This window comes from Vibrio sp. YT-15, from assembly GCF_033337445.1.
Lineage (GTDB): Bacteria > Pseudomonadota > Gammaproteobacteria > Enterobacterales > Vibrionaceae > Vibrio > Vibrio alginolyticus.
In genome coordinates this window covers 1-57,671 of record NZ_JAWOQR010000018.1, presented here as the reverse complement: position 1 = coordinate 57,671, position 57,671 = coordinate 1, and the positions used below count along the sequence as shown (strand labels likewise).

The 57,671-nt window shown below is 46.2% G+C and carries 50 protein-coding genes and 1 pseudogene (1 of these 51 running past the window's edge); 33 read left to right on the top strand and 18 right to left on the bottom strand.

Annotated features, from left to right (window positions below):
- From secB to R7D93_RS22480, 4 genes are all read left to right on the top strand, one after another.
- Window positions 1-185: the 3' end of a protein-export chaperone SecB gene (gene secB, locus R7D93_RS22495; RefSeq protein ID WP_005386410.1), read on the top strand. 280 nt of this gene lie to the left of the window's left edge; only the last 185 of its 465 coding nucleotides appear in the window; its start codon lies beyond the left edge, outside the window; the stop codon is at window positions 183-185.
- 195 nt (window positions 186-380) lie between these two features.
- Complete coding sequence (gene gpsA / locus R7D93_RS22490; protein WP_005381474.1) at window positions 381-1,418, top strand: NAD(P)H-dependent glycerol-3-phosphate dehydrogenase; 1,038 nt, start codon at window positions 381-383, stop codon at window positions 1,416-1,418.
- A gap of 78 nt (window positions 1,419-1,496) precedes the next feature.
- Window positions 1,497-2,318 (top strand): serine O-acetyltransferase, encoded by an 822-nt coding sequence (gene cysE, locus R7D93_RS22485; RefSeq protein ID WP_005381475.1) that lies wholly within the window; start codon window positions 1,497-1,499, stop codon window positions 2,316-2,318.
- A gap of 27 nt (window positions 2,319-2,345) precedes the next feature.
- Window positions 2,346-3,491 (top strand): murein hydrolase activator EnvC family protein, encoded by a 1,146-nt coding sequence (locus tag R7D93_RS22480; RefSeq protein WP_005381476.1) that lies wholly within the window; start codon window positions 2,346-2,348, stop codon window positions 3,489-3,491.
- 73 nt (window positions 3,492-3,564) lie between these two features.
- Here R7D93_RS22480 and R7D93_RS22475 read toward each other — a convergent pair whose 3' ends face one another.
- The 4 genes from R7D93_RS22475 to epmA form a co-directional block, all read right to left on the bottom strand.
- Window positions 3,565-4,521, bottom strand: a complete 957-nt coding sequence (locus R7D93_RS22475; protein WP_054575298.1) for an acetyltransferase — start codon at window positions 4,519-4,521, stop codon at window positions 3,565-3,567.
- A gap of 144 nt (window positions 4,522-4,665) precedes the next feature.
- Entirely contained in the window at window positions 4,666-5,301 is a 636-nt protein-coding gene (locus R7D93_RS22470) for a TetR/AcrR family transcriptional regulator (protein WP_005386402.1), read from the bottom strand.
- A gap of 21 nt (window positions 5,302-5,322) precedes the next feature.
- On the bottom strand, window positions 5,323-5,697 hold the full coding sequence (locus R7D93_RS22465) for a VanZ family protein (RefSeq protein ID WP_017635567.1): 375 nt from the start codon (window positions 5,695-5,697) through the stop codon (window positions 5,323-5,325).
- Between the two features lie 9 nt (window positions 5,698-5,706).
- Window positions 5,707-6,678, bottom strand: coding sequence for an elongation factor P--(R)-beta-lysine ligase (gene epmA, locus R7D93_RS22460; RefSeq protein WP_225497135.1), 972 nt, complete (start codon window positions 6,676-6,678; stop codon window positions 5,707-5,709).
- Window positions 6,679-7,113: 435 nt separating this feature from the next.
- Here epmA and frdA point away from each other — a divergent pair, with 435 nt between their 5' ends.
- Genes frdA through frdD form a run of 4 tightly spaced genes read left to right on the top strand, consistent with a single transcriptional unit; the run spans window position 7,114 to window position 10,446 of the window.
- On the top strand, window positions 7,114-8,913 hold the full coding sequence (gene frdA / locus R7D93_RS22455; protein ID WP_005381487.1) for a fumarate reductase (quinol) flavoprotein subunit: 1,800 nt from the start codon (window positions 7,114-7,116) through the stop codon (window positions 8,911-8,913).
- The gene (locus tag R7D93_RS22450) at window positions 8,913-9,671 is read left to right on the top strand and encodes a succinate dehydrogenase/fumarate reductase iron-sulfur subunit (protein WP_005381489.1); all 759 of its coding nucleotides are present in this window, start codon (window positions 8,913-8,915) and stop codon (window positions 9,669-9,671) included. The genes frdA and R7D93_RS22450 overlap by 1 nt, the downstream gene beginning before the upstream one ends.
- A gap of 2 nt (window positions 9,672-9,673) precedes the next feature.
- Entirely contained in the window at window positions 9,674-10,057 is a 384-nt protein-coding gene (gene frdC / locus R7D93_RS22445; RefSeq protein WP_005381491.1) for a fumarate reductase subunit FrdC, read from the top strand.
- Between the two features lie 11 nt (window positions 10,058-10,068).
- Window positions 10,069-10,446 (top strand): fumarate reductase subunit FrdD, encoded by a 378-nt coding sequence (gene frdD, locus R7D93_RS22440; protein WP_005381493.1) that lies wholly within the window; start codon window positions 10,069-10,071, stop codon window positions 10,444-10,446.
- Window positions 10,447-10,548: 102 nt separating this feature from the next.
- Here the strand turns inward: frdD and R7D93_RS22435 are convergent, their stop codons facing one another.
- Together R7D93_RS22435 and efp are read right to left on the bottom strand one after the other, a co-directional pair.
- Window positions 10,549-11,952, bottom strand: coding sequence for an SPFH domain-containing protein (locus R7D93_RS22435; RefSeq protein ID WP_005381498.1), 1,404 nt, complete (start codon window positions 11,950-11,952; stop codon window positions 10,549-10,551).
- Window positions 11,953-12,219: 267 nt separating this feature from the next.
- Window positions 12,220-12,786: an elongation factor P gene (efp, locus tag R7D93_RS22430; protein WP_005381500.1), complete on the bottom strand. Its 567-nt coding sequence runs from the start codon at window positions 12,784-12,786 to the stop codon at window positions 12,220-12,222.
- 32 nt (window positions 12,787-12,818) lie between these two features.
- Here efp and epmB point away from each other — a divergent pair, with 32 nt between their 5' ends.
- Together epmB and R7D93_RS22420 are read left to right on the top strand one after the other, a co-directional pair.
- Entirely contained in the window at window positions 12,819-13,841 is a 1,023-nt protein-coding gene (epmB, locus tag R7D93_RS22425) for an EF-P beta-lysylation protein EpmB (RefSeq protein WP_017635566.1), read from the top strand.
- A gap of 95 nt (window positions 13,842-13,936) precedes the next feature.
- Window positions 13,937-14,434 carry an MgtC/SapB family protein gene (locus R7D93_RS22420; RefSeq protein ID WP_005381504.1) on the top strand — a complete coding sequence of 166 codons (498 nt, stop codon included), beginning with the start codon at window positions 13,937-13,939 and terminating at the stop codon, window positions 14,432-14,434.
- 100 nt (window positions 14,435-14,534) lie between these two features.
- On the opposite strand, the gene R7D93_RS22415 is transcribed toward R7D93_RS22420, so the two are convergent.
- The 3 genes from R7D93_RS22415 to R7D93_RS22405 form a co-directional block, all read right to left on the bottom strand.
- Entirely contained in the window at window positions 14,535-15,098 is a 564-nt protein-coding gene (locus tag R7D93_RS22415) for a VC2662 family protein (RefSeq protein WP_005381507.1), read from the bottom strand.
- A gap of 313 nt (window positions 15,099-15,411) precedes the next feature.
- Window positions 15,412-17,058 (bottom strand): chaperonin GroEL, encoded by a 1,647-nt coding sequence (gene groL / locus R7D93_RS22410; RefSeq protein ID WP_005381509.1) that lies wholly within the window; start codon window positions 17,056-17,058, stop codon window positions 15,412-15,414.
- A gap of 77 nt (window positions 17,059-17,135) precedes the next feature.
- Window positions 17,136-17,426 carry a co-chaperone GroES gene (locus R7D93_RS22405; protein ID WP_005381516.1) on the bottom strand — a complete coding sequence of 97 codons (291 nt, stop codon included), beginning with the start codon at window positions 17,424-17,426 and terminating at the stop codon, window positions 17,136-17,138.
- A gap of 240 nt (window positions 17,427-17,666) precedes the next feature.
- On the opposite strand from R7D93_RS22405, the gene R7D93_RS22400 reads away from it, so the two are divergent.
- Window positions 17,667-19,049: an MATE family efflux transporter gene (locus R7D93_RS22400; RefSeq protein ID WP_033907284.1), complete on the top strand. Its 1,383-nt coding sequence runs from the start codon at window positions 17,667-17,669 to the stop codon at window positions 19,047-19,049.
- A gap of 90 nt (window positions 19,050-19,139) precedes the next feature.
- Here the strand turns inward: R7D93_RS22400 and pfkA are convergent, their stop codons facing one another.
- The 3 genes from pfkA to R7D93_RS22385 form a co-directional block, all read right to left on the bottom strand.
- Entirely contained in the window at window positions 19,140-20,102 is a 963-nt protein-coding gene (gene pfkA / locus R7D93_RS22395; RefSeq protein WP_005381521.1) for a 6-phosphofructokinase, read from the bottom strand.
- 283 nt (window positions 20,103-20,385) lie between these two features.
- Window positions 20,386-21,294, bottom strand: a complete 909-nt coding sequence (gene fieF, locus R7D93_RS22390; protein ID WP_213868925.1) for a CDF family cation-efflux transporter FieF — start codon at window positions 21,292-21,294, stop codon at window positions 20,386-20,388.
- A 111-nt stretch (window positions 21,295-21,405) separates the two neighbouring features.
- Window positions 21,406-21,918, bottom strand: coding sequence for a CpxP family protein (locus tag R7D93_RS22385; protein ID WP_130545483.1), 513 nt, complete (start codon window positions 21,916-21,918; stop codon window positions 21,406-21,408).
- Window positions 21,919-22,108: 190 nt separating this feature from the next.
- Between R7D93_RS22385 and R7D93_RS22380 the strand changes: the two genes are divergently transcribed.
- The 4 genes from R7D93_RS22380 to trmL all read left to right on the top strand — a co-directional run bounded on the left by R7D93_RS22380 (window position 22,109) and on the right by trmL (window position 25,591).
- Entirely contained in the window at window positions 22,109-22,798 is a 690-nt protein-coding gene (locus R7D93_RS22380; protein WP_005382384.1) for a response regulator, read from the top strand.
- Window positions 22,798-24,192, top strand: coding sequence for an envelope stress sensor histidine kinase CpxA (gene cpxA / locus R7D93_RS22375; protein WP_170894109.1), 1,395 nt, complete (start codon window positions 22,798-22,800; stop codon window positions 24,190-24,192). The genes R7D93_RS22380 and cpxA overlap by 1 nt, the downstream gene beginning before the upstream one ends.
- A gap of 174 nt (window positions 24,193-24,366) precedes the next feature.
- Entirely contained in the window at window positions 24,367-24,975 is a 609-nt protein-coding gene (locus R7D93_RS22370) for a superoxide dismutase (RefSeq protein WP_005382382.1), read from the top strand.
- A 136-nt stretch (window positions 24,976-25,111) separates the two neighbouring features.
- Window positions 25,112-25,591 (top strand): tRNA (uridine(34)/cytosine(34)/5-carboxymethylaminomethyluridine(34)-2'-O)-methyltransferase TrmL, encoded by a 480-nt coding sequence (gene trmL / locus R7D93_RS22365; protein ID WP_025768811.1) that lies wholly within the window; start codon window positions 25,112-25,114, stop codon window positions 25,589-25,591.
- Between the two features lie 70 nt (window positions 25,592-25,661).
- Here trmL and R7D93_RS22360 read toward each other — a convergent pair whose 3' ends face one another.
- Window positions 25,662-26,180 (bottom strand): FxsA family protein, encoded by a 519-nt coding sequence (locus tag R7D93_RS22360; protein WP_033907286.1) that lies wholly within the window; start codon window positions 26,178-26,180, stop codon window positions 25,662-25,664.
- A 431-nt stretch (window positions 26,181-26,611) separates the two neighbouring features.
- Between R7D93_RS22360 and aspA the strand changes: the two genes are divergently transcribed.
- From aspA to R7D93_RS22340, 4 genes are all read left to right on the top strand, one after another.
- Window positions 26,612-28,063: an aspartate ammonia-lyase gene (gene aspA, locus R7D93_RS22355; protein WP_005382379.1), complete on the top strand. Its 1,452-nt coding sequence runs from the start codon at window positions 26,612-26,614 to the stop codon at window positions 28,061-28,063.
- 176 nt (window positions 28,064-28,239) lie between these two features.
- Window positions 28,240-29,547 (top strand): anaerobic C4-dicarboxylate transporter, encoded by a 1,308-nt coding sequence (locus tag R7D93_RS22350; protein WP_005382378.1) that lies wholly within the window; start codon window positions 28,240-28,242, stop codon window positions 29,545-29,547.
- A gap of 161 nt (window positions 29,548-29,708) precedes the next feature.
- Complete coding sequence (locus R7D93_RS22345) at window positions 29,709-31,541, top strand: protein-disulfide reductase DsbD (RefSeq protein ID WP_205461570.1); 1,833 nt, start codon at window positions 29,709-29,711, stop codon at window positions 31,539-31,541.
- Window positions 31,542-31,735: 194 nt separating this feature from the next.
- On the top strand, window positions 31,736-32,365 hold the full coding sequence (locus tag R7D93_RS22340; RefSeq protein WP_005382375.1) for a response regulator: 630 nt from the start codon (window positions 31,736-31,738) through the stop codon (window positions 32,363-32,365).
- On the opposite strand, the gene R7D93_RS22335 is transcribed toward R7D93_RS22340, so the two are convergent.
- Window positions 32,362-34,113 carry a potassium/proton antiporter gene (locus R7D93_RS22335; protein WP_138940504.1) on the bottom strand — a complete coding sequence of 584 codons (1,752 nt, stop codon included), beginning with the start codon at window positions 34,111-34,113 and terminating at the stop codon, window positions 32,362-32,364. The two genes, R7D93_RS22340 and R7D93_RS22335, sit on opposite strands and share 4 nt — an antisense overlap.
- 520 nt (window positions 34,114-34,633) lie before the next feature.
- On the opposite strand from R7D93_RS22335, the gene R7D93_RS22330 reads away from it, so the two are divergent.
- The 5 genes from R7D93_RS22330 (at window position 34,634) to R7D93_RS22310 (ending at window position 39,208) form a co-directional block, all read left to right on the top strand.
- Window positions 34,634-34,897: a DUF4212 domain-containing protein gene (locus tag R7D93_RS22330; protein ID WP_005382373.1), complete on the top strand. Its 264-nt coding sequence runs from the start codon at window positions 34,634-34,636 to the stop codon at window positions 34,895-34,897.
- Window positions 34,898-34,909: 12 nt separating this feature from the next.
- Window positions 34,910-36,637: a sodium:solute symporter family protein gene (locus tag R7D93_RS22325; RefSeq protein WP_005382372.1), complete on the top strand. Its 1,728-nt coding sequence runs from the start codon at window positions 34,910-34,912 to the stop codon at window positions 36,635-36,637.
- Window positions 36,638-36,745: 108 nt separating this feature from the next.
- Window positions 36,746-37,228, top strand: a complete 483-nt coding sequence (locus R7D93_RS22320) for a hypothetical protein (protein WP_005382371.1) — start codon at window positions 36,746-36,748, stop codon at window positions 37,226-37,228.
- Between the two features lie 199 nt (window positions 37,229-37,427).
- Window positions 37,428-37,805: a hypothetical protein gene (locus R7D93_RS22315; RefSeq protein ID WP_005382370.1), complete on the top strand. Its 378-nt coding sequence runs from the start codon at window positions 37,428-37,430 to the stop codon at window positions 37,803-37,805.
- A gap of 17 nt (window positions 37,806-37,822) precedes the next feature.
- Window positions 37,823-39,208: a class II fumarate hydratase gene (locus R7D93_RS22310; protein WP_017635560.1), complete on the top strand. Its 1,386-nt coding sequence runs from the start codon at window positions 37,823-37,825 to the stop codon at window positions 39,206-39,208.
- Window positions 39,209-39,299: 91 nt separating this feature from the next.
- Here R7D93_RS22310 and R7D93_RS22305 read toward each other — a convergent pair whose 3' ends face one another.
- Window positions 39,300-42,731: a PAS-domain containing protein gene (locus R7D93_RS22305; RefSeq protein WP_213868898.1), complete on the bottom strand. Its 3,432-nt coding sequence runs from the start codon at window positions 42,729-42,731 to the stop codon at window positions 39,300-39,302.
- A gap of 135 nt (window positions 42,732-42,866) precedes the next feature.
- Window positions 42,867-44,054: a 3-phenylpropionate MFS transporter gene (locus tag R7D93_RS22300; protein ID WP_005382367.1), complete on the bottom strand. Its 1,188-nt coding sequence runs from the start codon at window positions 44,052-44,054 to the stop codon at window positions 42,867-42,869.
- 233 nt (window positions 44,055-44,287) lie between these two features.
- Between R7D93_RS22300 and R7D93_RS22295 the strand changes: the two genes are divergently transcribed.
- The 9 genes from R7D93_RS22295 to fis all read left to right on the top strand — a co-directional run bounded on the left by R7D93_RS22295 (window position 44,288) and on the right by fis (window position 54,097).
- Window positions 44,288-46,114 (top strand): DUF294 nucleotidyltransferase-like domain-containing protein, encoded by a 1,827-nt coding sequence (locus tag R7D93_RS22295; protein ID WP_225497142.1) that lies wholly within the window; start codon window positions 44,288-44,290, stop codon window positions 46,112-46,114.
- 33 nt (window positions 46,115-46,147) lie between these two features.
- Window positions 46,148-46,777 (top strand): 3'-5' exonuclease, encoded by a 630-nt coding sequence (locus R7D93_RS22290; RefSeq protein WP_005382363.1) that lies wholly within the window; start codon window positions 46,148-46,150, stop codon window positions 46,775-46,777.
- 237 nt (window positions 46,778-47,014) lie between these two features.
- A complete protein-coding gene (acs, locus tag R7D93_RS22285; RefSeq protein WP_086047083.1) occupies window positions 47,015-48,967 on the top strand; it encodes an acetate--CoA ligase in 1,953 nt (650 codons plus the stop codon).
- A 303-nt stretch (window positions 48,968-49,270) separates the two neighbouring features.
- A complete protein-coding gene (gene aroQ, locus R7D93_RS22280) occupies window positions 49,271-49,720 on the top strand; it encodes a type II 3-dehydroquinate dehydratase (protein WP_005382360.1) in 450 nt (149 codons plus the stop codon).
- Between the two features lie 61 nt (window positions 49,721-49,781).
- Window positions 49,782-50,258 (top strand): acetyl-CoA carboxylase biotin carboxyl carrier protein, encoded by a 477-nt coding sequence (gene accB, locus R7D93_RS22275; RefSeq protein ID WP_225497144.1) that lies wholly within the window; start codon window positions 49,782-49,784, stop codon window positions 50,256-50,258.
- A gap of 14 nt (window positions 50,259-50,272) precedes the next feature.
- The gene (accC, locus tag R7D93_RS22270) at window positions 50,273-51,616 is read left to right on the top strand and encodes an acetyl-CoA carboxylase biotin carboxylase subunit (protein WP_005382509.1); all 1,344 of its coding nucleotides are present in this window, start codon (window positions 50,273-50,275) and stop codon (window positions 51,614-51,616) included.
- Window positions 51,617-51,781: 165 nt separating this feature from the next.
- Entirely contained in the window at window positions 51,782-52,669 is an 888-nt protein-coding gene (gene prmA, locus R7D93_RS22265; RefSeq protein ID WP_136977005.1) for a 50S ribosomal protein L11 methyltransferase, read from the top strand.
- Window positions 52,670-52,808: 139 nt separating this feature from the next.
- Window positions 52,809-53,777 (top strand): tRNA dihydrouridine synthase DusB, encoded by a 969-nt coding sequence (dusB, locus tag R7D93_RS22260; RefSeq protein ID WP_005382505.1) that lies wholly within the window; start codon window positions 52,809-52,811, stop codon window positions 53,775-53,777.
- A 23-nt stretch (window positions 53,778-53,800) separates the two neighbouring features.
- Window positions 53,801-54,097, top strand: a complete 297-nt coding sequence (gene fis / locus R7D93_RS22255) for a DNA-binding transcriptional regulator Fis (RefSeq protein WP_000462885.1) — start codon at window positions 53,801-53,803, stop codon at window positions 54,095-54,097.
- Between the two features lie 74 nt (window positions 54,098-54,171).
- On the opposite strand, the gene R7D93_RS22250 is transcribed toward fis, so the two are convergent.
- Both R7D93_RS22250 and R7D93_RS22245 read right to left on the bottom strand, forming a co-directional pair.
- Window positions 54,172-55,329, bottom strand: a complete 1,158-nt coding sequence (locus tag R7D93_RS22250; protein ID WP_225497146.1) for an MFS transporter — start codon at window positions 55,327-55,329, stop codon at window positions 54,172-54,174.
- Window positions 55,326-56,896 (bottom strand): annotated as a pseudogene (locus R7D93_RS22245) (ABC-F family ATP-binding cassette domain-containing protein). Before R7D93_RS22245 ends, R7D93_RS22250 begins: the two are co-directional and overlap by 4 nt.
- Window positions 56,897-57,671 lie beyond the last annotated feature (775 nt).

The window sequence follows — 57,671 nt, the reverse complement described above, 5'->3', positions numbered from 1 at the left end:
GTCAACTTGCACATTGCCTAGGCGCATTCTGCCCGAACATCCTATTCCCATACGCTCGTGAAACTATCTCAAGCCTAGTCGTTAAAGGTACGTTCCCTCAACTGAACCTAGCGCCAGTAAACTTTGACGCGCTATTCATGAACTACCTACAACAGCAAGCTCAACAAGGCGAAGCTGAAGCGTAATTCACGTTTTATAAGTGACGAATAGCCACAGTGCTGACGTCACCGACTCAAATAAAATGCACAGAGCGTCTACCATTCGATGCAATGTGCATTTTTTATTTCTGACAAAAGTTCCTAGTTCCTAATCGCCAGAAGGCGTAAAATTTGACGATTAGGAACTAGATTCTACTAGTAGCAAGACAATTAGGCGGTAGCATGACACAAGCAAATACAAACAATGCTTACGGTAAAGACATCGCAATGACTGTGATTGGCGCAGGCTCATACGGCACCTCTTTGGCAATCTCACTCGCTCGTAACGGCGCGAACGTTGTCCTTTGGGGACACGAGCCAGAGCACATGGCTCGCCTAGAAGCAGACCGAGCTAACCATGCCTTCTTACCAGGTGTTGATTTCCCTGAAAGCTTGATCATTGAATCGGATTTAGAAAAAGCCGTTCAAGCAAGCCGAGATTTGTTGGTTGTGGTTCCAAGCCATGTCTTTGGCATCGTGCTAAACAGCTGTAAACCATTCTTGCGCGAAGACTCTCGCATCTGTTGGGCAACCAAAGGGCTTGAACCTGAAACGGGGCGCCTACTGAAAGACGTTGCTTATGACATTATCGGTGAAAACTACTCACTAGCAGTATTGTCTGGCCCAACGTTTGCGAAAGAGCTCGCAATGGGTATGCCGACTGCAATTTCAGTTGCGTCTCCAGATTCTGAATTTGTTGCGGATCTACAAGAAAAAATCCACTGTAGCAAAACCTTCCGCGTATATGCCAATAGTGACTTTATTGGTATGCAATTGGGTGGCGCTGTGAAAAACGTTATTGCGATTGGTGCGGGTATGTCTGATGGTATCGGTTTTGGCGCCAATGCCCGTACTGCATTAATTACTCGAGGCTTGGCTGAAATGAGTCGCCTTGGTGCTGCGCTGGGTGCACAGCCAGAAACCTTTATGGGCATGGCGGGTTTAGGCGATCTTGTCCTGACATGTACCGATAACCAATCACGTAACCGACGCTTTGGCTTGGCATTAGGCCAAGGTAAAGACGTTGATACGGCTCAAGAAGAAATTGGTCAAGTGGTTGAAGGTTACCGCAATACAAAAGAAGTATGGCTACTTTCTCAACGTATGGGTGTTGAGATGCCGATAGTTGATCAAATTTATCAAGTATTGTATCAAGGAAAAGATGCGCGCTTAGCAGCGCAAGATTTACTTGCTCGTGACAAAAAAGCCGAAGGAAAGTAGCAATCTACCGCCCTTTGCAGCTCATCTGAGAAAAATTGAAGTTGTCGGGTCACGGAAGAACCACTCTGGATATTGAGAATGAAACACTGCGAAAAACAAAAAGTCTGGAACAAAATTGTCTCAGAAGCCCGTGAAATGTCAGAACAAGAGCCTATGCTGGCAAGCTTCTATCATGCCACCATTATCAAGCATGAAAGTTTGTGTGCCGCTCTGAGTTATATTCTGGCTAACAAATTGAACACCGCTTCCATGCCAGCGATGGCTGTGCGTGAAGTGGTTGAAGAAGCCTTTGCGGCTGATCCAACCATCACTGACGGTGCGGCTTGTGATATTTGTGCCACGGTCAATCGCGACCCTGCTGTTTCAATGTACTCAATGCCATTGCTGTACCTAAAAGGCTATCACGCACTGCAAGGCTACCGAGTAGCAAACTGGCTGTGGAAGCAAGGTCGTCACGCTCTTGCGACTTACCTACAAAATCAGATTTCGGTAGCATGTCAGGTCGATATCCACCCTGCAGCGCGCATTGGTAGTGGCATCATGCTCGACCATGCAACAGGCATCGTGATTGGTGAAACTGCCGTGGTCGAAAACGACGTGTCTATACTGCAAGATGTCACCCTTGGTGGTACTGGTAAAGAATGCGGTGATCGTCACCCGAAAATTCGTGAGGGTGTGATGATCGGAGCTGGTGCAAAGATTCTTGGCAATATCGAAGTCGGTGAAGGCGCGAAAATCGGATCTTGCTCTGTGGTATTGCAAGCCGTGCCTCCTCACACAACGGTGGCTGGCGTGCCTGCAAAAATCGTCGGACGTCCAAAAACGGACAAACCCTCTCTCGATATGGATCAAGGCTTTAACGGCAAGTCGCAAAGCTTTATCCATGGAGATGGTATTTAATCGTCAACAAACCTTTTTGACAACAACGTGGTAGGTAACTCTCAAGTGCGAAAACAAAATCACCCTGTTCTACGCTCGGCTATTTTATTAACTTGTGCTTTATCTGCCACTTATCCCATTACCTCCTCTGCTGTGAGTCAGCAAGAGCTCAAAGGCGTATCCAGTGAGATAAGCCGTCAGCGCAAATCGCTCTCTTCCCAAGAAAAGCAGCTCAATGAGTTACAGAAATCACTAAAAGATCAAGAGCTTGGTATTTCTAAGCTTGAGCGTGAAATACGACAAACCAAGTCTAACCTCGCACAAGCAGACAAAAACATAGAAAACCTGGAAGAGAAAATTGCCTTGCAAGAAGCACAGCGTCAAGAGCAAGAAGAAGAACTCAAACAGCTGCTGCAAACGTATTACGTAACCGAGCGAGCGAAGGCCAATGGTCACTTGTTAAATCAAGGTGTGGAAGAAGACCGCATGAGCCAATACTTCCAGCATTTAGCTAAAGCACGTGCTGAAGTGATTGATGCGATCACCAAAATAACCCAAGAATTAGCGCACAACAAAAACCAGCTCGAGCTAGAAAAAGAGCAAATCGAGACTCTGCTCAAGCAGCAATCCGAAAAACGTACAGCGCTAGCGAGTACACAATCCAAGCGTAAGCAAACCCTGAATAAAATTCAGAGCAGTATCAAGAATGACAAACGCTACTTAGCAGAGCTGCAACGCAACGAAACCCGTTTAAAAGCAGAGATCGCCAAAGCAGCGAAGCGTAATGCGGTGCCAATGGACGGACTCGGCAAACAGCGCGGTAAGTTGCCTTGGCCACTAAAAGGCAGTGTGTTACACAACTTTGGTACGCGACAAACCGGGCAGGTAAACTGGAAGGGCATGGTGCTGTCTGCCAACTATGGTCAACAAGTGAAAGCCGTTTATCCTGGTACTGTCGTATTTGCGGAGTATCTGCGCGGATACGGTTTAGTGGTACTGCTCGACCACGGCAAAGGTGACATGACCCTCTATGGTTACAACCAAGCCTTAACTAAAAAAGAAGGCGACCGAGTCACCGCCGGCGAAGTGATTGCTCTCGCGGGTGATACGGGCGGTCAAGACAGGCCATCGCTGTACTTCGAAATTCGTCGTAATAGTGAAGCGCAGAATCCGAAATCTTGGTTAAAGCGCTAATTATCTGACTTATTGACTTGTCATAAAAAAGGAGCCACTCGGCTCCTTTTTTGTATTCATATTTTGGAAAATACTATGCGTAGTAGGTTTCTACCGCATCAATAAAAGCATTCACATCATCTTTGCTTAACGCGTTGATTCCTGCCGCCGCCTCTCGCCCCCCACCTGTCGGGAACTGACCACACACGGCCACGGCACCTTGTTTATTGTTTAACGGGGCACGGAGTGAAACCGTATAAGTCCCATCTGCATTTTCAGTAAGTACCGCATGCGCAGAGTCAGGGTTTTGGTTTGCCAGCCAGTTGCCATAAACACCACTGATTCGGCGTGATGCCGCCGTGTTTGGTAACTCAAACAACTTCAGCTTACCGCTCTCATGCATGGCAGGCACTGCGAGAGCCGCCTCCATGTCTTGTTGGTAAGCCGATTGCAATTGGTAGTATGGCGAGGCCGTATCTTCAATAGCTTCAAATGGTGACGTGTACTTCAGCAAAGCTCGGTACAGCTCTGCAGGATGAAAGTGTAAATCTTCAACTTTCGAGCCGTAGCCGTTGTAGTTAATTAAAGTACCCAGCTCTTTTAGCTGCTCTTTCTGTTGCTGCGACAAGCCCGCGTTATTCGCTAACTCATCGGCTTTAGCAATCATGTTATCGCCATAAGCCGCCGTAATCGCCCAGTCATGAAAACGTCCATCGAGCAACTTATCGACAATCAACGCCGTGCACATGTTGGCATCGAGATCGATGTGCGCATCCAAATTACCATGCTGAGGAATGTCGCCCGCTTTGTGATGATCGGCGTAAAAGACGTGCGCGCCTTGAGCCAAAGCTTGCTCTAGACCTGCCATGTTCTTTTCCATCGAAATGTCTAACACAGTCAGCTCATCACCCGCTTGCACGTCTACTTTTTCCACCAGCTTGATGTCGCGCTTTACACCGGTTATTAACTGGGCATCGACAGGATCAGCCAAACGTAATTGTAGAAGAGCAATGATGCCATCAGCATCACCATTAAAAATGTCGTAATTCATGGGGCGATAGTTCCTTTATCGAGAATCTTATCCCTGCAAGGGTTTTTAGCGTATGGGACTATTGTGCGTGGCATATTTGACAAGTCAACTCGAGCCACGACTCGAAAATGAGAGTGACTCTCGAAATATTAAGCAGCTTGACGTTTAACTGTGTAGATTGCTAACCGCATCTTCTAATAACAGTAGCTGCTCTAAGCCCTGCTCAGTTGCTAATGGCTTAACGACATTAAGCATCTGCAACATCCCTTGCTTCACCATTTGCTCAGTAATGTTGGTTTTTGAAGCCATCGCAGATTGATACGCCAACCAACTACACGCAATCAAGTGCAATGTACATACCAGTGACTTCAACTGTAGTTGATCGACATTCAACAGCTTCATCGTTACGAACTCTTGCATAATAGCAATGAGATTCGCTTGCAGCTTCTCTTGCACATCGATGTACTGCTCGTGTAGCTGTTCATCTCGTGACAAGATTTCTGGTAGGTTTGCGTAGAAAAAGCGGTATTTCCACATCAAGGTAAAAATAGAGTCTAGGTAGCTCTTCAGCATAGTCAGGCTCTCTTGCGAACCTTGAATAGGGGTAAATCTTTCTAAAAGTTCTGCTGAATAAAGCGCAAAGATCTCACGAACGATTTCTTGCTTATTGCGGAAGTGGTAATACAGATTACCAGGGCTAATTTCGATGTGATCGGCAATGTGATTGGTGGTGATGTTGCGCTCACCATGTTGGTTGAACAACTCCAGTGCCGCGTAGACGATTTTGTCGCGCGTTTTCATTGTTATCGTGTTCCCTCTTCATTAACGAATCGAGTATAGCGACTTCACCAACCTAGGTCGATAGAGGCTCCAAATACGGTAACATAACAGACCAGTTAAGATGCCAGTTGAGTTGGCGACAAGGTCTAACCAAGAAGTTTGTCGCCCTACATACCCTTGCAACCACTCAATAACGGCGCTGAATAGCAAAATACTAATCGCCACCGCCCAACGTTGACGCCAACGCCACACACAAAAACAACCTAAAAACGCAAAGCCGCTATACGCCATAGCGTGCTGCATTTTGTCGAGATACGCGATATTGCCCCAGTCTTGCAGTTCACCTGAACTCAGAGATAAAAAAGCGATCAATATGGCGTAGCTAAAGATGACGAAACGTGCAGCCGTCAGGTTCATTGGACGTCCTTATGCAATTGGAAATGGAAAGGCCGTCACTTGATCAATGTGGTCACAGCCTAGCGCCAGCATGATCAAACGATCGATACCCAACGCGACCCCTGCACAATCTGGCAACCCTGCTTCCAGTGCAGAGATCAGATGATAATCGATCGGCTGTGGTTTTAAACCCATTTCGATACGCTTTGCGTTATCTTGTTCAAAGCGCGCTAATTGCTCTTTCGGGTTATCCAGTTCATGAAATCCGTTCGCCAGCTCTATCCCCTTAAAGTACACTTCAAAACGATCCGCGACGCGATGATCTTGAGGATTGATTTTCGCAAGCGCCGCCTGTGATGCAGGGAAGTCGTACACAAAAGCCGGCACGTCCTGACCAATTTTGTTTTCTACTCCCACGCTAAATAGTAGTTGCAGCAGCGTATCGCGCTCTTCTTCTGGCTCAGCAATGTCACTCAAACCCAGCTTGCTTGCCGCCGCTTTCAGCTCAGTCATCGAGCCTTCCAGTGGACACACACCCAACACATCAATGAAGGCTTGCTGATACGTCATGCGCTGCGCTGCGCCACACTTCAATACCAGCTGCAACAGGTCATCCATTTCATCTATCAATTTATGATGGTCAAAGCCAACGCGATACCACTCCAACATCGTGAATTCAGGGTTGTGGTAGCGACCATTCTCTTCATTACGAAATGCTTTGTTGATTTGATAAATACAACCGCTACCCGCAGCCAAAAGGCGCTTCATATGGAATTCTGGGCTGGTCATAAAAAACAGCTTACTGCCATCGGCATAGCCTGGGCCAACAAACTCGGTTTGGAAAGTATGCAAATGGATGTCAGTCACGGTTGCGTGACTCATGGCTGGCGTATCGACTTCCATCACCTGTCGGTCAGCGAAGAATTGTCGAATCGACGCGACTAACGTCGCACGTTGACGAAGTTGGTCAATGGAAGCAGTAGGTTGCCAGTTGGTTTGCATAACAAATCTCTCAAACTTTAATTCAGCGAGGAAAGTCTCATTCTACATGCTTTTTACTCTTCAAGAAGAGAGGAATATCCCTTCTTCTTTTTACTAATGAGCTCGCCAATTTGAGGCAAGCATTACTCGTGCCGCAGAACAAAAAACACTCAGTTAAAATCCTATTATCCATGCGGTTAATGTCACGCAACACAGGCTTAACATCCCTAATGTTAATGCTTGAGGGCCAAAACCTCGATGCCGTGATAGCAGTCACATAACCTATAAATTCTATGCCCTTAAGTGCATTACCGAAGCAAAAACCCAATTACATCAATTTTTCTGCCATGTGGCTCATCTACACTAACCCTACTACTTTTGGGGAGTTCTTTTTAAAGAGCGCCTCGTAATGACAATAACAAGCGGATTTCCGCAATCACACACTGGAGGATAACTGTGCAAATTATCACCACAGATATCGCAGTCATCGGCGCAGGCGGCGCTGGTCTTCGTACTGCTATTGCAGCGGCTGAAGCAAACCCAGACTTAGAAGTCGCTCTGATTTCTAAAGTTTATCCAATGCGCTCCCACACGGTCGCTGCAGAGGGTGGCTCAGCAGCAGTTATCAAGGATGAAGATAGCTTAGACAACCACTTCAACGACACTGTTGGCGGTGGTGACTGGCTATGTGAACAGGATGTTGTTGAATACTTTGTAGAGAACGCGACTCGCGAAATGATCCAAATGGAGCAATGGGGTTGCCCATGGAGTCGTAAAGAGAACGGTGAAGTCAACGTACGCCGCTTTGGTGGTATGAAGGTTGAACGTACTTGGTTCGCTGCAGACAAAACTGGCTTCCACATGCTTCATACGCTATTCCAGACATCAATGAAGTACAGCAACATCAAACGTTTTGATGAGTACTTTGTGGTGGATCTGCTTGTTGATGAAGGCGAAGTTCAAGGTCTGATTGCTATTCACATGTCTGAAGGCGAGCTTGTTACTATCAAAGCAAAATCGGTTGTTCTAGCAACAGGTGGCGCGGGCCGTGTTTACCACTGTAACACCAACGGCGGTATCGTAACGGGCGATGGTATGGCAATGGCTTACCGTCACGGCGTTCCTCTACGTGATATGGAATTCGTTCAATACCACCCAACCGGTCTTCCTGGTACAGGTATCCTGATGACGGAAGGTTGTCGTGGTGAAGGCGGTATCATCGTTAACAAGAATGGCTACCGTTACCTACAAGATTACGGCATGGGTCCTGAAACTCCAGTTGGCCAACCGAAGAACAAATACATGGAACTGGGTCCTCGTGACAAAGTTTCTCAAGCTTTCTGGCACGAACAACAGAAAGGCAACACCATCAAACACCCACTGGGTGACGTGGTGCACCTAGACCTTCGCCATCTTGGTGAAGAGTACCTACAAGAGCGTCTACCGTTCATCTGTGAGCTAGCAAAAGCTTACGTAAACGTGGACCCTGCAAAAGAGCCAATTCCAATTCGTCCAACCGTTCACTACACCATGGGTGGTATTGAAACGGACGGCGGATGTGAAACTCGCATTAAAGGCCTATTCGCGGTGGGTGAATGTGCGTCTGTTGGTCTTCACGGTGCAAACCGTTTAGGGTCTAACTCACTGGCTGAGTTCGTGGTATTTGGCCGCGTAGCGGGTGAAAACGCAGTGAAACGCGCAGCAGAATTCAAAGGTTGGAACGACGCGGCAATTGACGCGCAAGTCAAAGCCGTAGAAGAGCGCATCGCGAAACTGATGAACCAAGAAGGCGACGAAAACTGGGCAGAAATACGCACAGAAATGGGCCACACCATGGAAGCGGGCTGTGGTATATACCGCCAAGAAGATTTGATGCAAGCGACTATCGACAAAATCACTGAGTTGAAAGAACGCTACAAACGCATCAGCATCAAAGACAAAGGTAAAGTGTTCAACACAGACCTTCTATACGCAATCGAAGTGGGTTACGGCCTAGAAGTCGCAGAAGCGATGGTTCACTCTGCGATTCTACGTAAAGAGTCGCGCGGCGCGCACCAACGTCTAGACGACGGTTGTACAGAACGTGATGACGTGAATTTCCTAAAACACTCACTTGCTTTCTACAAGCCAGAGTCAGCACCAAGTATCGATTACAGCAATGTGACCATCACTAAGTCACAGCCAAAAGCTCGTCTATACGGTGAAGCAGCAGAAAAAGCAGCGGCTGAAGAGAAGAACGCAGAGGAGCAAGCATAATGTCAGCAAATCGCATTCAAAAAGTAGACATCCTGCGTTACGACCCAGAGAAAGATGCAGAACCATACAAGCAAACATTCGAAGTCCCATTCGATGAAACCATGTCTGTACTTGACGCACTTGGTTACATCAAAGACCACCTAGACAAAGATCTGTCTTACCGTTGGTCTTGCCGTATGGCGATCTGTGGTTCTTGCGGCATCATGGTGAACAACGTACCGAAACTTGCTTGTAAGAGCTTCCTACGTGACTACCCAGACGGTGTGACTATCGAGCCTCTAGCGAACTTCCCAATCGAGAAAGACTTGATTGTTGATATGACGCCATTCATCGAGCGCCTAGAAGCAATCAAACCATACATCATTGGTAACGATCGTAAACCAGAAGACGGTACGAACTTGCAAACGCCAGAACAGATGGCGAAATACAAGCAATTCGCTGGCTGTATCAACTGTGGTCTGTGCTATGCAGCATGTCCTCAGTTTGGTCTTAACCCAGAGTTCATCGGTCCTGCTGCACTAACGCTAGCCCACCGCTACAACCTAGACAGCCGTGACAACGGTAAAGATGAGCGCATGAAGCTTATCAACGGTGAAAACGGTGCTTGGGGTTGTACGTTTGTTGGTTACTGTTCTGAAGTTTGTCCGAAGAACGTTGACCCAGCAGCGGCAGTAAACCAAGGCAAAGTGGAGTCTTCTATGGACTTCGTGATTGCTATGTTGAAACCTGATGGTTCACCAAAGAAAGTGGAGGCATAAGGATGAGCAATCGTAAACCTTACGTTCGTGAAGTAAAACGCACTTGGTGGAAGAACCATCCTTTCTACCGCTTCTACATGCTACGCGAAGCTACGGTGCTTCCGTTAATCCTATTCACTCTGTTCCTAACTTTCGGTTTAGGTTGCTTGGTGAAAGGTCCTGAAGCATGGCAAGGTTGGTTAGCATTCATGGCGAACCCAATCGTAGTCGCAATCAACATCGTTGCACTACTCGGTAGCCTATTCCACGCTCAAACTTTCTTCAGCATGATGCCACAAGTAATGCCAATTCGTTTGAAAGGCAAACCAGTGGACAAGAAGATCATCGTATTGACTCAGTGGGCCGCTGTTGCGTTTATCTCACTGATCGTTCTCATCGTGGTGTAAGGAGCTGAGCAATGAAACCGAATTATAGTGTAAACACATCACCAAAACGTTCTGATGAGCCAATCTGGTGGGGTCTGTTTGGCGCAGGTGGTACTTGGTTCGCGATGATCACGCCAATCACGGTATTGGTGCTGGGCATCTTGGTCCCACTAGGCGTGATTGATGCAGAAGCGATGAGCTACGAGCGTGTCTCCGCATTCGCAACCAGCATCATCGGTGCGCTATTCATCATTGGCACGCTAGCATTGCCAATGTGGCATGCAATGCACCGTGTACACCACGGCATGCACGACCTTAAGTTCCACACTGGTGTGATTGGTAAAATTGCATGCTATGCATTTGCAGGCCTCATCACTGCACTAGCAGTTATCTTTATCTTCATGATTTAAGAGACTGACCAAAAAAGAAAAAGCTGGCTAAATGCCAGCTTTTTTATTGCTTTGGGTTACCTATGATCTTTTTGCTTTTTAAGCTTTTGACCACCCATGATCTTATTGCTGTGTGACCTTCTTTGTCTGGTCCATAAGACCCAGAGCACCAAAGCCAGTAATCACATCTAGGTTTGTTTTCAAGCCCGTTTCGTCACTTCCACCAATGTAATTTTGTGGCATCTGAACTTGGAAGTTTTGCAAATTGTTGTACAGCGAGTTCGCTACGTCTCGATTCAATTCTGCCAAGTAAACTTCACGGTTTGCTCCTAACGCCGCATACTTACCTTTAAGGACTTCAGATTCTGCGCGACCTTTCGCTAATATCGCTTTCGCTTCAAACTCAGCAGAAAGTGCGTTCGCTTTTTGAATCGCTAAGTTAGCCTCTGCGATAGCTAGCTCTTTCTCCTTCTCGACTTCAGCAAGTCGTTTGGTTTTTTCCACTTCAACGATTTCACGCTCTGCAATCTGACGTGCAACTTCCACTTCTTTTTGCTGAGCAATAATTGCGAGTTCTTTACCACGCTGAGCGTCTTGCACCTCACGTGTTCGTTGAATCTCTTTGCGTAACTGCTCGGTCTCTGCCTGTGCTTTCGACGTTTCTTGTTCCTGAATCGCGCGAATACGATCCGCCACTAAACGCTTTTTATCTGCCAATAGCTGATCTAATTGCTTTTCTGGCTGCGGGTCACCAATGGTCACCTGCGTCACTTGAATACCGTATTGTTGTAACGGATTGTCTTGACGAATCGGTTGCCCGGTTTTGTCTACGACAGGTACGGTTTTCCAAACCAGTTGATTGGTGCGCTGTAATTGGTTCGGATTAGCTTGATTCGCCCCAACAGGCGCAAGATCCAACTCTTCCACTTCAACCTGACGTCGCTCTGTTAGATAAATCCCCTCTCGTAACTGATCGCCAAGTTTCGATTTGAACTGGTTCAAACCACCTTGGAAAAACTCTTCACCCGTGTATTGGGTTGCGGTAATCACCGTTACGTTACGTGCGTTCTTTACAAGCAGCGCATCGATCAAGTTACTGTTGTTGCGGAACTCTTTATGCATCTTCTTCACCGCTTCAGGGTCATTACTGAGCTTAAAGCGGAATGTTACGGGGATCTGACCAATATAGGTGTCGGCAAATCGAACCTGAATCGCATCAAGACGTTGATAAAAATCTTCGCCCTTGCTGTTACCGAATGACACGGTGATCACTTGGTCATACTTGGTGATTTTGGACAGAAATGGCATACGAAAATGAATGCCAGGTTCAGTAAACACATCCAACTCACCAGTAATATTATTCTGATGCACGTAGCTGTAACCCGCATCGGTCATCAGCACCGAGCTATTAATCGTTAAGCCTATTGCCAACAGCGGTACGCCAAATACGGCTGCTTTTAATCCTTTATGTAGTAACTGACGTCTCTCTTCCACCTTTAAACCCCTTCCTAAACCTCTGCTTTCCATTTTGTTCTCCTTTTTTGGATTGTTACTGAGTTAAATCGATAAAAATCAGATTGCTATGCAACTCAGCAACAAGTACTAATGTATCAAAATGTTACATTAAGGAATAATCGACAGATTCATGGAATAAATAAGATTTTTACGAATAATACAAAATCATCAAAAATTTGCGGAGGATATCGATGTTTTACGCAGAGGGATTAAAAGAGAAGAATCACAGGCAATAAAAAAGGCCGCCGAAGCGACCTTTCTAACAATCATATAAAGTGCTTACTTCACACGACCTACGTATTCAGCAGTACGAGTATCTACGCGAATCACTTCACCAATTGAGATGAACAGAGGAACACGAACAACAGCGCCAGTTGATAGCGTCGCTGGTTTACCGCCAGTACCTTGAGTATCACCTTTCAGGCCTGGATCTGTGTCTACAACTTCTAGCTCAACGAAGTTTGGTGGAGTAACAGTAATTGGGTTACCGTTCCAAAGAGTGATCATACAAGTGTTGTTTTCTACCAACCACTTAGCGTTTTCACCTACCGCTTTTGCATCCGCTGCGATCTGTTCAAACGTTTCACTGTTCATAAAGTGGTAGAATTCGCCGTCTGAATATAGATAATCTAGGTCGATATCCATTACGTCTGCCACTTCACAAGTGTCACCAGACTTGAATGTTTTCTCTAGCACTTTACCAGAAAGAAGTTTACGAATTTTAACACGGTTGAACGCTTGGCCTTTACCTGGTTTAACGTATTCGTTTTCCAGAATTACACAAGGCTCGTTATCAAGCATTAACTTAAGACCGCCTTTAAATTCATTGGTGCTAACTGTAGCCATTTTTTCCTCTTACATTCTTAGAGCTAAATTCAATGCCGCACATAATAACCCGAAAAGTCGAATCTGTTGAGCAAAACTGGCTCAAACAGTTGGCGAATGGGATCTCTGATCCTGCAAAATTGCTCGAAATACTGGAAATTGATCCTTCACCGTGGCAAGACGGGTTTGCCGCGCGCAAGCTGTTTGCACAGCGTGTACCGCAAAGTTTTGTCGATAGGATGGAGAAAGGCAACCCTAAAGACCCTCTTCTACGTCAGGTTTTACCACTGAGCGACGAATTTGAGGTGCATCCGGGTTACTCCAGTGATCCATTGGAAGAGCAGGACAATGAAGTCCCTGGCCTGCTACACAAGTATCGCAACCGCGCCCTGATGATTGTCAAAGGTGGCTGCGCGGTAAATTGCCGTTACTGCTTTCGTCGTCACTTCCCTTATCAAGAGAACAAAAGCGGGAAACAAGCCTGGACCAAGTGCTTAGAGTACATGGCACAACAACCAGAGTTGAACGAAGTCATCTTCTCAGGTGGTGATCCATTAATGGCAAAAGACGATGAGATTCATTGGCTTTTAGAGCACATTGCTCATATTCCTCACATCAAACGTCTGCGTATTCATAGCCGTTTACCTGTGGTGATTCCTGCTCGAGTCACTGATGAACTATGCCAACTTCTGCAAGCATCAAGGTTACAAATCATCCTCGTCACTCACATCAACCATGCCAACGAAATCAATAACGAATTTGCTGAACAGATGTTCAAGCTCAAAAGAGCGGGCGTTACGCTTCTAAACCAAGGCGTTCTGCTGAAAGGCGTGAATGATTCGGTAGAAGCTCAAGTGACGTTAAGTGAGGCCTTATTTGACGCGGGTATCTTGCCTTATTACCTCCACGTTCTTGATAAGGTGCAAGGCGCAGCGCACTATTTTATTTCGGACGAAGAAGCGAAAGCTATTATGCGCGGACTCATCACGCGTGTATCGGGTTATCTGGTACCAAAACTCACACGAGAAATTGGTGGCAGGCCAAGTAAAACGCCGTTGGATTTGCATTTAGAGTAAGCTCTGACGCTCAATTAAATTTGTCGTCTAGATTGATTATTTTTGTTCGCTTTGCACGGTAAGTCTATGCATACTCCGCACTTTTGGAGGTCAAGATGCATACAGCATTCGAACAAATTTTCGATCTTGGCCCATTCAGTTGGCCTGCCCTACTATGCTGCGCCATTAATGGGCTCATGATCGGTATAGAGCGCCAAACTCGTGGTAAACCGGTTGGCATTCGCACAGCAATATTAATTATTTCAGGCACCTACCTGTTTATGTCGATGGCAGTATCGTTATCGCCAAATACACTTGATCAAGCACGAGTGCTTGGTCAGATCATTACTGGCGTCGGCTTCTTAGGCGCTGGCGTTATGATGACACTTGATGGAAAAATCCATGGCGTAACATCCGCGGCTGTAATATGGGTACTAGCAGGTTTAGGTTTGATGATAGGTTTGGGTTATTTAACGCAGTCGGTGGTTATTACTCTCCTGACATTAACCGTGTTGTTAGGTGTGGATAAAGCAGAAAACCACATCAAAGCATTACGCCGCGGTGTTCATCAAAGAATTCAACAACGCAAAACTTCATCACGATTAATTAAATAGTTAACGCTCCGAGAAACTCACTTCATCTCATCAGTAATTAAAGAGCCCTCGACGAACATCGAGGGCTTTCTGTATATAAAGATTCTGACTTTCTCAGGGATTACTTAGCAAAGTTGATGAGTGGGAAACACTTGAAGAAACCGTTATCCGCACAGTTCAAAAGACCAATTTGCACGCCATCGATTTGATCGGTCATGTTGAAGAAACCAAACTGGAAATTAGACTTCTTAGAGATACTCGCTAAGCCCACATCCGCCATGGTGTAGCCTTCAGAATAGTTCACCGCGCTCCAGTTCAAGCCTTTTACGTTGTTCGTAATGTTAACAGCACCCAAGTTAACACCCGTCGTCTGACCTTGGTTCCAGTTAACTAAGCCTAAAGACGCGCCTTTCATTTCTTGATTTACTTTTGCTGCGCCAAAAAACAGACCGAAGTTCACACCTGTCGTACGATCCGTTTCTGACATACCAAGCAGTGAAAAGTCGACACCTTTAACCTCATTTACCTGCCCATGCAGCACAGCTAAACGAACGCCACCAACTGAAGAATTAGAAGGTGCGTTTGTGTTATCGATAGTAGAGAACATCACAGGTGTACTGTCGGCAAAAGCAACAGGTGATGCGATAGCGGCTGCAACCGCCAATGACGTCATAAGCTTTTTCATTTTCATCTCCATGATGGGAAGCAACAATTTACAACATAGTGTAATGTTCAGATTTTGCTCTGTCCCCGTTCAAAAAGTGTTAGCAATAGGTCAGATTTAACCATCTGACTCAAAAGAAAAAATATTCCTCTTCGATTTTTTGCTTCTGAAATGGCGCTTTTTACGCTCAAAAATTTCATGATAAGCCACACCAGAACGTCATGTTTCTCAGGTGATACGCATAAAAAAGTCGAGGCATCTGCCTCGACTTTTAAAGGTTTGGTCGGTTATCTTTCCGCTATAAGGTTTCCCTAGAGCGATGAGATAAGCTGGCTTACATCATGCCGCCCATACCGCCCATGCCACCCATGCCGCCCATGTCAGGCATCGCTGGCGCGTCTTTTTGCGGTAGGTCAGTAACCATCGCTTCAGTAGTGATCATCAGACCTGCAACCGATGCTGCGAATTGTAGTGCAGAACGAGTAACTTTAGTTGGGTCCAGGATACCCATTTCTAGCATGTCGCCGTATTCGCCTGTTGCCGCGTTGTAGCCGTAGCTACCTTCACCCGCTTTCACGTTGTTCGCAACCACTGAGTCTTCCTCACCTGCGTTCTTCGTGATTTGACGGATTGGCGCTTCCATTGCACGTAGTGCAACGCGGATACCAACGTTTTGTTCTTCGTTGTCACCCGTTAGGTGAGCAATCTTAGATGCCGCGCGGATAAGTGCAACACCACCACCAGCAACAACACCTTCTTCAACCGCTGCGCGAGTTGCGGCTAGCGCATCTTCTACACGGTCTTTCTTCTCTTTCATTTCAACTTCAGTCGCTGCACCGACTTTGATTACTGCAACACCGCCAGCCAGTTTAGCTACGCGCTCTTGTAGTTTCTCTTTGTCGTAGTCTGAAGTTGCGTCTTCGATTTGTTGACGAATCTGAGCAACACGGCCAGAGATCATCTCTTCTTCACCGATACCATCGATGATAGTCGTGTTTTCTTTCGTGATAGAAACACGCTTCGCTTGACCTAGATCTTCTAGTGCAACTTTTTCTAGCTCTAGACCGATTTCTTCAGAAATCACAGTACCGCCAGTTAGGATAGCGATGTCTTGTAGCATTGCTTTACGACGGTCACCGAAGCCAGGTGCTTTCACAGCTGCAACTTTTACGATGCCACGCATGTTGTTCACAACCAATGTTGCTAGCGCTTCGCCTTCTACATCTTCTGCAATGATAAGCAGTGGACGAGATGCTTTCGCGACAGCTTCTAGCGTTGGAAGAAGCTCACGAATGTTTGAGATCTTCTTGTCTACTAGAAGAATGAATGGGTTTTCTAGATCAACACTGCCTGATTCTTGGTTGTTGATGAAGTAAGGAGACAGGTAACCGCGGTCGAACTGCATACCTTCTACTACGTCTAACTCGTCTTGTAGCGCCTGACCTTCTTCAACCGTGATAACGCCATCACGACCCACACGCTCCATTGCTTCTGCAATGATATTACCTACGCTTGCGTCTGAGTTTGCAGAGATAGTACCAACCTGCGCGATCGCTTTTGTGTCGTTACATTCAACAGAAAGCTCTTTTAGTTGCTCAACTGCCGCGGCAACAGCTTTGTCGATACCACGCTTAAGATCCATTGGGTTCATGCCCGCTGCGACTGCTTTTAGACCTTCGTTAACGATAGATTGTGCTAGTACCGTTGCTGTTGTTGTACCGTCACCCGCTGCGTCGTTTGCTTTAGACGCAACTTCTTTAACCATTTGTGCGCCCATGTTCTGGAATTTATCTTCCAGCTCGATTTCACGCGCTACTGATACACCATCTTTAGTGATAGTCGGTGCACCAAAAGATTTGTCTAGAACGACATTACGTCCTTTAGGACCCAGTGTTACTTTTACTGCGTCAGCCAGAACGTTTACACCTTCCAGCATTTTAACTCGTGCGTCATTACCAAATTTAACGTCTTTAGCAGCCATCTTTGATTTCCTTTCTAAAATTCTTTGTGTGTAATTTCGTAATTGAATCTGAGCAAAAAATTACTCAATGATTGCTATTATTCAACGATCGCCATGATGTCGTTTTCAGACATGACAAGCACTTCTTTACCGTCGATTTTTTCAGTTTTTGTACCGTAACCTTCAGCGAAGATAACGGTATCACCGACTTTAACGTCTAGTGGCAGTACGGTGCCGTTTTCTAGGATGCGGCCTTTACCCACAGCTAGAACAACACCGCGAGTCGATTTTTCTGCAGCAGAACCAGTCAGAACGATGCCACCAGCAGACTTAGATTCAACTTCTTTACGTTCAACGATAACTCGGTCATGTAATGGACGAATGTTCATCGGTCGTCTCTCCTGAAAATTTCCATGTTTATTTGATAATTGTCCTTAGGGACTGTAGCCCCAGACACGTGATCCCTATATAAGGGGTCGAAGCAGCGATCCCAAGGGGGTGGCACAAAATTTTTGTGACTTAGTTAAAATAACGAACAACTAGGCAACGGTTTGCGTTAGAAATGCTCACTCGCTCGGCATCTCGCTTTCTTGTATCCTTGCAGTTTGCTCACCAGATAGTTGTCACACATGCAGGAAAATAACAAGCTGGAACCCCAAGCGACCGATAAGCATGGTTTGTTGACCGCACCCATTCCTGAAACGCTGCGGAAAATGACCGTACCCATGACCATGGGCATGATCGCAATTTTGATGTTTAACTTGGTGGACACGTTTTTTATCTCGTTGCTTGGCACTCAAGCGCTAGCAGCTATCAGCTATACCTTCCCTGTAACCTTTGCGGTTAACTGCATTACGATGGGGATTGGGATGGGACTAGCGACCAATATTGGTCGCTTGCTTGGGCAAGGTCATGCACCACAAGCTGCTCGGTTCACCACTCACGGTTTGTTGTTAGCCGTGTTACTTGTGGCTATCGCGTCTTCTATTGGCTTTACCACCATTGCGCCATTGTTTCGTTTTCTTGGTGCGTCTGATGATCTCATCCCTCTTATTGAGCAATATATGCAGGTCTGGTATCTCACCATTCCTCTGCTAGTGATCCCAATGGCGGGCAACAGTGCTATCCGAGCTACTGGCGACACAAAAACACCAGCAAAAGTCATGATGTTGGCTGGTTTGATTAATGGCATGCTCGATCCATTGTTGATTTTCGGTTATGGCCCTTTTCCGGAACTTGGCATTCAAGGCGCAGCCATAGCAAGTGCCTTTAGCTGGTTAGGTGCTTTGTGTGGCTCATTCTATGTGCTAATTAAACGGGAAAAATTGCTTGCTCAACCCCAATGGGCTTTGCTGAAACAAGACTGGCAACAGACACTAAAAATTGGTACCCCTGCAGCGCTATCAAACGCGATGAATCCGTTGTCCGGTGCCATTCTGATGATGCTGTTATCCAACCACGGTACAGCGGCGGTTGCTGCTTACGGCGCAGCGCAGCGTATTGAGTCTATATTGATTTTAGTATTGATGTCGCTGACCTCTGCCCTCACACCGTTTATGGCACAAAATTTAGGAGCCAAACAACCGCAACGAGCCTTTTCCGGTTTATTTATTAGCATGCGTTTTGCAGTGGTATTCCAAGGGTTTATCTTCTTGATGATGGTGCCACTGAGCATTCCTCTGGCTGCGCTGTTTTCTCAGGAAGATGCGGTGAAAAACCTGCTTTGGCATTATTTACTGGTGGTGCCATTTAGTTATGGCTTCCAAGGCATCGTAATGATGTTAGTCAGTGGTTTGAATGCGATGCACAAGCCATTGCGTGCATTCCAGTGGAGCTTTATGCGGCTGTTCATTTTTACCTTGCCATCGGCGTGGGTCGGGAGCCAAATCTACAGCATTGAAGGCTTGTTTATCGGTATCGCGGTTGGGAATACGTTGGGTGGGCTACTGGGCTACTTGTTTGCGCTGCGCGAGCGAAAATTAACGCTCATAGAGCAGAGCAGCGTGTCTTAACACTCGTCTATCACTAGTTTCTTTTTGTTGATTCTCAAATACAAAAAAACCGCGGAAAGCCGCGGTTTTGTTTATCTATTTCAAGCTTGCTTAGAACAACTCTTCAGCAACTTTGTATAGATCGTTGCGTACTGGACGCTTCATGTTTTCGATTGCGTCGATGATATCGTGGTGAACAAGTTGCTCTTTCACGATACCTACACAACGACCACCATGACCTTCGATCAATAGGTGAACAGCGTAGTTACCCATACGAGATGCTAGTACGCGGTCAAATGCAGTTGGACGACCACCACGTTGGATGTGACCAAGTACTGTTGCACGAGTTTCACGACCTGTCGCGGCTTCGATGTCACGTGCTAGTTCATTAGCATCCATCATTAGCTCAGTAAGCGCGATGATCGCGTGTTTCTTACCTTTAGCGATACCATCTTGGATGTTGCTGATCAGCTTGTCTTTGTCTAGACCAGTTTCCGGAGTGATGATGTATTCACAACCGCCCGCAATTGCAGACATCAGAGTCAAATCACCACAGTGACGGCCCATGATTTCTACAATTGAAATGCGTTGGTGAGACGAAGAAGTATCACGTAGACGGTCGATTGCATCGATAACGGTGTTTAGTGCACTTAGGTAGCCCACAGTGTAATCCGTACCTGCGATATCGTTGTCGATTGTGCCCGGAAGACCGATACATGGGTAACCCATTTCAGTCAGTTTCTTCGCACCCATGTACGAACCATCACCACCGATTACCACTAGTGCATCGATACCATGTTTTTTCAGGTTCTCAATCGCTTTTTCACGAACTTCCACTTGTTTAAATTCAGGGAAACGTGCAGAACCTAGGAACGTACCACCTTTGTTGATCACATCTGAAACGCTAGAACGATCTAGCTTCTCGATGCGGCCTTCGTATAGGCCTAGGTAGCCGTCGTACACACCGAATACTTCCAATCCTTCGGATAGTGCTGTACGTACTACGCCGCGTATCGCAGCGTTCATACCAGGTGCGTCACCGCCACTTGTTAAAACACCGATCTTCTTAATCATGCTCACCCTCGATCTTTGGCAATCAATTATTTAATTTTCTTTTAGGCCCCTTGTTACCAAGCAACCTGCATAATCCAGAACTGTGCGTTATGTTACATTTCCTCTACAGGATTACCAATGAAAACGCACTTTTTTATGTAACTTTTCTACTTATGTAAGAGTATTACAGTTTCTCTATGAAACTTTGTTGATTCATATCAGGATCACGAATCTTAATAAGTATTGATGGAAAGATAGTCAATAAGTACCTGTTTGTCGTCGGGCACTGATGGATTTTTCAAGCCTACCAATCTTGCGCTTTCTGCTCTTTCTCAGGTCCGAAAACGACAGACAATGGATCTTGATGGATCAGTACGTCCGCACCAGGAAACAGAGCCAATAAATTATCTTCCACTTTATCAGCGATGTAATGCGCCTCAATTAATCGTAAGTTATCGTCTAGCTCTAAATGCAACTGTATAAAGCGCGTCGGTCCGGACATTCGCGTGCGTAACTGATGCACGCCCAATACCCCTTTTACGCTCAAACAAGCTTGGTTAATTTGCTCAAGTTCTTCATCGGGCAACTTTCTATCAAGTAAGGTTTGAATCGCTTCGCTGACCATTTTGAAAGCGCTATAAAGAATGAAGACACCAATACCAATCGCAAACACAGCATCCGCTTGAGTCACTCCAAAATAACTGAGCCCCAGAGCAACCATGATCGCAGCATTCATATACAAGTCAGTCTGATAATGCAGAGAATCCGCCGCTATTGCTTGGCTCCCCGTCACGCGAACCACATGTTTTTGGAACATCACCAAGCCAAGTGTGACCACAATCGCAAACAGCGATACATACACACCTAACTCCGGTGCGTGTAAAGCATGTGGGCGGAAAAATCGGTCAATCCCGTTAAGAATCAAAAATACTGCCGAGCCCGAAATAAACATTGCTTGGGCTAGGGCCGCTAAGGACTCAGCTTTACCATGTCCAAACGTATGTTCGCGGTCTGCCGGTTGTAAGGCGTAACGAACCACCACAAGATTCACAACCGAAGCCGCGATATCTAACATGGAGTCAATCAATGACGCCAATAAGCTCACTGAGCCGGTTACCCACCACGTGATGACTTTTACTATCAGAAGAAGCGTCGCCACAATGGTTGCAGTCCAAGCGGCGGTCGTAACTAAACGTGCGTATTGCTGTTTCATAATCAAAGAGTTAACTAAAACCATACGTTGAGTATATTGAATGACCATGAAATAACCAGATCAAAAAGAGGCAACCAATGGCTGCCTCTTTATATAACATCAATTCATGACTTAATTATTGCGCGACTTTTCCATGCGCTTGTGCATTCTGTCGCCACACTCTTGCATACGTTCATTTTGTAGCTCAACAAATTTCGCTTTCTGCTCAGGTGTTAATACGCTAAGCATTTGGTGCTTTCTTTCTAGCATTTGCACGCGACGTTCCGTTTGGCGCTCAACCATCTCTTTTGCTAATTCGCTAGCTTGAGCTTCATCAAAATTATCCGCCAGCAAAAGCGATTGCACTTTTGCGTGATGCGCTTGACGCTCAGCCATACGTGCTTCTTTGCCATCAGCGAATTTTGCTTTCATTTCTGCTTTGTTTGCTTCACGCATTTTTTTTAGCTGATCTTTTTGTGCATCAGTCAGGTCTAGTTGACGCATGACACCTCGGTCCATACCCATGCCGCATTCGTCACGAGGACCTTTATGATGGTTTTTACCACCGTAAGCGAATGCGCTTGCGGCGCCAAGAGTAAGAGGTAGAACAACAGCAGCTAACACAAGTTTTTTTGCAGACTTCATAATATGATTCCTTACACAGGTGAGTGGTTCTTCTGAGCTGTTCTCACAGCGCTTGAGTATAGAATACGACCCGCTAGGTAAAGCGACGTATAGGGAGCGTAAAGAATCGTAAAGAGTGATTTTTCTCCTCTTCGTTGCGCATCATTCCAATGTAATATTAGGCTATCGGTAACTTACTATAGGTGCCCCCATGGCAAACATTCTTTTAATCGATGACGATATCGAGCTAACCAGCTTATTAAAAGAAGTACTCAGTTTCGAAGGGTTTGACGTCAGCGAAGCAAATGACGGTGAAGCCGGCTTAGCCGCGATCAATGATAAGATTGATTTGATTTTGTTGGATGTCATGATGCCAAAACTCAATGGCATGGAAACGCTGAAACGCTTACGTGAAAATTGGGAAACTCCCGTCTTGATGCTGACCGCTAAAGGGGAAGAAATTGATCGCGTGATCGGCTTGGAACTGGGCGCGGATGATTATTTACCAAAACCTTTTAGTGACCGAGAGCTGTTAGCGCGTATCCGCGCGATTTTACGCCGCACTAGCAGCACACAAAAAAATACCAAAAACAGCGATTGCATTGAGTATCAAGAAATCCGCCTCTATCCCGGTAAGCAAGAAGCGTACTGTGAGCAACAGCTACTCGATCTCACGGCAACCGAGTTTGCGCTACTCACCCACTTCGTACAAAACCCAGGACAAGTGCTGACCAAAGAGACACTGAGCTTAGATGTGCTTGGTAAACGACTCGCTGCTTTTGATCGCGCTATCGATATGCATGTCTCGAACTTACGTAAAAAATTACCAGATCAAAGCAATGGCAAGCCGCGAATTAAAACCCTGCGTGGTCGTGGCTACATGCTGCTTGAGGAGGATTAATGCGCCTATCACGCATCAAACTGCCAAACATCAATAGCCTGTATGGACGCATCTTTGCCATTTTTTGGTTCACCATGTTATTAGTATTGATAGCCGTGCTATCACTGCCACATTTGGACCCACGCAAAGCTCGCGATATTCCAGAAGAACACTACAAACGTATGGTAGAAACGCGTGACTCAATCCAACAAAAATACAGCCAGCAAACTGATTTAGGCCGCATACTTTTTCGTATCGAGGGCAACCGCCACGGCAAGCACGACCCTCGCCCACGAGTGTTTTTTTCTGACTACAGCGGTAATGTTCTTACGACAGAAAAACGCAGCAATTTTCAATTGCGTGCCATGCAAAACTTTGTCACCAGTATCGAAGATTACAATAATCCAAAGCAGAAGCTGTATGGTCGATACATGATTGCGGGCCCAATTCCTATCACTTTGGCAGATTCCGATATCTTGATGTACGTGGGCTTCAAATGGAATGAGCCACCACCTCTACTCCTGCGTCTGTTTGATCACCCATTCCAGCTCTTGCTTGCGGTCATGTTGGTTAGTACACCATTGCTGTTATGGCTTGCTTGGGCTTTGAGTCAGCCTGCACGTCGTCTTGAAGCCGCTGCTCAACGTGTGGCGAAAGGTGAATTTGTCACAGACCCAAATTTAGAAAAAGGCACGGCGGAGTTTCGTCAAGCAGGTAGCAGCTTCAACCAGATGGTCGAAGCGGTTAATCAAATGATTTCAGGACAACAACGTTTGCTATCCGATATCTCTCACGAGCTGCGCTCACCTTTAACTCGTCTGCGCATGGCAAGCGCATTAGCGACGCGTAAACAAGGCGAAAGCCCAGAACTGACTCGTATCGATACCGAAGCGCAGCGCTTGGAACAGATGATCAGCGAACTATTAGAGCTTTCTCGCATGCAGGCGAACAGTCATATGACTCGCGAAACACAGCCACTAGAAAGTTTATGGGAAGAAATCATTAAAGATGCGCAGTTTGAAGCAGAGCAAATGGGCAAACAGCTACACTATTCAGAATTACCTAAGCGCAATATTTCCGGTAACCCTAAACTGCTGATGAGTGCGGTGGAAAATATCGTTCGTAACGCCATTTACTACGGAAAAGATGAGGTACAAATCGACATCAAAGCCGATGACGATACGCTTCGTATCACGGTTGACGATAATGGAGAAGGTGTACCAGAAGAGGAACTGGCCGCGATTTTTCGCCCGTTCTATCGCGTTTCCACGGCACGCGATCGCCACTCTGGCGGCACAGGTCTCGGCCTAACCATTACCGAAAGTGCCATTCGCCAGCACAGTGGCACGATCGCAGCCAGCCGAAGTCCTTTAGGCGGATTGCGTATGAGTATCACCTTACCGATCAATTGTTAGTCTCAATTTGATGAACTAACAATAATTCGCACCATATTTCTAGAGTGAGTGATTCACAGCCCCACCCTCACTTTAGAAATTGGCGAGGCTTCTTAGAATACCCTTACAAAGATCAAAGTTGATAATAATTATCGTTAGCATTAAAGTAAATTTTCCAATTAAGGAGGATTTACTATGTCACATACATTTCCCGCTCTGCCTTACCCGTACGATTCACTAGAGCCGTACATCGACGCGAAAACCATGGAAGTGCATTACAGCAAACACCACAAGACGTACTTTGATAAGTTTGTAAATGCCGTTGAAGGGAGCGAGCTCGAAACTCAGTCATTAGACGAGATCTTTGACAATATCTCTAAGCTCAGTCCAGCAGTACGTAATAATGGTGGCGGCTATTACAACCACATCATTTATTGGAATTGCATGTCACCAAACGGTGGCGGAGAGCCTCAAGGCGCGCTTGCTCAAGCAATTAACGATAAATTTGGTAGCTTTGCGCAATTTAAAGAGGCGTTTGCCCAAGCAGCCATCAATACCTTTGGGTCTGGCTTTGCATGGCTGATCGTAAAAGATGGTGAGATTCACATTACGTCCACCAGCAATCAAGATAACCCTCTGATGGACGTAGTGGATGTGCGCGGTGAACCAATCCTCGCATTAGACGTGTGGGAGCACGCGTATTACATCAGCTACCAAAACCGTCGCCCAGAATATATTGATGCGTGGTGGAACGTCGTCAACTGGCGAGCAGTTGAAGAAAACTATGCTCACGCTCTCTTATAAAGAGCATCGCTACTTACGGTATTAACATCCGCGCTAATGCCTGCTTTCATACCCAGGTCAATCTTGCTGAATCTCGCATATTTCGGTGACTTGGGTATATACTGCCCCTCTCTTTGACCAACTCTATTTCAATACCATGTTTGATATCGCTTTATACGAACCAGAAATCGCGCCGAACACCGGCAACATCATTCGACTATGCGCCAACTGCGGTGCAAACCTTCACTTAATTGAACCTCTGGGTTTCGATCTTGAAGAGAAAAAAGTCCGCCGCGCTGGTTTGGATTACCATGATTTAGCTCGCGTAACGCGTCATAAAAACTATCAAGCGTTCTTAGAATATTTAGAGAAAGAGAAGCAAGGTAACTACCGATTGTTTGCCTGCACCACCAAAACCACAGGTCACCACGTTGATGCACAATACCAAACGGGTGATGTTTTGATGTTTGGTCCAGAAACTCGTGGTTTGCCTGCTGAAATCATCGATAGCTTGCCAATGGAGCAGCGTATTCGCATTCCAATGATGCCAGATGCGCGCAGCCTAAACCTTTCGAATGCCGTTGCGATCATTGCTTTTGAAGCATGGCGTCAAATGGGCTTTGAAGGCGCATTGTAAGCAGCACGAATTCCAAATACAGAAAAGGGCGCTTGGTGCGCCCTTTTGTTTTCTTTACTGACTAACTCAATCAGTTGAGCTTGTTGCGATCATCATCGTCTTTACGCTCGTATTCCCCTTCGAAGGTATTGCCATTATCTGACTGGGAATCAAATGGGTCACGACGGAACGGGTCTTGCTCAAATGGCCCCTGGTTAGAGAAACCACCTTGGAAGCCACCGCCATGCATGGTTTTCACCACCATTTTGCTCATCAAGTATTTAGCTATCGCGGCGCGTGGCGCAGGAAGCAACACCAACATACCAAGGGCATCGGTCATAAAGCCTGGGGTTAACAGTAGCACGCCAGCCACCGCAAGCATTACGCCTTCAAAAATTTGCTGGGCTGGAATTTCACCTTGTTCAAGACGCCCCTGTACTGACATCAGTGTTTGGATACCTTGGCTACGAACCAACGATGCACCGACAAATGCCGTGATTAAGACTAGTGCAATGGTCGGCCATAAACCTAAAAAGCCGCCCACCTGAATAAATAAGCCGATTTCAATGATCGGAACAAAAATAAACGCTAATAATAAGATAGGAAACACACGCCCTCCTTTGTTTAATTCAGTGTAATGGTAAAAGCAGACTAAGCTCAAACGAATCGTTGTAAAAAAGCGTGTTCATACTGGTCTCCTTCTCTTTTAGGCAAAGTAGCAGGAGCACGTTTCATTCAATTGCATACCGATTTTTTCGTGCTTTTAAAGTGCTAATTTCGAACTCTAAAAACTCATGTTTGTCGAGGAAAATCGAGTACCTATAAAGGGTTATTAATAACCCGTTCATACTTTGCAAATTATTGACTCATGAAAAATGAAAAAGGTGATCTAGTTACTATTTTTATGCGCTAGGTGCAGTATCATGTGCCACATAAGTCAGGACGGATTTTCCAGCCAAAAATTCTGATGAATGGATTCTAGATTGCAGAAATGGCTAATAAATAACTTTATTATCAGAATTATCATCTAAGGATCCTGCTATGGCTACCCTATCTGATGCTCCAAAAACAGCAAACCCAGCCACTCGTATTGAAGAAGATCTATTAGGTCAACGTCATGTCCCTGCAGATGCGTACTACGGTATTCATACGCTACGTGCGATCGAGAACTTCAACATCTCTAATATGACCATCTCTGACGTACCAGAATTTGTACGCGGCATGGTAATGACCAAAAAAGCAGCAGCGTTAGCAAACAAAGAACTTGGCGCTATTCCAAAAGACGTTGCAAACTACATCATCGAAGCGTGTGATTTGATCCTAGAAACTGGCAAGTGTATGGATCAGTTCCCATCAGACGTATTCCAAGGCGGTGCAGGCACTTCAGTTAACATGAACACGAACGAAGTGATCGCAAACGTTGCGCTTGAGTTGATGGGTAAAGAGAAAGGCCAATACGAATTTGTTAACCCAAATGACCATGTAAACAAGAGCCAATCAACCAACTGTGCGTACCCAACAGGTTTCCGTATTGCGGTATACAACAGCGTACATAAGCTAATGGAAGCAATTGAGTACCTAAAAGGCGCATTCGAACTTAAAGCCGTTGAGTTTAAAGATGTACTGAAAATGGGCCGTACTCAGCTTCAAGACGCAGTACCAATGACAGTAGGTCAAGAGTTCCATGCGTGGGCGGTAACACTAAACGAAGAGATTCGTGCTCTAGATTACACATCTAAACTCCTCCTAGAAATCAACCTAGGCGCAACCGCAATCGGTACTGGTCTAAATACACCAACTGGCTACCAAGCACTTGCAGTAAAACACCTAGCGGAAGTAACAGGCCTTGACGTTGTTGCAGCAGAAGACCTTATCGAAGCAACGTCTGACTGTGGTGCATACGTAATGACTCACGGCGCGCTAAAACGCCTAGCAGTGAAACTATCGAAGATCTGTAACGACCTTCGTCTACTTTCTTCTGGTCCTCGTGCGGGTCTAAATGAATTGAACCTACCTGAAATGCAAGCAGGCTCTTCAATCATGCCAGCTAAAGTAAACCCAGTTATCCCAGAAGTAGTAAACCAAGTTTGCTTCAAAGTTCTCGGTAACGACAACACGGTTTCTTTCGCAGCAGAAGGCGGTCAGCTACAGCTAAATGTAATGGAACCAGTTATCGCACAAAGTGTGTTTGAGTCTATCTCTCTACTACACAACGCGTGTGTGAACCTACGTGATAAATGTATCGACGGCATCACTGTGAACAAAGAAGTTTGCGAAAACTACGTTTACAACTCTATCGGTATCGTCACTTACCTAAACCCATACATCGGCCACCACGAAGGTGACATCGTAGGTAAGATTTGTGCGGAAACTGGTAAAAGTGTTCGTGAAGTCGTGCTAGAGCGCGGTCTGCTTACAGCAGAGGAGCTTGATGAAATCTTGTCAGTAGAAAACTTCATGCATCCTACTTACAAAGCAAAACGTTACGAGTAATAACGAATCCGAAGGGGGCCACTCAGGCCCCTTTTTTAGGCTCTCATACGGTTAACCACATTTTTTATATGCTTTTATTGCCGCTAAACCACTAGGTTCTCATTCTCTGAGCATTTACTCCTGTTCCTGAGTGTTCAAAAAATCAGAATCAAATAAAAAACTAAAGAGGTATCAATATGGTCATGGTCGAACTCTTCGTGGTTCTGCTCTTCATCTATTTGGGGGCAAGAATCGGTGGTATCGGCATTGGTTTTGCCGGTGGTGCTGGGGTCATTGCGTTGTCTTTGATCTTGGGCGTACCAACAAGCCAAGCTTACATTCCCGTTGACGTAATTTTGATCATCATGTCTGTAATCACCGCTATCGCAGCAATGCAAGTAGCTGGTGGTTTAGACTGGATGGTGCAAGTTGCTGAAAACTTTTTGCGCAAGCATCCTGAGCGCATCACCTTTTATGCGCCTATCGTAACTTACCTAATGACATTAATGGCGGGTACTGGCCACACGGCATTCTCTACTTTGCCAGTGATTGCAGAAGTAGCGAAAGGCCAAGGCGTGCGCCCTTCTCGTCCACTGTCTATCGCGGTCGTAGCATCGCAAATCGCTATCACCGCATCACCAATCTCAGCGGCTGTTGTAGCGTTCGCGGCAATGCTGCACCCATTTGGCGTTGACTACCTAACACTACTAGCAATCTGTATCCCAACGACGTTCATCGCGTGCATGATCGGTGCGTTCGTGGCGAACTTCATGGGCTGTGAGCTAAAAGACGATGCTGAATACCAAGAGCGTCTAGAAAAAGGCTTAATCAAGCTAAATACAGAAGCAAAACGCGAAATCCTACCAACAGCGAAGAAAGCGACATTCATCTTCCTAGGCGCAATCGCATTCGTAGTATGTTACGCAGCCGCAATCTCTGGCTCTGTGGGTCTTATAGAGAACCCTGCTCTAGGCCGTAACGAAGCTATCATGACGGTAATGCTCGCAGCTGCGGCAGCTATCGTAATGAGCTGTAAAATCGATGCTGGCAAAATCCCAGCCGCAGCAACATTCCGCTCTGGTATGACAGCGTGTGTGTGTGTTCTTGGTGTGGCATGGCTAGGTTCTACGTTCGTTAACGCGCACGTTGACGGCATCAAAGAAGTTGCGGGTGCGCTACTAGCAGACTACCCATGGATGCTAGCACTTGTTCTATTCTTCGCTTCAATGCTGCTTTACTCTCAAGGTGCAACCACGGTTGCGCTAATGCCAGCAGCACTTGCTATCGGTGTGGCACCACTTACCGCAGTTGCATCTTTCGCAGCAGTAAGTGCGCTATTCGTGCTGCCAACTTACCCAACGCTACTTGCCGCGGTTGAGATGGACGACACGGGTTCAACTCGTATCGGTAAGTACGTATTCAACCACCCATTCTTTGTACCTGGTGTGGTAACCATCGCTTCTGCGGTAGCACTTGGCTTCGCATTCGGTGGTCTACTGATCTAGTAGAAACAGAGTCTTACTCGGGGAGCTTCGGCTCCCTTTTTTATTGCCTGTTGTCTTGATTTATGCTCAATAAATCTTCATTTTCATGAAACTTATTGACTCGCCTCCGGGTCTGATTGAGTTACACTAACGGCAATTATCTAAGATGAATTGACTCTTTTATGCGCGCATTACTTTCCGTTTTACTCTTAGGGCTCATTACCTTTTCCACTCCGTCTTTAGCTTTATTTGGCAAAGACCAGTTTAACAGTAGCCAGAACAACAGTTTTGGTACCAGCAGCGACAGTTTTGTTCCTGTTGATCAGGCGTTTCCATTTAACTTCTACCAGCAAGATGACAAATTGATGCTCGATTGGCAGGTACGTGACGGGTACTACCTATATCAAGAGCGCTTGTCTGTAGCTGGTGAGAAAGTATCGCTAGGCGAGCTGCAAATGGAAGACGGCACACCGCATAAAGATGAATTCTTTGGTGACGTGCATATCTATACTCAACCTCTCTTCGTTAATGTACCAATGCATGATTGGCAAGACGGTGCTCGCGTAGTCGTGCAATACCAAGGTTGTGCGAAAGCAGGCTTCTGTTACCCGCCAGAAACTCGCGTGATTCCTATCAGCGCGTTTACTTCGTCGAACTCAGATTCAACAACGGCGACAACTGCATCAAAAGCAGAACAGGCACCAACAGCAACGCCACCAGCGGCGCAATCATCTACGTCTGGTGACACATCATCGGCGCCAGTAACACAGCAAGATAGCCTTGCAGCCAACCTTGCTGATAACTGGTGGACACCACTTCTGTTCTTAGCGCTTGGTGTGGGCTTGGCGTTTACACCTTGTGTGCTGCCGATGTACCCAATTCTGACCAGCATAGTGCTTGGCAGTGGTAAACTAAGCCAACGCCGCGCGCTAGGCTTGTCATTCGTCTACGTGCAAGGCATGGCACTGACTTACACCCTACTCGGCCTTGTGGTGGCATCTGCAGGTATGCAGTTCCAAGCGGCAATGCAACACCCTTATGTGCTGATTGGTTTGAGCGTACTGTTCATCGCACTCGCTTTGTCTATGTTTGGTCTGTACTCATTACAGCTACCAAGCAACGTTCAAACGTGGTTAAACAACCTCAGCAACAAACAGCAAGGCGGCAGCAGTGCAGGCGTATTCGCCATGGGGGCGATTTCTGGACTGGTGTGCTCACCATGTACCACGGCACCTCTGTCTGGTGCGCTACTTTACGTTGCACAAAGCGGCGATTTGCTTACCGGTGGTATCGCGTTATACGCGCTGGCGATGGGCATGGGTATTCCGCTGATTCTTGTTGCGGTCTTCGGCAACAAACTGCTACCAAAAGCAGGTGGTTGGATGGACCGAGTGAAAACACTCTTCGGCTTTATTCTGCTTGCCGCACCTATCTTCTTACTAGAACGTATCATGCCAGAAATGTGGTCAACGATTCTGTGGTCAGCACTGGGTATTGCTGCTTTTGGTTGGCTATACCACATCAAAAACAGTCTAGAGTTTGGTGGCTGGAAACAAAGTGCCGTGGGCATAATCGCCGTCTTAGGTTTGCTAGCCTCAGCACAACCTATTTTAAATTACTGGTTTGGCAACAGCACAACACAAACTCAGCAAGCCACTGTTAGCTTTACTCGCATTGCTAACGTGGCGGAGCTTGAAGAACAACTGGCACTTGCGAAAGCGGCAGGTAAACCCGTCATGCTCGATTTCTACGCCGATTGGTGTGTAGCATGTAAAGAGTTTGAAAAGTACACCTTCCATGACCCAAGCGTCGAAGCCAAACTGCAAGACTTCGTTCTTCTGCAAGCGGACGTGACCAAAAACCAAGTGCAAGACATCGAACTACTGAAGCACATGAGTGTGCTTGGTTTACCAACAATTGAGTTTTGGGATGCCAGTGGTGAACGCGTTTCAAACGCTCGTTTGACGGGCTTTATGCAAGCCGAGCCTTTCTTAGAGCATATCAAGCAGTTCTGATAACCAGATATTCAAACGCCAGTGATGTCCACTGGCGTTTTTTATTGCTCAGATTTGAATAAGAACATTGCGTTTATATGCAATTTTCCTAATAAAAGTCGATTTGGTTCAGACTTTTAGCGAATAAATATTGTCCACTCTCTCAAAGCTGGACAATAATAAATTTAACTAAATAGTCAAAAGTGTTTAACGTCATGGATTCGACCTACACCATCATTATTGCAGATGATCACCCACTCTTCCGGAATGCCTTGTTTCAATCTATCCACATGGCTATTAGTGGTGCAAATTTGCTGGAAGCGGACTCACTCGACGCACTTCTGGCTTTGTTGGAGCGAGAGGAAGAGCCAGATTTAGTGCTATTGGATCTCAAAATGCCAGGAGCAAATGGTATGTCTGGCTTGATTCATTTGCGAGCAGAGCATCCAGATTTACCTATCGTCGTCGTTTCAGCGAGTGAAGAGCCGGCGATCGTGACGCAGGTGAAAAGCCATGGTGCATTTGGTTTTATTCCCAAGTCCAGCGACATGCGCGAATTAGTGAACGCGCTCAATCAAGTGCTGAATGGCGACCCATACTTCCCTGAAGGGTTGATCACCAATAACGCGGCATGTAATGACTTAGCGGAAAAGATTGCTGCGCTAACACCGCAGCAATATAAAGTGTTGGGAATGTTGTCCGATGGCTTGCTGAACAAGCAAATCGCTTACGAATTGAATGTTTCAGAAGCCACCATAAAAGCGCACATGACAGCGATTTTCCGTAAGCTCGGTGTAAAGAACCGCACGCAAGCCGTGATTATGCTGACGGAAATGAGCGACTAGATTGACGTCTTATCGTCAGACTTACTTTTTTCGCTTGGCAATCGGATACCGACTTTAGTGACCTGCTGATCAACAACATCAGCGACGATCCAATGCAAACCTTGCCACTCGAAATGGTCTCCCAATACTGGCGTGCTACCTAATTGCTCTTCGACAAGGTTTCTCAAACTTTTATCCAGCGGTTCATCCCCCAGATTCAAACCATACATCACGGCAATATCGGCAAGCTTCACTTCAATATCGAGGAAGAAGTCACCGAAGAATCGCGCTAGCGACGCTTTCTCTGGGGCTTCACTAAACAGTAAGCTCAGTGCATCTAAATCCTTTTCTTGTGCTAATACACACAAGGTATCATCTTCCTCAAGACGCGTACTGCCGGATGGGTGCAATAGCTCTTTACTGCGAAATACAGCGGCGATACGCGTTCCTTCCGGCATCGAAAGACTACGTAATGGCTCACCAATGCACCATTTATCTGCTTTAAGTCTATAGATAAACAGCTCCCACTCACTGGTCGGGTAAATCTCTACACCCGTACGCGAAATTGGCTCAGGCTTAGAAGGTAGCTCGACCTTTGCAAGAGACATCGCCTTAGTCAACGTGCCCCCTTGTACTATCAAAGACACCATTACTACAAAGAATGCCAAATTGAAGTACAGTTGAGCATCTGGCAACCCTGCCATCATCGGAAATACCGCGAGGATGATAGGTACAGCACCACGCAGTCCTACCCAAGAGACAAACCACTTTTCACGTGGCGTGAAACTCTTGAATGGCAGTAAACCAATCCAAACTGAGATTGGTCGGGCAAACAAAATCATCCCGAAAGCAAGCGCAAGACCTGGCAACGCAATAGAGAGTAAATTAGATGGTGTAACCAACAAACCAAGCACCAAGAACATACCAATTTGAGCTAGCCACGTCATACCATCTAAAACATGAAGAATAGAGTGGCGGCTGCGTGTTGGACGGTTACCTAATAAAAGACCAACAAGGTAAATCGACAAAATACCACTGCCACCCAAAGTGTTAGATAAAGCGAAAATAAGCAAGCCACCACTGACCGTTAAAATAGAATACAGCCCATCTGGTAATTGATTGCGATTGATAACTTTCCATAAGATCCAGCCACCAGCGAAGCCAAGTAACGCGCCGATACCAAACTGCTTAAGAAAACTGAACGCCAAAAAGCCCGCACTTAAATCTGCGCCAGGGTTCGCTAAAATAGCAATCAGAGTTACGGTCAGAAACACCGCCATAGGGTCATTGGTGCCGGATTCAATTTCCAGCGTTGAACCAACACGTTCGTTCAGGCTACGACCTTTGAGTAGAGAGAAGACCGCGGCAGCATCGGTGGAGCCAACAATCGCACCAACCAATATGCCTTGCAATAAATCTAAGTCGAATAACCACGTTGCCATCAGCCCGGTCAAAATGGTGGTGATCGCAACGCCAAATGTCGCCAAAGAGACCGAGGGCCATAACGCAACCCTAAAGCTGGCGACCCGCGTTCTCATCCCACCATCAAGCAAAATGATGGCTAATGCGAGGTTACTAACCAAATAAGCGATCGAAAAGTTATCGAATAAAATGCCGCCTAAGCCGTCTTCCCCCGCTAGCATTCCAACGGCTAAAAATACCAAAAGAATTGGGATTCCCAACTTAGAAGACACTGGGCTTAAAAGAACGCTAAGTGCGATTAACAACGCACCTATTAGAAAAAAACTGTTAATGGTGTCTGCGTCCATTCTCACCCTCCCTTAATGAAAAACGATAATAATTGTGATGAGCAAGGCTACTTCGTTAATGAGGTAATGCCCTAATCTGCCTCCCCTTTACACCGTCTCAAAATGCGAGGTTGTACGAGAATGACTCAGTTATATTACTTTATTGTGCGTTAAAACGGTGATTTGATGCGAAAACTTTATGTAAATAAATTACTTGTGAGCTTTCTTATCTACGCCTTCTCTCATTAAGAGCCACAAGATCACCACCAATACTTACACAGCATCTCCAAGTTCAATGAAGAAAAGATTAATGGCCAGTCTTAATCATGCTTGTTTATCCAATCAACCTTTAGACCTTTGGCTAACTTAACAGTTTATTAACATAACATTTTACCCCTTTGTTCGCTGAAAAAGCCCATAATATGGGGGTTCTTCATTTTTAACACCCCGACTAAAGTTGAAAAGAGTTATTGCCAACACCTTGCTAATGTACATATTGAAACATTTCATTAACAACAATACCAATCGTAAGGAGACGGCAATGGCATTTGAAAGCGAAGAAAGAGCCAAAGCCTATTGGGACAAAAACGTGAAGCTCATGATCGGCCTAATGGTCATCTGGTTCGTCGTGTCTTTCGGCTGCGGCATTTTATTTGTCGACGTACTAAATCAATTTCAACTAGGCGGCTACAAACTCGGTTTCTGGTTTGCTCAACAAGGCTCCATCTATGCCTTCCTAGGAATTATTTTCTATTACGCATGGAAGATGCGCCAAATTGACCGTGAATTCGGCGTGGACGAATAAGGAGTCACTCAGATGGATTTGAAAACTATTACTTACCTGGTCGTTGGCGCCACGTTCATCCTGTACATCGGGATTGCTATTTGGGCTCGCGCCGGCTCAACCAAAGAGTTTTATGTTGCTGGTGGCGGTGTAAACCCGATTGCAAATGGTATGGCAACCGCAGCCGATTGGATGTCCGCAGCGTCGTTTATCTCAATGGCAGGCTTAATTGCCTTCATGGGCTATGGCGGCTCAGTATTTCTCATGGGTTGGACTGGTGGTTACGTTCTGCTTGCGCTGTTGCTAGCACCTTACCTACGCAAATTTGGGAAGTTTACGGTGCCAGAGTTTGTTGGTGAACGCTTTTACTCCAATACCGCACGTATCGTAGCGGTTGTTTGTCTTATCATCGCATCAGTGACTTATGTTATCGGTCAGATGAAAGGCGTAGGTGTTGCGTTTGGTCGCTTCTTAGAAGTGGACTACTCCACTGGCCTATTAATTGGTATGTGTATCGTTTTCATGTACGCGGTTCTTGGCGGCATGAAAGGCATCACTTACACGCAGATTGCTCAATATTGCGTACTCATTCTTGCTTACACTATCCCTGCAATCTTTATCTCTCTGCAACTCACTGGTAACCCAATCCCACAAATTGGTCTAGGGAGTACCATGGCTGGTACCGATGTCTATCTACTCGATCGGCTTGACCAAGTGGTGACCGAACTCGGATTCAGTGAATACACGACCCAAGTACGTGGCGACACACTTAATATGTTTGTCTACACCATGTCACTGATGATTGGTACTGCCGGTCTACCACACGTAATTATCCGTTTCTTTACCGTGCCGAAGGTTCGCGACGCACGTACATCAGCAGGCTGGGCTCTGATCTTCATCGCAATCCTTTACACTACAGCACCAGCGGTATCAGCGATGGCTCGTCTCAACCTAATGAATACGGTAAATCCAGCTCCGGGTCAGCACCTAGCGTATGACGAGCGTCCTGCGTGGTTCAAAAACTGGGAAACAACTGGACTACTCGGTTTTGACGATAAAAATGGCGATGGCAATATCCAATACACTTCAGATGCGTCCACCAACGAACTGCGCGTTGATAACGACATCATGGTATTGGCTAACCCAGAGATCGCTAAACTACCAAACTGGGTGATTGCACTTGTGGCAGCAGGTGGTCTTGCAGCTGCACTATCTACCGCAGCAGGTTTACTACTCGCCATTTCTTCAGCTATTTCCCATGACTTAATCAAAGGGGTTATCAATCCGAACATATCCGAGAAAAAAGAGCTACTTGCTAGTCGAATATCAATGGCAGTAGCGATAGCAGCCGCAGGCTATCTCGGTTTAAATCCGCCTGGATTTGCCGCAGGTACGGTAGCACTCGCCTTTGGTCTTGCCGCTTCATCCATCTTCCCTGCATTGATGATGGGCATCTTCAGCAAGAGCATCAACAAAGAAGGCGCAATCGCCGGTATGATTGCGGGTATCAGTATTACGCTGTTCTACGTATTCCAACACAAAGGCATCCTTTTCGTTGCTGATTGGAAATATCTAGAAAGCTGGGGAACAAACTGGTTCCTAGGTATTGAGCCAAACGCGTTTGGTGCTATTGGCGCACTATTTAACTTCATCGTCGCATTCGCTGTATCCAAAGTAACAGCAGAAACGCCACAAGAAGTAAAAGACCTAGTCGAACACGTTCGCGTGCCAGTAGGTGCTGGTAGTGCAGTGGATCACTAAAAACTAATCAAAACCACAAAAGCCCCGTTTGGAACCAGCCGTCCGGGGCTTTTTTATTCTCACTTTTCAGTTACCATATTCGCAGTATGTCGTTGCAAGGAAGCCAAGATGTTCAAAAACAAGCACTTTATTCTCGCTCTACTGATTGCGCCAGTTCTCTCTTTGATCGCTTACTTCGGTACCGATATGGCCCTCAGCGAGAAACCCCACGCGGCGCAAGAAGGGGAAACTTACAAACTCGCGAGTAAGTCTAATTGTCGTTACACCAGTGGTCTGTGTGATATGGAAAATGGCGATTTTAAAGTGAAATTTCGCTCTGAAAAACTCACTAAAAATAACTTAGAATTGTCACTCAACGCCGCTTACCCACTCGAAGGGGTTAAAGTTTCTATTGTGAGTGACAAAGAGAAAAACGCTCAACCGATTGATATGAAGCCCGCCGATCAAGCAGGCCAAAGCTGGTATATCACCTTACCAAAGCCTGCATCTGCAGAAAGCTGGTTAAGAGTCGTCATTCAATCAGGCGGCACACTGTATTATGGTGAAACACAAACCGCATTTGTGAAGTACGAAACCTTATTTACTGAATAACGGCGACAAGCTAATTCACCGGTCTTCAAACGACAGTGACTTAGTTTCACTCAGCATAAATGAATTCCTACTCAGCCGACGCCTTTGCGTCGGCTTTTGTTTCCGTAAGTCTTTCTTCAACAACCTCTTACTCTAAAAAGGGTTGCCAACTCACAACTTAATTGATAATAATTATCATTACATTTGATAAGAGGTGGTTATGGACAACAAACGGGACATCTTTAACGCATTTTTTAAAGCCCAAGATAGATTCCTTCTCGCCGCACCACATGGCTTTGAGCCAGACGTGATTCATGACTATATTCATTGGGGAATGGTGTTGTCTTCCTGTTATGAACACGATGCCGATGAAGAAAATCTATTGTTGTGTGAGCTGTTTTTACGTCAGGTTTATTTCCATTTACTAGACGCAATTCAAGACTCAACTCGCAGTCGTATCTTCCGTCGTGTCTGTCTCGATTCTATCCATACGCCATTATTTTGCCTCAAACGCTATTACTACCAGTTTGAACAAGGCGACGTGAAGTTTCTCGCACTACAACAACAATTACGCCTGATTCAAATCTCACTCGATTAACCAAAAGGATCCCTACCATGAGCACCGAATTCCGCATAGAAACTGACAGTATGGGCGAAGTAACGGTCCCTGCAGATGCTCTCTACCAAGCCCAGACTCAACGCGCCGTCGATAACTTCTCATTCAGTCAACATAAAATGCCATCTGGTTTTATCAAAGCGTTAGCACACATCAAGCAGACTGCGGCACTCACCAACGCACAGCTAGGGCTGCTTGAAGGAGATATTGCCAACGCGATTGCTGACGCAGCTCAAGCAATTATCGAAGGCAATCATATTGAGCAATTCCCAATTGACGTATTTCAAACCGGATCAGGCACTAGCTCAAATATGAATGCGAATGAAGTAATTGCAACACTGGCCTCCCAGCATCTAGGCGGCACTGTCAGCCCTAATGATCACGTCAACATGGGACAAAGCAGCAACGATGTGGTACCGACGGCCATTCAAGTTAGCGCAGCATTAGCCATTGAAAAACAGCTCTTCCCGGCCCTGTCACACCTAAGCCAAACACTAGAGTCTAAGCAACAAGCATTGAAAGATGTTGTAAAAACCGGTCGCACCCACTTAATGGATGCGATGCCAATTACCTTTGCTCAAGAACTTGGCGGTTGGCAGTTCCAAATCGAGCACGCAAAACAAGCGATTGAACAAGCACTTCCTGCTGTAAAAGCCTTAGCCCAAGGTGGTACGGCAGTTGGAACGGGGATCAATGCCGATCCACGCTTTGCGGACTTATTCGCTAGCAACCTAACCCAGTCAACTCGTATTCAGTTCACGGCCAGTGATAACTTCTTTTTCAATTTAAGCAGTCAAGATGCGATCGTCGCTCTGTCGGGACAGCTCAAAACAGCAGCAGTTGCGATCATGAAGATCGCAAACGATCTTCGTTGGATGAATTCAGGCCCATTGGCTGGTTTAGGTGAGATTGAATTACAAGGCTTGCAACCGGGTTCTTCCATCATGCCTGGCAAAGTAAATCCTGTGATCCCAGAAGCCGCAGCTATGGCATCAGCGCAAGTCATTGGTAATGACACCACCATTACCGTCGCAGGCCAAGCGGGCAACTTCCAGCTTAACGTCATGCTGCCAGTTATTGCTCATAACGTATTGGAGAGCATCGAGTTACTCTCTAACAGCGCAACCGCTTTAGCTGACAAAGCCATTGCGACGTTTGAAGTTCGCCAAGATAACTTGGATGTAGCACTCGCCAAAAACCCAATTTTGGTCACGGCTCTCAACCCGGTCATTGGTTACCTAAAAGCGGCAGAAGTCGCGAAAAAAGCCTACAAACAGGGACGCGCGATTATTGATGTCGCGGAAGAAGAAACTGATTTGGATAGAGCCACACTAGAGCGATTGCTTAATCCAGCCAAACTGACCCAAGGCGGCGTCGCAGAATAAGCGGCAAACTCAGCCTATCAACTAAGATTACAAACATCGAGACCTCCATTCGGAGGTCTCTTTTTATAGCGATTTTTCAAACACTCCAATCCTAAGCGACTCGATTGAGCACCGAACGCAGCTTAAGCGGCTTAACTGGCTTAGCAATAAAGATGAACCCATTTGCTTTGATGCCATCAAGCATATCATCGGTACGATCTGCACTGATGATGACGCCTTCAAAGCTGTGGCCTAATCTCAGGCGGCATTGCTGTAGCACTTCTAAACCAGTACGACCATCATCAAGTCGGTAATCGGAGAAAATTACATCCGGAATCCAACCATCCTCAAGCGCTTGTAGACTTTCAACTAAATCAATCGCAACTCGTGTATCGCAACCCCATCGGGAAAGTAAGTTTTCCATGCCGACTAGAATGTCAGGCTCATTATCGACACATAGGATTCTCAGATGACCAAGTTCAGATTGCTTATTCATCGCCACGTGAACTGGATGAGGCTGAACATGATCAGCTTTATCTAGGGTGATGGAAAAAACACTGCCTTTTCCAACCCAAGAGCGCATCGAAATTTCATGCCCAAGTACCTGAGCAATTCCTTTCGAAATCGCCAAACCAAGTCCGAGACCTTGGTCGGAACGAACTTGAGTTCCGCGATTAAACTCTTCAAAAATCTCTTGCTGCTTCTCTTCTTCAATCCCCACTCCATTATCCCATACATCTATACGCACTCGCCCTTTCACGCGGCGAACACCGAGTGCGACTTTGCCATTCGGGTTATAACGAAACGCATTGGTCAGGAAGTTTTGCACCACACGGCGCAGCAGTTTGGGATCCGACTTAACCATGAGTGAGGACGGAATCATGGTGAACTCTATACCTTGCTGTTTGGCTAACGCACTAAACTCAGCATTCAAATTCGACAACACATCATTTAACGCAAAGCCGTGCACGTTGACTTCCAACTTGCCCGATTCCAAACGCGAGATATCCAGCAAATCTCCAATTAAGTCTTCGGCAGCCTCTAAAGCACTTTCAATGTGTGCTGACAGCTTTTTGGCTTCGCTGTCTTTGGCGACTTCCGATAGTGAAGATGCAAATAGACGCGCCGCGTTGAGCGGTTGCATCAAGTCATGGCTTACTGCCGCCAAGAACCGTGATTTGGACTTCGATTCCAAATCCGAGCGCTGCGTCGCTTCCACCAGCTGCTTGTTAAGTTGTTCTAATTCTCGAGTCCGCAGACGTACCCTTTCTTCCAATGTCTCGTTGGCGTCTTTCAGTGCTTGCTCTGCATCACGGAATACGGTGATGTCGGTAAAGCTCATCACAAAGCCACCACCTGGCATTGGGTTACCTTGCACCTCTATCACGCGACCATCGGGACGAACCCGAGAAGAGGTGTGCCGAGTCCCTTGCTCAAGGTGATAAACACGGCGACGGACGTGGTCATCAGGGTCACCAGGGCCACACAACCCCTGCTCTGCATTGTGCCGAATCACATCCGCAATCGGTCGACCTACTTGAATCAGGCCTGGCGGAAATTCAAAGAGTTCTAAATAGCGTTGGTTCCACGCTACCAAGCGTAGTTGCTTATCGACGACCGCAATACCTTGTCCAATATGCTCAATCGCGCCTTGGAGTAAACCCCGACTAAAATCGTACAGTTCAGAGGCTTCATCGACGATAGTCGCCACCTCTTCAAGCTGCATGTTTCTTCCTTGCAGAGCGGAAGTAAGTACTAACTTAGCAGAAGATGCTCCAAATACCCCTGCTAGCACACGCTCCGTATGCCGAATCAGAGAAGATGGCGCTTGTTGATTCGGCATCAACTCTTCTCGTTGCTGGCTCCAGTAGGCTTGAAACGCCGCTTTAACTCGCGTTCGTCCTACAAATCTGGACGCTAGCATTTCCAGTTCTGCAACCGTAACGCGGCTCTGGTACAGACTCATATTTTCGCTTTCAGGCAACGGTGTACCAACGAATGATGCCGATTGTAAGCGCTCACTTAGGCTTGGTCGGGTAGCCATAGAAACCACAACAAAACACACTGCATTAGCGACCACACTGAGGATCATCCCCCAATCTGAAATCGCGATATCAAAGCTAGCCAATACCTCTGGTGGCGTAATCAACCAGATCAGGAAGTTATTACTGGCGTCTCCGGCAAGCATGTCTGTTTGGCTCATTAACGTAATCAACCAGGTAGCAAAACCCACTGCGAGGCCAACATACACGCCTTTCTTATTCCCTTGACGCCAATACATACCGCCAACCAGCGCAGGAGCGAATTGCGTGATAGCCGCGAACGAGAGAAAGCCGATAGCAGACAGTGAATGAATGGTGTCCAACGCTTGATAGAAACACCACGCGCCAATCAACAAAACTAAAATCAAACCACGGCGGATCCGCAGTAATAATTCAGAAAAATGGTGATGGTTACGCTGCGTCAGTCGCATGCGACGCAATAGCAATGGCATAACCAAGTCATTCGAGACCATGATCGCTAAGGCAATCGTCGATACGATAACCATGCCACTTGCCGCTGAAGTACCGCCTAGAAACGCAAGTAAGGCGATTTCACTCGCCCCTACCGACATCGGCACACTGATGACATAAGTATCAGGCGAAGCGCCACTCAAGAGACCTTGCCCTACCCATGCAATAGGTAAGACAAAAATCCCCATTAAGATCAGATAAATGGGGAACAACCAACGCGCCACGTGCAAATCTTGAGCACGTTCATTTTCCACGACCATCGTATGGAATTGTCGCGGAAGGCAAACTATCGCCAGCATCGTGAGTACAGTATGAATCAATATAGTCGGGATATTTGGTGACTGATACGTCTGTGCGGCAACATCAATTAAGCTCAAACTCTCGGTGTTCATCGCCAACCAAACAATGAAGACACCGACCACTAAAAAAGCCAGCAGTTTGATAATGGATTCGAAGGCAATTGCCATCATCATCCCACGATGGTGTTCCGTGTTATCAATGTGGCGGGTACCGAATAGCATCGTAAAAATCGCCAATGCGACCACAACAAACCACGACACGCTATCATTTTGATAACCAAAATCAGTAGCCAGCTCTGGAGCAATGATTTCAAGCCCCATAGTGATACCACGCAGCTGTAAAGCGATGTACGGCAAAATTCCCGCAACCGCTATGAGCGTAACAACCACGGCCAAACCTTGGGATTTACCGTAGCGTGCTCCGATAAAGTCAGCAATCGACGTGATGTGTTCCCGTTTAGCAATCAAAATAAGCCGAGCTAAAACGCGCCATCCGATGGTAAACACTAAAATGGGGGCAATATAGATGGGCAAGAAAGACCAAGGGTTACTGCTGGCCTGCCCGACCGTGCCGTAGAAGGTCCACGATGTACAGTACACCGCAATGGAAAGGCTATAAATCCAAGGCCGCCAGCGCGCTAGCCACCTTTTCTGAATGTCGCCGTACCACGCGATGATAAATAAAGCTCCCAAATACGCTAAAGAAACGGGAACCACCAGCCATCCTTGCATCCGATATCCTTTCTTGCCTTTCTTGCTACTTTTAAAGCAAGAGAATAAAAAAACCTCTCCATGAGGGAGAGGTTTCATTTAACACTGCTTTGATAAAGGAGACAAAGCTTAGTTTTTAACCTTTGTTACATAAGTCTAATTCTGTGTTTCAAGTGGCTTGTCTGATACATCAACCACCTGATGTGGGTCTTGCGAATCAAGCTTGATGAACAGAGCCAATAACCCCATCGCGGCCATGCCCCAGAACACAAGCGGTCCCCAGTGCTCATAACCCCAGCCACTCAATACGGTCATTAACGCGATAAATGCGCCCAACGGAATCGCGTTATACAACGCTTGCAACGCTACGATCTTATTTTCTTCGGAGTTTTGGATATATTGGATCGCGGCAATGTGCGCGGTAGCGAAAGTCACACCATGCAATAGTTGAACAATCACCAAAGCAATAATTGATGTTGTCGACGCCGTAATACCCCAACGCATCATTACACCAACGGCAGCAGCAATAAACAGCGCGCGTATTGACCAACCTACGAATAAACGCTTACTCAGTGCAAACACTGCCACTTCTGCGGCCACCCCCAAGCTCCATAAGTAGCCAATGACATCTTCCGAGTGACCAGCGGCCTTCCAGTGAATCGCACTAAAGCCGTAGTAAGCCGCATGACTGCCCTGAATTAGTGACACCAACACTAAGAATTTTAGTATCGGCTTGTCGGTCAAAAGAGCGGTCAGCTTTGGACGTTCTGCGCTTTGCCCACCGTGCGTTACAGGCATTGGGTTAGTCGGTCGCATAGCAAACAGCAACGAGATAAACACGCCGAACATCGCAGTGTACAAGATCATATCGGAGCCAAATTCAGCCACCAGGTAGCCCACTGCCGTCGAGCCTGCGATAAAGGCGATCGAACCCCATAGCCGCGTGCGGCCATAATCGAGCATTTTCAGGCGAGCGTAGTAATTTGCCATCGCGTCCGACAACGGAATAATCGGTCCACAACAAAGATTGAACAACACTGTCGCTAGTGCCATTAACCAAAAGCTACCACCCGTAAAAAAGTGAAATCCAACAAAAAGGAGGGCAGCGAAACTCAACCAACGTAAAGCAGGCATAAGATGTTCGACTTTGTGTACTCGTGGGGTGATCACGATATTGGCAACACAACGTGTCGCAAGGCCTAACCCGACCAGCAAACCGATATCTGTCGAAGATACGCCCTGATCCTTAAACCAAAGTGACCAAAATGGCAGATACACGCCATACGCAAAGAAGAATCCGAGAAAGTACTGGGAAATCCAGCCATACGGAGAAGGTTTCAACATTACTAATATCCTAAAACGGGAACACCAACGTTCGAGCCGGGAATTATGGATCGCCATGCGTATTATAAAAAGGGAAGAATAAGAAACTTATCGTTTCCTCGATGGAATACTAACTTTGCGACATTTGGCATCTTCAAACGAAAACATCGTAATTTAGACCAAAGTCGTCTGGCTTCCGGTAAGAAATTTGTCAGACTTAGAGAGTGTTCCTTCCATCATTATTGGGTGTTCTCATGCCTGACAAATTTAACATGCAATCTCCACCGTTCGATCGCTTAACTGAAGCACAACAATCGCGACTGCGATCGTCTCTGGACGTCGCCTACTATCGAGCTCGAGATGTTATTTTATCCTGCGGACAGAAGAACCCCCACTTACATATTCTGATCAAAGGCGCGGTAGAAGAGCGCTCCAACGATCAACAGGAAGTGTTCGCACATTATGCCAACGACGATATGTTCGATGTACGCTCGTTACTTGAAGACAAGGTACGTCATCACTACATCGCGCTTGAGGACACGCTCTCTTACCTACTGCCGAAAGAAATTTTCCTTGCCCTTTACAACGAAAATGGCCAGTTTGCAGCCTATTTCGATAACAATTTATCGAAACGGCAAGAGCTCATCGAAGCGGCCCATCAACAGCAAAACTTAGCGGAGTTTATTCTCACTAAAGTTGACCGCAGCATTTATCACCCACCGATGATCCTTGAACCAAATACACCAATTAACGAGGTAACACGTTCCTTAAAAGAAAATGGGATTGACGCTGCATTGGTTCAACTCCATGGCGATGATCCACGATTGGAAAAATGGCCATCAGCCCACCCGTACGCAATAGTGACTCGTACTAATATGCTGCATTCTGTGATGATAGATGGTTGCGCGCTCGACACACCAGTGGGTGAGATCGCGAGCTTTCCTGTTTATCACGTTGATGATGGTGACTTTCTATTCAACGCCATGATCACAATGACCAGAAATAGAATGAAACGCCTCATGGTATGTGAAGGCAACAGAGCCGTCGGCATGCTGGATATGACCCAAATTCTCAGCGCGTTCTCAACCCACTCTCACGTGTTAACGCTCAGTATTGCTCGAGCAAGCAGCGTGGAAGAGCTCGCTTTGGCCTCAAACCGCCAACGTCAATTGGTCGAGAGCTTATTGAAAAACGGCATCCGCACTCGCTTCATCATGGAGCTTATCTCAGCCGTAAACGAACAAATTATCGAGAAAGCGTTCGAGTTAGTGATACCACCAGCCTTGCACGACCATTGTTGCTTGATCGTACTCGGCTCTGAAGGCCGAGGAGAGCAAATTCTCAAAACCGATCAAGACAATGCCCTGATTATTCAAGATGGTCTGGAATGGCCTCATTGCGAACAAGTGATGCAATCCTTCACACACACCCTACAACAGCTCGGTTATCCACTTTGCCCTGGTAAAGTGATGGTTAACAACCCGAAATGGGTCAAAACACAGCAAGAATGGATAAGCACCCTAAACCACTGGATAGCTAAAGCCGAACCAGAACAAATCATGGACTTAGCCATTTTCAGTGACGCCCATGCTGTTGCTGGGAATTGCGAGCTGCTGGCTCCAATTGCGGCGCATCTTCGTGACACAATGAAAGATCGCATGTTGATATTGTCTGACTTTACTCGCCCTGCCTTGCAGTTTTCGGTGCCCCTAACTCTATTTGGCAACGTAAAAAGTGCTAAAGACGGATTGGACATTAAACGCGGCGGTATTTTCCCAATTGTACACGGCATTCGCGCCTTGTCTTTGGAGTATGCCATTGAAGAGAAGAACACGTTTGAACGCATTGAAGCTCTGAGAAATAAGCGCATCTTAGAATCCGAAACGGCAGATAATCTCAACGAAGCACTTAAATTGTTCTTTAAACTTCGTCTTAATCAGCAACTCAAAAAGCAAGAAGCGTTGAATAACATTGATATTAAACAACTGGATAGAACTGAGCGTGATTTGCTTCGCCACAGCTTACATGTGGTGAAGAAATTTAAGCAATTTTTAGGCTTCCATTATCAAATTCGTGATTAACCCTGATTTTCATAAATCACAGAGGCGTAAGCAATGAACTGGTTACAACGCAAATACTGGCATTACAAATTGAAAGGCTCGCCTTATCAGTCGCTGTTTTGCACGCCAGATAAAACAGAATACGTCTCTCTTGACTGCGAAACCACCAGCCTTGACCCAAATCGCGCCGAGCTGGTGACTATTGCAGCCACCAAGATCATCGACAACCGCATCATCACCAGTCAACCATTTGAAGTCCGCTTACGCGCGCCGCAATCGCTCGACTCAGGCTCGGTCAAGATCCATCGAATTCGCCACCAAGACTTAGTCGATGGCATCAGTGAAAAAGAGGCGCTGCTCGAGCTGCTCGACTTTATCGGCAACCGACCACTTGTGGGCTATCACATTCGTTACGATAAAAAGATCTTAGACCTTGCTTGTCTGAGGCAACTTGGCTTCCCACTTCCTAACCCACTCATCGAGGTCAGTCAGATTTATCACGATAAGTTGGAACGACATTTGCCGAATGCCTATTTCGACTTAAGTCTGGATGCCATTTGTAAACACCTCGAACTTCCTATCCAAGACAAACACGACGCCTTGCAAGACGCGATTTCTGCCGCTTTGGTCTTTGTCCGCTTAACGAAAGGCGATTTACCCAACCTAACCGCACCGTATACATAAAAATCAGTTGACCTAGCTCCCAGAAATACTTTTGTTTCAGCGATTTCCCGGCGCTTCTATCACTCTCATCCTAAAGTCTAATTGTGGAATTACGCGCGGTGACTGACAGTTATAAGCACAACGTCGTCATTACCACGACCAAGTTATTTAGAACCAAAAAACAGCCCTACAAAAATATATTCAAAATCTTATCTAGATTGGTGTAAGGCCGAGAAATAAGGCACAAGGAGAGAAGCCATGAGCGAAGCCCACGTTTATCCGGTAAAAGAAAATATTAAAACTCATACACACGCGGATAATGATACTTACTTAGCCATGTATCAGCAGTCGGTAACCGATCCAGAGGGCTTCTGGAACGAACACGGCAAAATCGTTGATTGGATCAAACCTTTCACCAAAGTAAAAAGCACTTCTTTCGACACTGGCCATGTTGATATTCGCTGGTTTGAAGATGGCACACTGAACGTCTCGGCTAACTGTATTGACCGTCATCTTGCAGAACACGGGGACGACGTCGCCATCATTTGGGAAGGCGATGATCCAGCCGACGACAAAACACTCACTTTCAACGAACTGCACAAAGAAGTGTGTAAATTCTCCAACGCATTGAAAGAGCAAGGCGTACGCAAGGGCGACGTGGTGTGTCTATACATGCCAATGGTGCCAGAAGCCGCTGTGGCTATGCTCGCTTGTACCCGTATTGGTGCGGTTCACACCGTAGTATTTGGCGGTTTCTCACCAGAAGCGCTATCCGGCCGTATCATCGACTCTGACGCTAAAGTCGTGATCACCGCAGACGAAGGCGTACGTGGCGGACGCGCTGTTCCACTGAAAAAGAACGTGGATGAAGCACTAACCAACCCAGACGTAAAAACCATCAATAAAGTCGTCGTGCTTAAACGTACAGGTGGTAATGTTGAATGGCATGAACACCGTGATGTTTGGTGGCACGAAGCAACAGCCAACGTTTCTGACGTTTGCCCACCAGAAGAGATGAAAGCCGAAGACCCGCTGTTCATCCTCTACACATCTGGCTCGACAGGTAAACCTAAAGGCGTACTACATACTACAGGCGGTTACCTCGTCTACGCGGCAATGACCTTTAAATATGTCTTCGATTATCAACCAGGTGAAACCTTCTGGTGTACCGCGGATGTGGGCTGGATTACAGGCCATACTTACCTAATTTATGGTCCACTAGCGAACGGGGCCAAAACCATTCTGTTTGAAGGTGTTCCAAACTACCCAAGCACGGCTCGTATGAGTGAAGTGGTTGATAAGCACCAAGTGAACATTCTCTACACTGCGCCAACCGCTATTCGTGCACTAATGGCAAAAGGTAACGAAGCGGTAGCAGGGACATCTCGTTCAAGCTTACGTGTGATGGGTTCAGTAGGTGAGCCTATCAACCCTGAAGCGTGGGAGTGGTACTACAAAACGATTGGTAACGAGAGCTCGCCTATCGTTGATACTTGGTGGCAAACAGAGACCGGCGGTATCTTAATTGCACCACTACCAGGTGCAACAGACTTAAAACCAGGCTCAGCAACTCGACCATTCTTCGGAGTCCAACCTGCACTGGTTGACAACATGGGCAACATCATTGAAGAAACCGCAGCAGAAGGTAACTTGGTGATCCTTGATTCATGGCCAGGTCAGATGCGCACTGTTTATGGCGACCACGAGCGCTTTGAACAGACCTACTTCTCAACCTTCAAGGGAATGTACTTTACTAGTGATGGAGCTCGTCGTGACGAAGACGGTTACTACTGGATCACGGGCCGTGTTGATGACGTACTAAACGTGTCGGGTCACCGCATGGGTACCGCTGAAATAGAATCGGCTCTTGTCGCACATCATAAAATTGCTGAGGCCGCTATTGTGGGCATTCCGCATGATATCAAAGGCCAAGCTATCTACGCTTACATTACCTTGAACGATGGTGAATTCCCGTCAGCAGAGCTACACAAAGAAGTGAAAGATTGGGTGCGTAAAGAAATTGGTCCAATTGCAACACCAGATGTACTGCACTGGACGGATTCCTTACCGAAGACTCGTTCTGGTAAGATCATGCGTCGAATCCTGCGTAAAATTGCAACGGGTGATACTAGCAACCTCGGAGACACATCAACGCTTGCCGATCCGAGCGTTGTAGATAAACTTATCGCAGAGAAAGCAGAATTGGCATAAATTCAACCAACTGTTTTAAAAGCACTTTAAAAACCGCCATCACTCATGGCGGTTTTTTGCTTTAGTGCACAAATTGGCCACACAAAAAATATGGCAATTATGTTGTTTTTGTTAACTTGGTTACAGAAACGAGAGTGGCTATTAGGAGATTAGACCAGTAAATTGCTGCTAATTGCTATGAATTAGCTATAATCTTGGTCGATTTTTTAAAATTTGCTCGGTTTTAACAAAAAAATCGTGCTGAACTATCGTATATTTGGGAATATAAACGTTCCACTCACGATAAGGGAAGATAGCAACACAATGTCTGCAAAGTCACGGATTCTTGTTCTAAACGGACCAAATCTTAATCTATTGGGTCTGCGCGAACCGACACACTATGGTCACAGTACCTTAGCTCAAGTTGTGGATACTCTTACAGAGCAAGCCCATAATGCTGGGGTAGAACTGGAACACCTACAATCAAATCGTGAGTACGAACTGATTGAAGCCATTCACGCTGCCTATGGCAAGATTGACTTCATCATCATCAATCCAGCGGCTTTCACTCATACTAGTGTGGCGCTGCGAGATGCATTACTTGGCGTCGCCATCCCATTTATTGAGGTGCACTTATCAAATGTGCACGCACGTGAACCATTCCGTCATCACTCTTACCTGTCAGATAAAGCAGAGGGTGTGATTTGCGGTTTAGGCGCACAAGGTTATGAATTTGCTCTGTCTGCAGCGATCAATAAGCTACAGGCAAAGTAACCCTAACACTCTGCAACCCTACGAGGGTTGTCTTAATCACAAGATAAAAGAGAAAGAAAAGATGGATATTCGTAAAATCAAGAAGCTAATTGAGTTAGTTGAAGAGTCTGGCATTGCTGAGCTAGAGATCTCTGAAGGTGAAGAGTCAGTGCGCATCAGCCGTCATGGCACTGCAGCCCCTCAAGCACCAATTCACTACGCAGCAGCTCCAGCGGCGGCACCTGCTCCAGTAGCAGCGGCACCAGTAGCGGAAGCGCCAGCAGCGGAAGCGCCAGCAGCAGAAGCTCCAGCAGCAACACCTGCAGGTCACCAAGTTCTTTCTCCAATGGTTGGTACTTTCTACCGCTCTCCAAGCCCAGACTCTAAAGCATTCGTAGAAGTGGGTCAGAAAGTAAATGCTGGCGATACTCTATGTATTGTTGAAGCAATGAAAATGATGAACCAAATCGAAGCGGACAAATCTGGCGTTGTTACAGCAATCCTAGCTGAAGACGGCCAACCAGTTGAATTCGACCAACCTCTTGTTGTAATCGAATAAGCGGGGCTTGCCTTATGCTAGACAAAGTAGTCATCGCGAACCGAGGTGAAATTGCACTTCGTATTCTTCGCGCTTGTAAAGAATTAGGTATTAAGACCGTCGCTGTTCACTCAACAGCGGACCGCGATCTTAAGCACGTACTACTCGCAGACGAAACCGTATGTATCGGCCCTGCTCGTGGTATCGACAGCTACCTAAACATTCCACGCATCATTTCTGCAGCAGAAGTGACTGGTGCTGTGGCTATCCACCCAGGTTACGGCTTCCTGTCTGAGAACGCAGACTTCGCAGAGCAAGTTGAGCGCAGTGGTTTCATCTTCGTTGGTCCAAAGGCAGACACTATCCGCCTAATGGGCGATAAAGTATCTGCTATCAATGCAATGAAGAAAGCAGGCGTTCCTTGTGTACCGGGTTCTGACGGCCCTCTAGACAATGACGAAGAGAAAAACAAAGCATTTGCTAAGCGCATTGGTTACCCAGTAATCATCAAAGCATCTGGCGGCGGCGGCGGTCGTGGTATGCGTGTTGTTCGCGCAGAGAAAGACCTTATCCAAGCCATTGCAATGACACGTGCTGAAGCAAAAGCGGCGTTCAACAATGACATGGTTTACATGGAGAAATTCCTAGAAAACCCTCGTCACGTTGAAGTTCAGGTTATTGCTGACGGTCAAGGCGGCGCAATCCACCTTGGTGAGCGTGACTGTTCAATGCAACGTCGTCACCAAAAAGTAGTGGAAGAAGCTCCAGCACCTGGTATCACCGAAGAAATGCGTAAGTACATCGGTGAACGCTGTACTCGTGCATGTATCGAGATCGGTTACCGCGGCGCAGGTACGTTTGAATTCCTATACGAGAACGGTGAGTTCTACTTCATCGAAATGAACACTCGTATTCAGGTAGAGCACCCAGTAACAGAGATGGTTACTGGCATCGACCTAATCAAAGAACAGCTTCGTGTTGCAGCGGGTCAGCCTCTGTCATTCACTCAAGATGATATTAAGATCCGTGGCCATGCGATTGAGTGTCGTATCAACGCAGAAGACCCTGAGCGCTTCCTACCATCTCCGGGTAAGATCGAGCGTTTCCACGCTCCTGGCGGTATGGGTGTACGTTGGGAATCTCATATCTACACAGGCTACACAGTACCACCTCATTACGATTCAATGATTGGTAAACTGATCACTTACGGTGAGAACCGTGATGTAGCGATTGCACGTATGAAAAACGCACTGGGTGAGATGATCATCGAAGGCATCAAAACTAACGTGCCACTGCAATTCTCCATTATGAATGACGAAAACTTCCAACACGGTGGTGCAAACATCCACTACCTAGAGAAGAAGCTTGGCTTACAATAAGCCTAAGCAAACGTCTTAAAAAATGCCCACTCCCGTGGGCATTTTTGTTTTATATGTACGCAAAGGGCTCAACATATAAATCGGCTTATTTGGGTATATACTCAAACAAATCGTAGAGTTCTGGTAAACTCTGCGCCACTTCATTCACTTTAAGAGCAAAAACCAATGCCTTGGATTCAAATCAAACTCAACGCGACCAATGAAAACGCTGAGCAAATCGGCGATATGCTAATGGAAGAGACTGGCGCGCTGTCTGTTACATTCTTAGACGCGCAGGATACACCTGTATTCGAACCTCTACCTGGCGAAACTCGCTTATGGGGCGATACTGATATTCTGGCACTGTATGATGCAGAAGCAGACACTAACTTCATCATCGACCAAATTAAAGCGAGCAATATGCTGGCTGACAATTTTGCTTACAAAATAGAACAGCTTGAAGATAAAGACTGGGAACGCGAATGGATGGAAAACTTCCACCCAATGAAATTTGGTGAACGCTTATGGATTTGTCCAAGCTGGCGCGACATTCCAGATCCTGACGCTGTTAATGTTATGTTGGATCCAGGCCTTGCATTCGGTACGGGTACTCACCCTACAACAGCACTTTGTCTTGAGTGGCTAGAAAGCATGGACTTAAGCGGTAAGACCGTTATCGACTTCGGTTGTGGCTCAGGTATTCTTGCGATCGCAGCGATCAAACTGGGCGCTGAAAAAGTGATAGGGATCGACATTGATCCTCAAGCCCTGCTTGCTTCAAAAGACAATGCTGAGCGTAATGGCGTTGCAGACAAACTAGAAGTTTACTTACCGCAAAATCAACCAGAAGGTCTCGTCGCTGACGTCGTTGTGGCCAACATCCTTGCGGGACCTTTACGTGAACTTGCACCTATCATCAAAGGACTAGTTAAGCCAAATGGCGACCTCGCTATGTCCGGCGTATTAGACACTCAAGCTGAAGATGTTGCGAACTATTACCGTGACGAGCTTCACATTGACCCGATTGTTGAGCAAAGTGAATGGTGTCGCATCTCTGGTCGTAAGCAAGGCTAGACAAGGTTTTCAGAGCTAATTGTTTGAAATTCATACAATTTACAAAAACAATTTGTAAATGCTCAAATATTAGTCTTTTCACGCAGTAAAAAAATGCGTAAAATGCGCGCCCTTGCTGGTACAGAACTGTGATGACGTTTTGAAAATCGGAAACTATCAACTTAAGAACAATCTAATCGTAGCCCCTATGGCTGGTGTAACGGATAGACCGTTTCGCGAGTTGTGTCTTCGCTATGGTGCGGGAATGGCCGTCAGTGAAATGATGTCTGCTAACCCAAAACTATGGGGAACGTCAAAGTCGAAACAGCGCATGGTACACGAGGGCGAATCGGGCATTCGCTCTGTACAGATTGCGGGTTCCGATCCACAGCTTATGGCGGACGCAGCTCAATTCAGTGTTGAGAACGGTGCACAAATCATCGACATCAACATGGGCTGCCCGGCAAAAAAAGTGAATAAGAAGCTAGCGGGCTCTGCTCTGCTTCAATACCCAAACATTATCGAAGAGATTTTGAAAGCGGTCGTGAATGCAGTGGACGTTCCTGTAACGTTAAAGACTCGAACTGGCTGGGATACAGACAACAAGAACTGTGTCCAGATCGCTAAATTAGCCGAAAACTGCGGCATACAAGCTCTTGCTCTGCATGGCAGAACGAAAGCATGTATGTACAAAGGTGAGGCCGAATATGACAGCATTAAAGCGGTAAAAGAGGCGATTTCAATTCCGGTTATCGCGAACGGTGATATCGATAGCCCGGAGAAAGCCAAATTTGTACTGGAGTACACCGGTGCGGACGCTTTAATGATTGGACGCCCTGCCCAGGGTCGTCCTTGGATTTTCCAGGAAATCCATCACTATTTGGAAAACGGCACCACAATGGAGGAACTTCCAACTGAGGAAGTGAAAACCATTATGCTTGGTCATGTAAATGCTCTGCATGAGTTTTATGGGGAGTTCTTAGGTCCACGTATCGCGCGCAAGCACGTTGGGTGGTACCTGAAAGAGCATGAACAGGCAAGTGAGTTTCGCCGTACCTTCAACGCTATCGACGCAGCTCCGCTGCAAATTGAAGCGTTAGAAGGTTATTTTGATAACGTTGCATCATAATTAAGAGAAGAGCTAGACCGAATATGTTCGAACAAAATCTGACTTCAGAAGCATTAACAGTAACTACAGTAACGTCACAAGACCAGATTACTCAGAAGCCTTTACGTGACTCTGTTAAAGCGTCTCTTAAAAACTACCTTGCTCAACTAAACGGCCAGGAAGTAACAGAACTATACGAATTAGTTCTAGCTGAAGTTGAACAGCCACTACTAGATACTATCATGCAGTACACTCGCGGTAACCAAACTCGCGCAGCAACTATGATGGGTATCAACCGCGGTACTCTTCGCAAGAAACTTAAGAAATACGGCATGAACTAAGACCGGCTTTCAAAAAGTATTTGGAACAAGCCGTTACCTTTTTAGATAACGGCTTTTCTTTATCTACTAAAACACTACGAATAACGCTCACTTTGTTCAGCATTACCAACTGGCTTTAATATAACTACCGCTGAGCCAAACAATAGGAAAGCCACGAAAGCGACCCATTCATTGCCTACAGAATACGCGAAGCCCGCCAAGGCAGACCAAATCGCGACACCAAAGTGCATCATACTCATTCCAGAAGACATCAGCACACCTCGATGTTCATCAGATAAGCTTGCTATATGTGCTTGTAACGCCGGAGAGCCTACCCCTCCAGCAAGAGACCAGAGCACTAGAGCTGGAAGATAAGCGGTAACCGTACTCATCTCATTTGAGAACACCCATGCACTGCAAGGTATGCACACCATTAAAGCCACTCGCATAACGGCTCGAGAGCTACCAAGCCAACGGCAAGCTCTCCCCACGCACATATTTCCAACCACACTCACGATCCCTAGAGCAGCATAAATAGCGCCCACCCAACCGAGCGCCAACTCGTTGGTATCTCGAATATGAAGGCCTATCAGGTTAAATACACCAATACCTCCCCCCAGGCCTAAACACATCGCTAGAATCGCCCTCAACGCGCCTGGAAGATGAATGACGTCTGTGATAGGTGGCAGAGTATCTGACTTCTTGGACTCATTATGCTTGTTGTTCATGGACACTACGCTCATGGCACCGACAAAAAGAGCCGCCACGCCCAAAATAATAAAAGCGGCACGCCATGATAAAAGCTGGGTCAACAATGCTCCGATCGCCGGGCTAGTTATCATACCTAGCGTTAATCCCGCCTGAACTATCACAATTTGACGCATCGCTCTATTACCCTTCGCGTCTCCCGCTAACGCGAATGCAATTGGTAACATGCCTGCACTTGCAATACCAGTGATCACACGAGTTGCAATAGCAAGTTCAAAATCATGAACTATGCCCGTCGTAATAGACGCAACCCCAAATACAAAGCAAGCAGGCACCATGATACGAATACGCCCAGCTCGGTCTGATAAACGGCCCAAGTAAGGAGCGAAAATTGCTATGGCTAAACTATATGCCGTAATAAATAAGGTCACCTGACTCGGTTGAACACTTAAATCATTTCCGATAGGTTCAAGAATAGATCCAAGCATCAACTCATCAGCACCAACAAGAAAAGCAACGAGAAATAGGATCATGGACTGCATCATAGCTCCACCTCCTGTTTTGTTTCCGATTCAGCACAAGTGAGCAACGAAATATCTAAAACTCTATCAGGCCAAGATTGCAAAAATGCCTTCTCATGAGATACCACAATCACGCTACCGGAAAAGCGCTGGAGAGCCTCTTTAAGCGCATTTTTACTGCTGCTATCCAAGTGTGTTGTTGGTTCGTCCAACAGCAAAACATTGCATTTCTGAACCGATAAACAACACAACTTCACCCGAGTTTGCTCACCACCGCTCAATGTATCTAAGTGGCGCTGCGTCTTATCCCCCGTAATCCCAAAGCGAGCTAATAGCTTGCGTGACTCTTTGCTTGAGATTGTTGGCGCACAAGAGCACAGCTCCTGTTCAGGTGTGTTCTGAGGATGGCGCCAAGACAAATCTTGAGAAAAATAACCAATCATTGCACCTTTTGCCAATACCACCTCACCAGAGAGTAGCTCGATCTCCCTCATCAGGGTTTTAAGTAAGGTCGACTTACCCACGCCGTTAAAACCAGCAACAACCAACTTTTCCCCGCGCGCTAACGTGATATCAAGCGCAGGAAGCAGAGGCTGCTGATAACCGATCATCAACGCTTTTGCGTCAATCACATACTGTTGCCCAATGGGCTGGTAAGCAAAGTCAAACATCGATACTTTCTCTACATTATTCAGTTGAATACGTTCGATTTTATCCAGTTTTTTCTTACGCCCTTTAGCAAGACTCGCGTTAACTCCAGCGCCATTTTTGGCAATAAATTGCTCTAACTTTCGAATTTCATTTTGCTGAGCCTTATATTGCTTTTCTATCAAAGCACCATCGTGATGCTTTTGCTGCATTGCTTTGACATAAGTGCCGCTGTATTTTCGAACCGTTTGATAATCAATATCACAAATACTGGTCGCTACTTGATTAAGGAAATCAACATCATGAGAAACCAGTAAAACTGTGCCAATGTAATCATTGAGAAACGTGACTAGCCATTCAATGTGCGGAGCATCAAGATAGTTTGTCGGCTCATCAAGAATTAACACATCGGGGTTGCGAAGTAACAACCTGCCTAAAAGGACTTTGTGCCTTTGACCGCCACTTAGCGAGATAAGCGGTGTATCTAAGCCAAATTGATAAATACCAAGACCTACAGCAACTCGTTCAATTTTGGTATTAATTGCATAGAAGTCTTCATCTTCTAAATATGCCTGTAGCCGAGCGACTTGGCTTAAAAGAGATGTAGAGTGAGACTCGGTCATCGCATGATACAAAGTCTAAAGCTTTTGCTCTGCAGCGTATAAACTCTCAAAAGAGCCCTTTAAACACTCATGAACTGTCAGCACATTATCGATCTTAAAATGTTTTCTAAATACCCCACCTCAAGGTTTGGTAACCATTCAATGCAGCCCTTATCTGCAGATAATTCACCGAAAAGCAGTTTCAATAAGGTGCTTTTTCCAACACCATTCGCTCCGGTGATACCTATTTTCTCTCCCACGTTAATACGAAAGGTCACGTTGTTGTATAACGTCTTATCAGCTATCTGATAAGACAAATTTTTAACTTGTAAAATACTCATGTTTTCAACCAAATAAAAAAGGGCCGGTGATCAATACCGGCCCTTATTTCAATACTGGGTAATGCTTTGTAGCTGCTTAACAGATACAAAAAGGCCGATGATGAAATATCACCGGCCATCTCTTCTCTTTTATCAGGTGTACAAGCTCCTGCGTATAACTTCAGCGAAGCTACCCACACATAAAACACCTGATGAAGATTAATTTAAGACTCCGAGCAACACTTCATCGCGTTTTTTGCACGGAGTTCAGCCTTCTTACAAAGCTTTTAAACAAGAGATATAACATGATTTACTGTCGAAAAAATATTCGATGTGAAGCGTACACCTTTAGAATAAAAAGTATCAGATAATTGTTAAAACTATCGTGACTTAGACGAAGACTAACAAGAAGAAAGGTTGCCTCAGCCAATTTGCTAGATAGACGATTTATAACAATCACAGTGTTGTTGCGCAGGAAAAATGCTTGGGACCAAGAATAAAACTTTCGATAAGTAGTTATTCTACAAAAATTTAAACGAAATTATCGAGTGTTATAACAAGCTAGAATAACCTGTCATGGACTGCGAGTGGTATTAGCCAACCAATATTAATATGAGCACGTATATCATTCACGTAATACATGATAGCGAATTCGTAGTTAGAATAGAGATTAGATAGGTACTGTAATAATAGCTAATATGTGCGTATATCAGCCATATAAACGAAAAAAGCCCCAGTCTTTCGACTGAGGCTTAATATAAGTGGCGGAGTGGACGGGACTCGAACCCGCGACCCC

Excerpts from the sequence above, each read along its gene's own strand:
- R7D93_RS22450 (WP_005381489.1), top strand. The coding sequence starts at position 8,913 with ATGTCAGCAAATCGCATTCAAAAAGTAGACATCCTGCGTTACGACCCA.
- fieF (WP_213868925.1), bottom strand. The coding sequence starts at position 21,294 with ATGAAACAGCAATACGCACGTTTAGTTACGACCGCCGCTTGGACTGCA.
- R7D93_RS22420 (WP_005381504.1), top strand. The coding sequence starts at position 13,937 with ATGCATACAGCATTCGAACAAATTTTCGATCTTGGCCCATTCAGTTGG.
- R7D93_RS22300 (WP_005382367.1), bottom strand. The coding sequence starts at position 44,054 with ATGTTGAAACCTTCTCCGTATGGCTGGATTTCCCAGTACTTTCTCGGA.
- accB (WP_225497144.1), top strand. The coding sequence starts at position 49,782 with ATGGATATTCGTAAAATCAAGAAGCTAATTGAGTTAGTTGAAGAGTCT.
- R7D93_RS22400 (WP_033907284.1), top strand. The coding sequence starts at position 17,667 with ATGCAGGAAAATAACAAGCTGGAACCCCAAGCGACCGATAAGCATGGT.
- R7D93_RS22325 (WP_005382372.1), top strand. The coding sequence starts at position 34,910 with ATGGATTTGAAAACTATTACTTACCTGGTCGTTGGCGCCACGTTCATC.
- R7D93_RS22385 (WP_130545483.1), bottom strand. The coding sequence starts at position 21,918 with ATGAAGTCTGCAAAAAAACTTGTGTTAGCTGCTGTTGTTCTACCTCTT.
- R7D93_RS22295 (WP_225497142.1), top strand. The coding sequence starts at position 44,288 with ATGCCTGACAAATTTAACATGCAATCTCCACCGTTCGATCGCTTAACT.
- R7D93_RS22335 (WP_138940504.1), bottom strand. The coding sequence starts at position 34,113 with ATGGACGCAGACACCATTAACAGTTTTTTTCTAATAGGTGCGTTGTTA.
- R7D93_RS22290 (WP_005382363.1), top strand. The coding sequence starts at position 46,148 with ATGAACTGGTTACAACGCAAATACTGGCATTACAAATTGAAAGGCTCG.
- R7D93_RS22340 (WP_005382375.1), top strand. The coding sequence starts at position 31,736 with ATGGATTCGACCTACACCATCATTATTGCAGATGATCACCCACTCTTC.
- R7D93_RS22350 (WP_005382378.1), top strand. The coding sequence starts at position 28,240 with ATGGTCATGGTCGAACTCTTCGTGGTTCTGCTCTTCATCTATTTGGGG.
- frdC (WP_005381491.1), top strand. The coding sequence starts at position 9,674 with ATGAGCAATCGTAAACCTTACGTTCGTGAAGTAAAACGCACTTGGTGG.
- trmL (WP_025768811.1), top strand. The coding sequence starts at position 25,112 with ATGTTTGATATCGCTTTATACGAACCAGAAATCGCGCCGAACACCGGC.
- cpxA (WP_170894109.1), top strand. The coding sequence starts at position 22,798 with ATGCGCCTATCACGCATCAAACTGCCAAACATCAATAGCCTGTATGGA.
- R7D93_RS22405 (WP_005381516.1), bottom strand. The coding sequence starts at position 17,426 with ATGAACATTCGTCCATTACATGACCGAGTTATCGTTGAACGTAAAGAA.
- R7D93_RS22250 (WP_225497146.1), bottom strand. The coding sequence starts at position 55,329 with ATGATGCAGTCCATGATCCTATTTCTCGTTGCTTTTCTTGTTGGTGCT.
- efp (WP_005381500.1), bottom strand. The coding sequence starts at position 12,786 with ATGGCTACAGTTAGCACCAATGAATTTAAAGGCGGTCTTAAGTTAATG.
- epmB (WP_017635566.1), top strand. The coding sequence starts at position 12,819 with ATGCCGCACATAATAACCCGAAAAGTCGAATCTGTTGAGCAAAACTGG.
- accC (WP_005382509.1), top strand. The coding sequence starts at position 50,273 with ATGCTAGACAAAGTAGTCATCGCGAACCGAGGTGAAATTGCACTTCGT.
- aspA (WP_005382379.1), top strand. The coding sequence starts at position 26,612 with ATGGCTACCCTATCTGATGCTCCAAAAACAGCAAACCCAGCCACTCGT.
- R7D93_RS22320 (WP_005382371.1), top strand. The coding sequence starts at position 36,746 with ATGTTCAAAAACAAGCACTTTATTCTCGCTCTACTGATTGCGCCAGTT.
- epmA (WP_225497135.1), bottom strand. The coding sequence starts at position 6,678 with ATGCAAACCAACTGGCAACCTACTGCTTCCATTGACCAACTTCGTCAA.
- R7D93_RS22380 (WP_005382384.1), top strand. The coding sequence starts at position 22,109 with ATGGCAAACATTCTTTTAATCGATGACGATATCGAGCTAACCAGCTTA.
- pfkA (WP_005381521.1), bottom strand. The coding sequence starts at position 20,102 with ATGATTAAGAAGATCGGTGTTTTAACAAGTGGCGGTGACGCACCTGGT.
- R7D93_RS22470 (WP_005386402.1), bottom strand. The coding sequence starts at position 5,301 with ATGAAAACGCGCGACAAAATCGTCTACGCGGCACTGGAGTTGTTCAAC.
- R7D93_RS22475 (WP_054575298.1), bottom strand. The coding sequence starts at position 4,521 with ATGAATTACGACATTTTTAATGGTGATGCTGATGGCATCATTGCTCTT.
- acs (WP_086047083.1), top strand. The coding sequence starts at position 47,015 with ATGAGCGAAGCCCACGTTTATCCGGTAAAAGAAAATATTAAAACTCAT.
- R7D93_RS22435 (WP_005381498.1), bottom strand. The coding sequence starts at position 11,952 with ATGGAAAGCAGAGGTTTAGGAAGGGGTTTAAAGGTGGAAGAGAGACGT.
- aroQ (WP_005382360.1), top strand. The coding sequence starts at position 49,271 with ATGTCTGCAAAGTCACGGATTCTTGTTCTAAACGGACCAAATCTTAAT.
- R7D93_RS22315 (WP_005382370.1), top strand. The coding sequence starts at position 37,428 with ATGGACAACAAACGGGACATCTTTAACGCATTTTTTAAAGCCCAAGAT.
- cysE (WP_005381475.1), top strand. The coding sequence starts at position 1,497 with ATGAAACACTGCGAAAAACAAAAAGTCTGGAACAAAATTGTCTCAGAA.
- prmA (WP_136977005.1), top strand. The coding sequence starts at position 51,782 with ATGCCTTGGATTCAAATCAAACTCAACGCGACCAATGAAAACGCTGAG.
- R7D93_RS22465 (WP_017635567.1), bottom strand. The coding sequence starts at position 5,697 with ATGAACCTGACGGCTGCACGTTTCGTCATCTTTAGCTACGCCATATTG.
- R7D93_RS22415 (WP_005381507.1), bottom strand. The coding sequence starts at position 15,098 with ATGAAAAAGCTTATGACGTCATTGGCGGTTGCAGCCGCTATCGCATCA.
- R7D93_RS22310 (WP_017635560.1), top strand. The coding sequence starts at position 37,823 with ATGAGCACCGAATTCCGCATAGAAACTGACAGTATGGGCGAAGTAACG.
- groL (WP_005381509.1), bottom strand. The coding sequence starts at position 17,058 with ATGGCTGCTAAAGACGTTAAATTTGGTAATGACGCACGAGTTAAAATG.
- fis (WP_000462885.1), top strand. The coding sequence starts at position 53,801 with ATGTTCGAACAAAATCTGACTTCAGAAGCATTAACAGTAACTACAGTA.
- R7D93_RS22370 (WP_005382382.1), top strand. The coding sequence starts at position 24,367 with ATGTCACATACATTTCCCGCTCTGCCTTACCCGTACGATTCACTAGAG.
- R7D93_RS22330 (WP_005382373.1), top strand. The coding sequence starts at position 34,634 with ATGGCATTTGAAAGCGAAGAAAGAGCCAAAGCCTATTGGGACAAAAAC.
- gpsA (WP_005381474.1), top strand. The coding sequence starts at position 381 with ATGACACAAGCAAATACAAACAATGCTTACGGTAAAGACATCGCAATG.
- frdD (WP_005381493.1), top strand. The coding sequence starts at position 10,069 with ATGAAACCGAATTATAGTGTAAACACATCACCAAAACGTTCTGATGAG.
- R7D93_RS22305 (WP_213868898.1), bottom strand. The coding sequence starts at position 42,731 with ATGCAAGGATGGCTGGTGGTTCCCGTTTCTTTAGCGTATTTGGGAGCT.
- R7D93_RS22345 (WP_205461570.1), top strand. The coding sequence starts at position 29,709 with ATGCGCGCATTACTTTCCGTTTTACTCTTAGGGCTCATTACCTTTTCC.